Source organism: Uliginosibacterium silvisoli, assembly GCF_036017035.1.
GTDB classification, from domain to species: Bacteria; Pseudomonadota; Gammaproteobacteria; order Burkholderiales; family Rhodocyclaceae; genus Viridibacterium; species Viridibacterium silvisoli.
Genome location: NZ_JAYXHS010000004.1, coordinates 343,761 through 401,431 on the forward strand (window position 1 = coordinate 343,761; position 57,671 = coordinate 401,431).

Below are 57,671 nucleotides of genomic sequence, written 5' to 3' on the forward strand. Positions count from 1 at the left end.
GAGGCGGGCGCCCTGATCGAACAGCACGGCGGCAAGGTCAGTGGTTCGGTTTCGAAGAAGACGAGCTATGTTGTTGCGGGTACCGAGGCGGGTTCGAAGCTCGACAAGGCACGCGACCTGGGGGTGACAGTGCTCGATGAAGAAGGCTTGCTCAAGCTGATTGCGGATGGCGGCGAGGCTTCCGCATAAGAGACCTCTTTTCACAAGAGCGGGAATGACGATACGGGGGATTCATGAAAGTTCTGGTGCTCGGCGGTACCGGCGTGATCAGTCGCGCCATCACCGCCCAACTATTGGCCGATGGTCATGAGGTCACGCTGTTCAATCGCGGTCGGCGCACGACACCAGCGTCTTCCGACGTGCGTCAGATCATTGGTGATCGGAATGATCGCGAAGCCTTCCTCCAGCGCATGCAAGCGGAGCAGTTCGACGTCGTCATCGACATGATCTGCTTCACACCGGAGGATGCGCGCTCGAGCATCGAGACCTTCATCGGGCGCGTGCAGCAACTCATCGTCTGCTCCAGTTCGCTGGCGTACCAGCGACCGTATCGCGCCGTGCCGATCCGCGAAGATGTCGAGCGCCTCTGCGAAGATCCGTCCAGCACTTTTCCGCGCGCCTTCGACAAAGCCGAGATGGAGCGCTATCTGCAGCAGCTGATGCGTGACGGGCAACCCATTACGATCATCCGACCGTCATTTACGCTGGGAACCGGCACCAGTGCCTTCGGTGTGCTGCGTCAGAACTATGGCGTCGTGGATCGCATCCACAAGGGGAAGCCACTGGTCATGTTTGGCGACGGCAATAACCCCTGGAGTTTCACATTTACGCCCGATATAGCGCTGGCTTTTGCAGGAGCAGTTGGCAATCGGGCAACTTACGGCCAGCACTATCACGCGACCAGCGAGGAATGCACGGTGTGGAAAGATGCCTACCTGACCCTGGGGCGCATCCTGGGCAAGGAAGTCGAGCTGTTCCACATGTCTTCGCAGGCGCTGATGCATGCCGCACCGAAAATGAATCTGCATCTCTTCCATGAGAAGTCGCATGCAGGTCTCTTCGACAACAGCAAGATCCGTCGCGACATCCCGGGGTTCCGGCCGCGCATCTCGCTCGAGCAGGGTTTACGGGATCTGGTGGCGTGGTACGAAGCGGAAGCCAATACCGTCGATCCGGTGAAGGATGCATTGGAGGACAGGCTTTACGCGGCACACATGAGCCTTCTGAAACAGATCGAAAATATCTATCCGGACTGAAATTCCGTCCGGATCGAACCACCCCACTTGAACGACCGACTCTCCCGATGCGCGACCTGCATGAACTGATCGATACGACCGATTCCGCCATCACTGTGGTGCGTGAATGTCTTGAAAGCTCCGAGAACCAGTACGAAGTCTTGCCACCTTCAGGGCGTCGTGACGACGTGCTGCTTGATCTGCAGGTAAGTACCCGATCGACGCTGGGGGCTGTTGCCTATGAAACGGGCGGCATCCTGATCGACCATGGGTGGTTGCGCATCCTCGGCAGCGGGAGCACGCGGCTTACGCGCGATCTTGCAGCCTGGAACAAGGCGCGTGCAGACGGTTTCGTTCTCATCGCAGACGATGCTGTGGGTGGCTTCTTCGCAATCAACAGCAATGGGCTCGGAGACGATGCTGGCGCCATCTACTATTGGGCTCCCGACACGCTCGAGTGGGAGCCACTTGGGGCTGGTTACACGGACTTCCTGTGCTGGGCACTGACGGCGCAGCTCGGCGCGTTCTACGAAAACCTGCGCTGGCCTGGCTGGCAAGCCGCCATGCAGGATGTATCTCCTGATGAGTGTTTTTCCTTCTACCCGTTCTTGTGGACCTCGGAAGGTTCAGTGACGAGCAGCCTGCGCAAGGCCATCAGTGCGGCAGAGCAGTACGCGTTCAACGGCGATATGCTTCGCCAGCTGCGGCAGCGCGAAATGAATGACGACCAACAGGATTGACCGAGAATCGTGCGCATAGAAACCCGTTTTGGCTGGATTATCGCTTTCTGTTTTGTGCTCGGCGTTTCCATCGCCGGTTATGTTTCCTACACGCTCGAATCGCGCCAGGCGCGCGACGAGGTCATGCAGAAGGCGCAGATGCTGCTCGACACCGCGCTGGCTGTGCGCAGCTACACGGTCGACGAGGTGGCGCCGGTAGTCAAGGAAGCAGAGGCTGCTCATGCATCGGGCACCGATGCAGGAAAATTCCGCGCGCAGCAGGTGCCGTCGTTTGCTGCGCAAAGTGCGATGCGCCGCCTGACGAAAAACTACCCTGAATATACATACCGCGAGACCTCGCTGAACCCGACCAATATCGTCGACCGCGCCAGCGACTGGGAAGTCGGGCTGATCCGCGCTTACCAGGACGATGGCAAGCTTAAGGAACTCTCGGGACAGCTAGGTGAGGGCGCCAACGAACGCTTTTATGTCACGCGGCCGATCCGTCTCTCCAATCCCGCTTGCCTTGAGTGCCATAGCACGGCCGATGTGGCGCCCAAAGCCATGATTGCCAAGTACGGCGCGTCCAACGGTTTCGGATGGAAGCTCAATGATGTAGTCGGCTTGCAGGTTGTCGAGGTGCCCGTGGCCCCCACCCGTCACAAGGCCATCAGCAGCTTTCTGGTGACAATAGGCTCACTGACCTGCGTGTTCATCCTGACGTCGACCATCTTCCTGTTGCTGTTGCGCAGGCATGTGACGCGACCGCTTGAAGCCATCACACGCTCTGCGCATGACATCAGCCTCAATCGGCGAACGAATGCGTCGCCCTCGTCAGAGTTGCAAGCAGAAGGCGGACAGTTCAGGGATCTGCACGAGGCGATTTCACGTCTGAAGGCCAGTGTCGATGGCGCTGTCGAAGCAATACGGCGTCACGTGCCGGGAGCTTCCGGCGCAGATACCAAGCCACCGCACGAAGGTTGAGTGGCGCAATGTTGACCTTGTTGCTCGTCTCGCTCTCCGCGATCCTCTGGTTGCTGCAATTCACGGTCGGTCAGGAAACCGGCATTCTCAGCGCCGGGATTGCGAGGGCGCTGTTCATCGCCGCTTGGGGTTTCACCGCGATTTCGGCGGTCCAGGTCTTGCAGTACGTCTTCAGTAGCTGGTTGATCGGCCAGCGTCGTACACACGTTGCTTCCGATCTGTTGCGCGCGGTCGTGCGCATCCTCCTGTATCTGCTCGCCGGCGGCTTTTTCCTGCATTTCATCCTCGGCCAGGAAATCACGGGTTTGCTGGCAACATCGGCGATGCTGTCGGTGATCATCGGTCTGGCGTTGCAGCCAACCTTGGGCCACCTTTTTTCCGGCGTGTCGATCGAGATCGAACGGCCATTGCATGTAGGTGACTACATCCGACGCGGTGATCTGGAGGGGCAGGTGATCTCGCTCAACTGGCGCTCGGTTTTCATTCGCACCGAGCGTGGTTCGCGCGTCATCCTGCCGAACAGCGACTTCACAAGCCACACAGTGGAAGTGATCAGCGGCGATCAGCCTTATCGGCACAGCGCATTTTTTGATCTGGCGACCTCGGAGCCGCCCGGAAAAATCATGCGTATCGCAATGCGAGTCCTGCGCAGTGAGCTCCCGCATGTTTGCCGTACGCCCGAGCCGAGCGTCGTCATGCTCGGAACGGAGCCACGCAGCGGTAGCGTGCACTACGCCGCGCATTTCTACACAATGAATTTCCTGGAGCGCAATCACGTCGCGTCAGCGGTGCTCGAGCGTCTTTGGTACGCCTTGTCCCGTGAAGGACTTCAGCTGATGCCGCCACAGCGCTTTGGCAACAACAGCAACAACGTCAAGACACAGCCCCGCAGCGAGACGGTCGCAAGCCCTGTCCAGGCTCAGGCGGGCAACGTTGCTTCATCCACACCGGCGCCTGCTGTGCATCCCAACCCCGCGTGGCGAACGCTGCTTGGCGATCTGTTGCCGGATTTGAGTCCTGGGCTGGTCGATCGCCTCGGCGCGACTGCGAAGCGCTATCGCTACGGACAGTACGAAACAATCTCGACCAAGGTGGCCGCAGTGGTACTCAGCGGTCGCGTGCGTGAGCAGTACCCGGCCGGCGATGCTGCAGCAACCGCTGCTTTGCAACGTGTGCTGCAGTTCGGTCCGGAATCCGTACATCTTGAGTCTTGCTTGCCGCGCCACAAGCTGGAGCAATTGATCAGCGACGCAGCCCAGATCATCGGACCTCTGGGGCAGTCGCTGGCTACGGGTTATGCCGCTGTCACGGATGATCTGTGGCTGGCCTATCATGCTATCGCAGCAGGAATCAGTAATCCGGAGCAGCGTGAAGCTTTCCTCGCGCGCGGCCCTGCGCAAGCTTCGCGCGGCCTGACGGCCGGCGGCGTTCTTGGCTGGGCCAACGTGTTCGAGTTGCTGCCGAGTGCCATTCCAGGTCATGCCACGCAAGACTGTGAGCTGCTGGTCTGGAATGCTTCGACACTACGCAAATTGCTGCAAGCAGCCAGCGAAGCGGATCGCCAGTCCTTGCTGGTCTGTCTGCAACGACTGCATTCAGCGTGCGACAAGCTCGACATGCAGACGATTGACAGCTGGATCACGAGACCTCAATCCTGATGTCAGAGCTTCGCGCCGCGCACTGATTTTGAGCGGCCTGCGGGATATGCTTGTTGCCTGTCGCTTGCGACATGCCGCGTCCCGGGGGTGAGGACATTCCGCGATATGTTGTCGCTCGCAGTGACCCGGTTTGCGCTGTACTATTCATCCGGCAATAGCGCTGTCACGATCATTCATTGCGGTCTTTACAGATGCCGCGCTGCTGGAGTGTCGTCGTCGCGGCGTAGTATTGCCGCCAAGCGTGAGAAGTAGTTTGTGTGACTACCGCAGAGACAGATTTTTCGGTCGTTGCGGAATCAAAGGAGCAATGCAATGACTCATGACTTTCCGGCGCAACTGCCGTCGTACTGGATCTCGGATCCGGTTCGTCGCCTGATGCAGATCGTGGCGGCCGCGCTGATATTCCTGACGTTGGGGGTATCGAATGACACGCGCGCAGCTGATGCCACTTTTACCGACGCGGAGCTTGACCAGATGCTGGCGCCGATTGCGCTGTATCCGGACTCGCTTCTTTCGCAGGTGCTCATGGCTAGCACTTATCCGGCCGACGTGAAGGAAGCGGTCGCCTGGTCCAAGCAGCATCCGGACGACAAGGGAGATAGCGCGGTGGAGAAGATCAAGGACAAAGCCTGGGATCCCTCTGTGCAGTCCCTGGTGGCTTTTCCTCAGCTGCTCGTCATGATGGGTGAGAAACCCGACCAGATTCAGAAAATAGGCGATGCCTTCCTTGCAGATTCGGGGCGCGTCATGGACCGTGTCCAGTTCCTGCGCAAGAAGGCACAGGATGCAGGCAACCTGAAAACGACCGAGCAGCAAAAGGTCTCGACCACAGTAGAAGAAGGCAAGCAGGTCATCATCGTCGAGCCGGCACAACCCGAACAGGTTTACGTGCCGGTCTATCAACCGTCCGTTGTGTACGGGCCTTGGTGGTACCCGAGTTATCCGCCGTATTACTGGGCGCCTCCACCGTACTACTACCCGGGGGGCGCTTTTGTACGTGGTGTCGTCTGGGGTGCGGCTGTCGTTGGCATCGCTAACGGTCTGTGGGGTGGTTGTAACTGGGGACGTGGCGACGTGAACATCAACGTCAACAAGTACAACAATATCAACGTCAATAACAAGATCAGCAACGGCAACTTCACCCATAACTCCGAGCGTCGCGGCGACGTGCCGTACCGCGACTCCAAGAGCCGTGATCAATACGGCAAGAAGCCACTCGACGGCGCTAAGGATCGCGAGAATTTCCGTGGCAAGGATGGCGCGCTCGATCAGGAACGGGCCAAAGCCGCAGACACGCTGAAGTCACGTGGGGCAGATCCTGCTGCTGGCCGCGAACGCCTTCAGGGCGCCGACCGCGACGCAGCAAGCCGTGCGGTGAATGACCGATCGGCAGGTGGTGGTTCGCGCGATTTTGGCGGCGGGGGCAACCGTGACTTTGGCGGAGGAGGGCACGACAGCGCATTTTCCGGTGCGCGCGACAATTCGCGAGCGGGGGCTGCAGACCGCGGACGTGCCAGCACCAACTCCATGCGCGAGCGTTCAGGTGGCGGCGGAGGTGCGCATTTTGGTGGCGGCGGCGGAGGCGGCGGCCGTATGGGTGGTGGCGGTGGAGGCCGGCGTCGTTAAGCCAGGAGAAACTGATGAAACATATATCTTCGATTTTCAAGCTTCGCACACTGGTCCTGACCAGCGCTCTTTGCGTGCCAGGTTTCGTGTTGGCCCAAGCGGCATATCCGACACCTGAGGCAGCTGCAGATGCTTTGATACAAGCTGTCCTGGCAAGTGACGATGCGGCATTCGCTCAAGTGCTCGGCAAGCAGTGGCGCACGCTGATACCGAAGGACACTAATCCGGATGATCGCAAAGCCTTTCTCGAGAAGGCTCGTGATTTACATACGGTCGCAGTAGATGGCAATCATGCCGATCTGGTGGTGGGCAAGGATCAGTGGCACTTCCCGATTCCGATGCATCGCACGTCCAACGGAAAGTGGAGCTTTGATATTTCAGGTGGCCAGGCAGCCCTGCAAGAAAGAAGGATCGGCGCTAACGAACTGTCAGCAATGCAGGCAATTCTTGCTTACGTTGATGCCCAGTACGAATACGGACAGGTCGATCGTAACGGCGATGGCATTCCCGAGTACGCGCGGCGCTTTGTAAGCCGCAAAGGCAAGCGCGATGGCTTGATCTGGAGCCCAAGTCTTGGGGACGAAAGTCCACTCGGAGAGCGATTCATTCCGACCAAATCCGGAAGTGGCTACCACGGATACAACTTCAAGATTCTTGAAGCACAGGGGCCTAAAGCGCGTGCAGGCGCTCGGGACTACGTAATCGGTAACCGACTGCTCAGTGGTTACGCGGCAATAGCTTGGCCGGTCAAATACGGCCAAACCGGTGTGATGACCTTTATCGTCAACCAGGATGGCGTGGTTTACGAGCGCAATCTGGGTGCAGACACACAGAAGCTCGCAAGTGCGATCAAGGCTTTCAATCCTGACGAAAACTGGAAGCAGCCAAAGCCCAAACCATAATCTAAGCGTCGATCGGAGCGCACCTGAGAAGTGCGCTCCGATTGATTTCTCCAGACCTGATTCTGATTATTAACTTTACATAATAAAGATTATCGTTAATGGCCGCTGGCTCCAGCTGCACGGTACCCTGCAAGACGAGCTGGAATGCTTGCTGCCAGAAACCACGGGGCGCCAGGTGGAACTGGTTCGAGGTTGCGACGACAGCGAGCTGGTAATTGATGCGCTCCTGCTCAATGCTTGCGTCGGGAATTTTCGCTGGCGTATCGAGTGGTGCGGCAAGACCAGAGCTGAGTTTGCCCACCTCCTCCCTGTAGGCTCGCAGATGCACTGCTCGTGCAACAGCCGTCTGCAGCAGGGTTCTGTCGTCTTGCCAAGCCTGGCTCATGCCCGAATCAGGCGGCGAGGCGAAGTACGCATCGACCGCTGCGTTGAGCGCGCTTCCCATTTGCGCCGAAGTCGCCTCTGGCGCCAGCTGGCGCTCAGCCGCCCTCAGGCTCGCATACGCGGCCTTGCCCGTATCAGTATTGAACAGGTTGAGCGTTCCGGCTCCGAGATCGGCGTCGTTGCTACGCCTCGCGGTGAACCAGGTCAGCATGTCCTTCACCTTCTGCTGACCGGCGGCCCCCTTCAGGCTGGCCAAACCATCGATCGAACCAACACCCGCGCCGTTGAAGGTGACCACCTTACCGATCTTGCCAGCCACAACCTCATCCTGATGCAAGAGGTTGAACTCAGCCGCGACGTAGCCACCAAGGCTGTAGCCGGTGATGTCGATTTTCTGGTTCCCAAGCCCCAGATCTCTACGCAGATGCTGGTACCAAGCTTCCATGTCGGAGAGCTGTCCGAGTGCCCAGCTCGTGGCCTTGAGTTCCATCGCATTCGTCGCTTCGTTGTCGCGAACGACATCATCGATGAACTCCGTCGAGCGGATGGACATTACTAAATCCCCAGTCACTCTGTTCCTAAAGAGCGTGCCGGAGAATCCTGTGGTCGTATTGGATTTGTGCTCGACGACTTCCCACAAATCAGAGAATTCTTTCGCACCAACTTCGGTGAATTTTGACGTGTGTTCGTTGCCCGTCATGAGCACTTTAGGGTCTATTGAGCCTGCAAAGGGCTTGCCTGGCATCAGTACCACCCCGGGCACGGTCGCATCGGAGTCATACAAAGCCTCCGCAGCCATTTGCAGATTGGCGTACTTAAGGGTCTCCGCAATAGAAAGCGTATTCACAGTTAGCGGTCCTGAAGAGGTTTGAGAATCTGATCCACAAACAAGCGTGTTTTTGTGCTTGCGGCCGATGTAAATTGGTCTCCACAGTTATATGCGGACAACCAAGGTGTAGGATTCAAGGGATTCGGGCTTGCTGGGGTCCACGCATACCGTGTGAATTCCCCCAGCACCTCCTGTGTTTTGAGATCAATCACCTTGACAGTGCTGCTGGCTAGTCCCAGCCCTCTCTCCGCGTAGTCAACGTGGTCTTCGAAGGTCACGCCATAGCGCGGCGATTCAGAAGGCGCTGGCGCTTTGTCCAATACGTAACGCTTGACCATATAAGTCTGGCCGTCTCCTCCCATGGAGATGTGATTAACCGTCGGAGTCATCCGTTCCAAACCCGAATACCGCCACCGCTTGCCTACGTCACGCTCATCCGCCACATCTACGTATCGATAACCAGCGATATTGGACGGATTGCCCGGCTGAAAATCGGTTGTGATGTAACCCCGGTCGTTTGGCGCAACAGGCTTCCTGTCCGGCGAACTCGAATGCTCGTAGGACAAAAACGAAGTGATGTAGCCCTCTCCATCTCGCTCTTTGGCAAACGCAGCCCCCGGCCACATCGGATCAGCAAGATTGCTCTCCGTCGCGCGAGGCCGCAGCTTCAGCAACACAATCCCCTCGACATCCTCGACCGTGCGATAGATCTTCTGCCCCGCCACGGTCCTGCATTTCTCGTCAAACAGCGCCTTGCCCGCCTGTATTCGGTCTTGGGCTGGGTTGGCAATTGCGGCACACGCGCTCAAGGCAACGGATAGCAGGAGCGGCCGCGCCCAGCCCCCCACTGACTTCATCATTACGTTGGTCATTTCTCTCTCAATCAATCAGGCAGCACTCTGGCTACGGTTCGATTCGCTTCTGTGCAAGCGTAATGGCGAGACCTCTTTTTACAAATGGAACTTTCGTACCATGGTCGTCGCCGATGACTGTTGCGATACTTCGCTCGTGGTGACACGCTTCATAGAACCTTCGTGCCATGCGCCGGACGCATCATGTTTTCCACCGTTACGGCGATGCCCGCACGGCTAGCGCAGCCAGCCTTGTCGAGCACCTTGCTGACGTGCTTCTTGACTGTGCTTTCACTGAGATTGAGCAGCTGTGCAATATCGCTATTGGATTTTCCACGCGCCACAAGCCGCGCAATGTCGCTCTCGCGGGCAGTGAGCTGTATGCCATTGAGGATGAGTGGCATGTCGTCTTGGCCGATGTTGTGCTCGTAGTGCGCCATGACACGCAGAAAGACGACGTGCAGGATGGGAACGATCTGCACCAGCAATCGGGACTCATGCTCCCCCGCGGGGCTTGGCAGGCGGTGGAAGCCGAAATAGCTTCCAAGGCATTCAACCTCGTCGACGAGGGCATGGGTGATGGTGTAGCCGAGCTGACTATTTCTGAAGTGTGTGAGCCATTCCGGAGAGACGCCAGGCCACGGATCATCCGGGTTGAATATCTGTGGAGTTCGCAGCTGCAGCCAGCGACGCGCGATGGGTGTATCGATGCCACCAGCACTACTTCAGTCTGGCGAGGACTCTCACGACGCCCCCGCTTGTAGCTCGCTCACTGCGGGGTTCATGGTGACTGCACGAATCAGCAGGAGCCTCGCACCGGCGAATTTTCTGACTCCTTATCCGAACCGCGGGACGCCCTGACAAGGGGCCACGACAAACCCAACAACCATGGCGCCACTTCCTGCCTTAGAACCGGAAAGTTCCGCTCAAGGCAGGTCCACTAAAACGGAAATTCTGCAGGAGCTTGTCTTCGCCCTGATCGTAGGACAGATGTCGATATGTGAGCCCCAACTCACCCCATTTGAAGCCATAGGCCACGCCCAGCATAGCTTGCCAGGTCAGGTTCGACGAACCGGTGCCTGCATCGACGTAGTACGGAATGCTCCAACGCTCGGCGAGCTTCAGGCGACCTTTCACCCCGACGATGGCGTCCCACAGGGTAACGCTTTCGGAAACATTGCCCGATGCGGCAAAGGATTCGCCCGTTCTCGGCCCATTGATGGCAGCTGACAATTGCCAGTCGCTCGATGCCTTGATTCCGCCATAGCGGAAGCCGCCAAAAGCGTCGAGCGTTCCGAGCTCTTTCTTCACTACGGTACGTCCGCCAACCAGAGACCATACAGTCCCGCGCAACTTGGTCTGCGTTTGAACGTTCGAAGACGTGTCGATCGAAATTCGCCGGCCACCGAACTCGGCCGCACTCACGTGACTTTTCTCGGAGGAGAAATCCAGATTCACCAAATCTGAGGCAAGTAGCCAATCTTCATAGCGGATCTCACCAGCGAGCATGACCAGCATGGTGAGGTTTGACAGATAGGAGTTGGGGCCGACGTCCACGTCCGAGGAAGACGAGCCGCCCGGGTTGGATGGCAGGTCGTATTTAAGCTTGCCGTTTACATTCGGCAGCCACAGGTACGGGGTGATGGAATACGTAGGACCGCCGCTTGTGGCAGCTTGCGCTGCGGCGGGCAGCGATGTCATGCATAGCGAACCAGCAAGCGTTGCAGCAAGTACGAACTTCGTCATTAAAAACTCCCTGAGTGAATATGCGCTCGTGCGGGAGCGTTACATTTTTTCTGCTGCTGCGCAATTCGGCAGACCGAAATCCTTACATCATTCCCGATGAGAATTTCAATTTCATTGCGGCAGCAGCAGCGAAGCCCTTCACGACACTCTACTTGAGTGAGTAGCCCCGCCCTTGCATGCATGCTCCATAAGCGCGGTAGTACGTCGTCATTGCTTGCTGTTGTTGCGCTTGTGATTGCTGTGCTTGTGCTGCGCCTGCGCGACGCTCCTGGCGTTTTCTCGCGCCTCCGGCTACTACACCTGCGGCGGCCCCCACCGCGGCACCATGGCCCGCATCATCATTCGCGATTTCACCCACAACTGCTCCTGCAGCAGCCCCACGCACTGCACCGCGTGCACGTTGCCCGCCGTGCTCTGGCGCTGGCTGGGCTGGCGCCGCAGTGGCCACAACGGCAGGATCAATCCCCGTGTCTTTCTTCGCCCATGCGTAGCATTCGCCGTCATCGGTACTTTGTTGGGCTGCGCTCTGCCCCTTGGCAGGATAGATAACCGGTTTTTGCACGGTAGCGGTCTGGGCCTGAGCCGCGCCCAACACACCCATCATCACTACGGCAGCACTTAGTGATACGGCAAAAGAAACTTTGGTCATATTGCATACTCCTTGGTGGACGACAGCGAAGCTTTCGTGGATCGGCAGCTGATCGCAGAATATCGCAAACTTGAACGTACCCATGCCGGTACATATGGGCGTTGGCGGGCTGGCTAGCAAACAGGGTCGTCTATCGTGATAGCACCAGCCCACAGCTTTGGTATAGCTGACTGCCACCTGAACGAGAACAAAAGCAGATCAAACCTGGCTGCAGAATTGGCGCGTGGCTTCCCGTCCAGCGCATCTACGCCGCCCAACAAGGCAGTACATTTGACAATCCCTGCGTGACATCTGATTATCCAGAAGCACCATCCGAAACCAGAATATTCAGGCGCACCCGGGGGATACATGTCGTCGCAGTTTCAGATCGTCTTCAAAGGGCAATTGCTCGAAGGTTTTGAGCTAGCCGCGGTCAAGGCAAGTGCTGCACGTCGTCTCAAGGCAACACCAGAACAAGTTGATCGCCTCTTCTCGGGAAAACGCGCGATCCTGAAGAAAAGTCTGGCTGACGATGCCGCCCAACGCTACGCCGCCGAGCTGCAACGTATCGGCATGCAGGTCGCGATCGAGCCTGAAGTGGCCAAGCCCCCTGCTCCGTCGATTGAACCTGTCGCGCACGACCCGATTGGCGAGATTTCGATCGCCGCCACACCGCCCGTTTCCAGATCGGAGCCTCAACGCGTGACCTCACGTGATGAGCCGGTGTTCGATCCGATGAAAACCCAGATTGCCGATGTGGCAGGAGATCCTCCACCGCCACCTGAAAGGTGGTCGCAGCCGACGATAGCGGTTTCGCAAAAGCACATGAGTTCGATGCAACCGACGATCGCTGCACCTGCTCTCCGGGCGACGAACAGTTCATCAGAACCCACTATCGTTGTCACACGCGGTTCGGCTAGCAGGCAGCCTGTGGCAAGTGATGATGCGTCTGCCCCCACGCTGGTCGTGCCCCCCAGACGTTCGCAACCGGATGACGATTCTTCCGCGCCAACACTGATCGTACCGCCTCGCCGCAGCGCGGCGTCGGAGCCGACGATGATCGTATCGCCGCGGCAGTCAGCAGCCTCGGCGCCAACCATCATCGTGCGCTCGAACGACAGGCCACCACTTGCTGGCAACAAGCAGGATGAGGCGGGTAGTTTTGATGCAGAAAGAACTCTGCTCGCAAACAATGAGATGGTCGAAGAGTACTCGTCGCCCGATACAGGAATCGACTCTCGTGCTCCTCAACCTACTCCGGCTCCGCGCACCCCGATTCCTGCTGCGCCGCCTGCCAGCGAGGAGATGGTGCAGTGCCCGACCTGCGGCGATAACCAGCCCAAGCGCGTCTACTGTCGTCGCTGCGGCCACGCCCTGTCACTGCCGCCCAAACAGCCATCCATGGGCGAATCGACCATCACGAAGAAGACTTTTACCCTGCCCCCAAAGCCGAAGCCCGCTGTAGCACCAAGCGCGAGTGAAGAAACGGTCCTCGTCTCCGAGCATGAAGACCTGCCTGTTGAAACAAAAAGCGCTGCGAGGAAAACTGAATTCCTCGCAGCGCCTACATGGTTCATGATCGGACTGATGTTCGTGCTCTTGCTCGCAGTGGCCGGGTGGCTGCTGTTCAGCTAACCCCCGGCACGTCACATCAGCAAGCCCTCACAACCTCAAGGGCGCGTCTGCGGGTAAATGGCCTTCAGATCGGTGATGTTCTTCTTGCCGATCTCCGGCATCAGCGCGTCGCCATGAATGTAACCACCCTGGCTGCGGAACGCGGGGATCTGGTCCGCCTTTCCGTCAATGGTTGCAATCAATGATGCGAGCGCCAAGGGTTCCGGATCATCGAAACGCGCGTAGATATGCTTTTCGCTCGGCAAGAACAGGCCGCGATGTGCGCGTTGATGGAAGATGCTCTGGCCCATTGCCTTCGCCAAATCAAGGTAGGCTTCCACACCAGTCGCATTTGCGATCTCGAGTACGCCGAACAACAGCTCCGCATCGTTGGCCCGCGTCTCGAGGTTGATCGAAGGCGTCTTCGGATCGTTCGGATTCCAGTTGCCCAGTCCGAAATTGCGTGCCATGGCGGCTACGGTTGGCCACAAGGATTCGCGCTTTGTCGCAGCCCACGCCGTCGCGTAGGACAGGAAGACGATCGGCGAAATTTGCTTACGCGTGAAAACCATGCCTTTCTTGCCGTAGAAGCCGAGGCGCTGGAATGCGTGTCCTGTGAGGTCCTTGCCATCCGCAAACATTGGCTTGATTTCGTTGGTTTCCGGCACGTAGGCATATTTCGCCCATGCCTCCAGCCCTGAGACAGTCCAGTCCAGCATCTTCTTGCCACGCTCACCCAACTGGCGCGCCATGCTGACTTGCGCGAGGGAACTGTCACCGTAGATGCCTTCAGGGCCGTTCAGGGCCTCTTCGTCCATCTTGAACAGCACCCAGGCTTCCATCGCGACGGGGCCGTATTCGGGGCCGAATTGACGCTGGGCGCGATCGCCATAGAACGAGAAAGTGAACTGGGGGTGGTTTTCATCGGTCGGCGCCTCTTCCCGCTTTACCGGTCGATTGAACTGGTAGCAACCGAGGCCTGTGTCCGGGTGGCGAGTGCGTACGTACTGATTGGCAAGGAACTCTGCCCAGTCCAGCGCGCCCTCATCACCCTCTTTCAGATAGGAAATGCTTGCAGCATAGATCAGGTCATTGCCGACATTCACGAAAGATAGTCCCTTTGCTTCACGCAAGATCTCCAGATTTTCATTACGCGGCTTGCTCCAGAAACCATCTTCATTCCATTGCTTGCCGTACTCGCCATGGCGGGACAACTCCAGAGTGTCCCAATCGGCAATGTGGCTGTTCCAGATAGCCTTGATGAGCCGTGACGTGGCTTTTGCGTCCGTCTCGTACATCAGTTCGTAAAACGGATAGTGGTGCTTGAGTTCATGCACCTGGTTCTTGTTCTCCGGCCCGACGGACTTCAGGGTTTTCAAATCGAGGAAGGAGTGACCGCCCCAGCACAGCAATCCGCTGGAATCGGCATGATCGAAATGCCATTTGAACGCATTTTTTGCGGCCTGCTTGTAGTCGGCCTTGCCTGTCAATGCAGTCAGCCCAGCCAAGGTACGAAACAGATTCTGCTGGGAGGCGATGTTTGAAGGCTCCCAGTCGGTACCGTCTACATTGCGCCACGTGACCGGACGACCGGTGAAGCTGTCACAGCCGTCAAAGAACAGGGGAGTGCCATGGTACGGATCACGATATTTGCTCAGTACGGTATCCGCGTAGCCGCAAAGATAGTCGAGTACTTGTCTCATATAAACCCTTGATTTTATGGTGACTAAAATTGTCAGACAAAGTGCGATTCTAACACCGCGGCATGCTTCGTGCTCTGCCCTGCTGCGCTGACTCCACTACGGATTTAACGTCCTGTCCTGCTCTTTCATTAGTGAGCAACGCAATCAGCAGTGATGTCGAAACACTTATTTACAGCGCATGAAGCTTTCGCGCGCCGTTCTGAAAAACGCAACGGTCTCGCGCTCATGCCTGCTCATCATGTAAAATCAACTGACTACAAGTACGAGGTATCAGAACCATGTTTGTGTATAGCGAAGAACGCAAGATTGAAGACTTGGGTGCCGGTGTAAGCCGCAAGATCCTGGCGCACGATGGCAGCCTGATGCAGGTGGAAGTGCATTTCGAAGAAGGTGCTATCGGCCCTCTGCACAATCACCCGCACGAACAACTCACCTACGTCCTGTCCGGTGAGTTCCGCTTCACCATCGGAGATGAAACAAAGATGGTCAAAGCTGGCGACACGCTCTACAAGAAGTCGGGAATCATGCACGGTTGCGTATGCACCAAGAAAGGTGTGTTGCTCGACACCTTCACGCCGCAACGTCAGGATTTCCTGGGGCAGTAAGCGCCCACGGATGGAAAAAAGCCGGTTCTCGCAACCGGCTTTTTTCTTGTCTGTTTTCCGCAGTTACGCTGCATTCCATCGCACGGTGTCGGCTGGCTCTTACTCATGATTACCCGGAAGCACATACATCTCGCACTAGACCTTGGCTGCAATATTGCCCTGCCCTGGCTCGCTTACAAGCTGGCAGAACCGGTCTGGGGGGAGTTCGGTGGGCTACTCGCATCCGCCCTTCCACCGTTGTTGTGGAGCATCGTTGAACTGGTCCGCCACAAACGTCTCGATGCATTGAGCATGATGATTCTCGCTGGCATCGCGCTATCCATTTTTGCCCTGCTGCTTGGCGGTAGCCCCAAGCTCCTTCTGGTACGTGAATCGCTGATTTCGGGCTTGATCGGCATCGCGTTCATCGTCTCAGCCCCTTTCTCCAAACCCCTGGTTTATCACCTTGCGCATGCCATGGCACAGCGGCAGGAAGCGGCCGGAGAAGACTCAGGCAGTGCTGCGTTTGACGAATGGTGGCAAGAGCCAGAATCGCAGCGCATGTTGCGTGGCATTACCTGGGGCTGGGGCCTCGGGCTGACCGCAGAGGCTTTGCTACGGGGTTGGCTCGCCTGGCACTGGACGTCGGAACGCTTCCTCGCGCTTTCGCCCTTTGTCAGTTATGGCCTTATCGGCATGCTGCTGTTGTGGACGCTCTGGTATCGCAAGCGCTTCGAAGAGCCAGAGAACGAATCCGCCCCTGAGGCTTGAAAAAAAGCGCCGTGAGAGGCGCTTTTTTTTGATCGGCTGGTTGTTACTTCATGCTGACAATCTGCAACACGGTATCGAGATCCTTCGGATCCTGCACATAGCGCGAATAGAGCTTGGTTGCAAATGACTCGATGCCGGTCATGGCAAGCTGTGATTTGCCGATCACCGTGACGCCGTTCTTGCGCGCAAAGGCCAGAGCTTCCCGCTCCTTTTCCTGCCACAACTTGGCCATGAACTCCTCGCTTTCGAGGCTGGCCGCCTTGAGCAGATCCTGCTGCTGTGGTTTCAGGCGCGCCCAGGCTTTCTTCGACATGAGCAACACGTCAGGCACCATCGAGTGCTCGTCGAGACTGAGGAACTTGGCGTACTTGTAATGCTCGGCACTGACGAACGAGACGATGTTGTTCTCGGCGCCGTCCACCTCTCCCTTGTTGAGCGCTTCGCCAACTTTGTCGTAGGCCAGCACGACAGGTGTGCCGCCCAGTTCGGAGATCAGGTCTTTATAAACCGCCGAAGGCTGCACGCGGAATTTCAGCCCCTTGAAATCATCGCGGTTACGAATAGCTTTTCTGGCGTAAAAGTTACGTGTGCCACTGTCCAGATACATGATCAGGACAAGCCCGCTCTTTTGCACCTCCGCATCGAGTCGCTCGCCAAAGTCACCGTGCAGCACAGACCACAAATGCTCGCGTGAGCGAAACAGATAAGGCAGGCTCATCAGCTTTGCGGAGGGCACGGAATCGCCCAGCACGCCCAGGCTCACACGCGCCATGTCCAGCGTACCCTTGCGCAACTTGTCGAGCACCTCAGGCTCGGTACCCAGTTCGCCATTTGCTTTCACCTGGACGGAAAGCTCGCCATTCGAGCGACTGGAAAGCAATTGGGACATGTGTTCGACAGCCTTGACCACCGGGTGGTCAGGTTTTTGCACGTCCGCAGAGACAAATGTCGTCGCAGCGAAGGCGCTGCTGTAAAACACGAGCCCCACAGCCATCGCGGCAATGCGTCGCATGCCTTGTGCCACAGACGGAACCATACGAGCCTCAAACCCAGTCCAAGCCATAGTTACTCCCGATTGAACATGCATACGAAGAATGCATCGCGCGCATTTATGACAATGTCCACGACCATAGCACAGACAGAAACGACAGCCGGGACCTGGAGACGGCAGAAGGCGGTCCGGGCAAGCTGCCTCGCGTTGTTGTGACTTTGTTGCAGATACGGCGGCACGGCGTGCAGGTCCTTTGCGCGCTGTTCGACGTCGCGCATTGATTACGCGCTATCCGGGATAAAATCCCGATCCGACGGTGGCCCACACGCAGTTTCGCGGCGTGGCCAATGACTTCCTCCCCGGTTTTCCTCAGTTACCTTGCCAAACGCCTCATCCAATTTGCTGGACAACCTGCGCGACGCTCTTGCTGATGTTGATGCAGGTTCGCTGCGTCGCCGTCGCAAGCTTGCGGAATCGCCTTGCGCACCCGTCGTGAGCCTGAACGGCAGATCCGTGCTGGCCTTCGCGAGCAACGATTACCTCGGTCTCGCCAATCACCCCGGCTTGATTGAAGCTGCAGCGGAAGGCGCACGGCGCTGGGGCGTGGGGGCTGGTGCCTCGCACCTTGTCAGTGGCCACTCCGCAGTGCATGAGGCGCTGGAAACTGAACTGGCGCGTTTTGTTGGCTGCGAGGCATCGCTGGTTTTCTCCACGGGTTACATGGCCAACATCGCGGTCATGCCTGCATTGCTTGGGCGGGGCGACGAGATTTTTGCCGATCGCCTCAATCATGCTTCGCTCGTCGATGGCGCTCTGCTCTCGCGCGCAACAATGCATCGCTATGCGCACTCTGATATGCAGGCACTCGCGAGATTGCTTGCCGCGTCGCAGGCGCGTCGCAAACTCATCGTCAGCGACGCCGTATTCAGCATGGACGGTGATATTGCCCCGCTCGCGGAATTACTCGCACTCGCCGAACACTACGACGCCTGGTTGCTGATCGACGATGCGCATGGTTTCGGCGTATTGGGCCCGCAAGGCCGTGGCAGCCTGGCAGAGGCCAATTTGCGCTCCGAACGCATCATCCTGATGGGCACGCTCGGCAAGGCGGCAGGCGTCTCAGGTGCTTTCGTCGCCGGCAGCCAGGTGCTGATCGACTGGCTGGTGCAGAAATCACGCGCCTACATTTTCACTACCGCCATGTCGCCGATGCTGGCGCATGTGTTGCTCAGCTCGCTGGAGTTGATCGAGAACGCAGATGATCGCAGGCAGCACCTCCGCGGGCTCGTCACACGTTTCCGCGAAGGCATGGCGATGCATGCACAGTGCCTGTTGCCATCGCGAACAGCCATCCAGCCCGTGGTCATTGGCGATAACACCAATACCGTGAACATCGCCGCGGCCTTGCTTGAACGCGATATCTGGGTGCCTGCAATCCGTCCGCCCACCGTGCCCGTTGGCAGCGCGCGCTTGCGGATCTCCCTTTCGGCTGCACACACGCAGGCCCAGGTCGATCAGCTCGTGAGCTCACTTGCCAGCGAACTGGACGCAGCACCTGCGAGGCCTGGCTGATGGCTCCGATTGTCCTGCTACATGGCTGGGGCCTGTCGCCCGCGGTCTGGGCGCCGCTGTTGGCCGAGCTTGGCCCGGATGTGCTGGCCCCTCAGTTGGTCGCCGATGGAGGCTCTGTTGACGATTGGGCTGCACGTCAGCTCGACGAGATTCCTGCCGGCGCAGTCGTGATTGGCTGGTCACTCGGAGCAATGCTGGCCATGGCAATAGCAGCGCGTGCTCCACAACACATTTCGCGCCTGGTCTTGCTTGCTGCGACGCCCAGCTTCGTCAAACGTGCCGATTGGCCACACGCGCTCGATGTCGAAACGACGACTGCATTTCGCAACAACTTTCGCGACAATCCGGCGCGCACGCTTGACCGTTTCATCGCTCTGCAGGCGCTGGGAGACAAGGAGCGCGCCAACGTGGTCGCACAGCTACGGGCCAGCATCGCCGATGTCAGACAGCACAATGGTGCGTTGGCCCATGGCTTGCGTTTGCTCGAGCAAAGCGATTTACGCGGTGCCCTGCCGCCAGCGTCCATGCGATGTCTGTTGATTCATGGCGAGCAGGACGCTTTGATGCCCGTGGCGGCCACACACTGGCTCGCACAGCGCTGGTCCGGTAGCGAGACGATGATCATGCCCGATGTTGGCCATGCCGCTTTCCTTTCGCAGCCCGTCGCGGTAGCTGCACGCATTCGTCAATTCATCCATGCAAGCTGATCTTCACAAGCGCGCCGTACGTACCGCCTTCAGCGACGCGGCGGCACGCTACAACAGCGTCGCACACGTACAGCGCCGCATTGCTGACGACTTGCTGGCACGCTGCGCCAAGACGAGCGGTCTTGCGCTCGATGCAGGCAGCGGTACGGGCTACGCCAAGGATGCACTCAGCGAACTTGGCACATCCTGCCTCGCGCTCGATCACGCTGTGCCTATGCTCTTGCAAAGCTCCGGTGATGGCGTGTGTGGCGACATTGAAGCCCTGCCGCTTCAGCGGGCCAGTGTGGCGCTCTACTTCTCGAGTCTTGCCTGGCAATGGACGGACGCGAGTCAAAGCATCAGTGAAGCGGCTCGCGTGTTGCAGCCGGGCGGCCAGCTGATGGTCGCAACGCTAGGGCCAGGTACTCTGGCGGAACTGCGTGAAGCGTTCGCTCAGGCCGATGATGTCGAACATGTTCGGCGTTTCGCGACGGCGAGCGGGTACGCAGCGCAGCTCCTTGCTGCAGGCTTCGATCATGTCGACGTCAGCACGAAGGCCTTTGTTGCTCATGCCAGGGATTTCCGCGGCATGCTCCACGAGATAAAGACACTTGGCGCGCATGTGGTGGACATCCATCGCCCACGCGGTTTGTTCGGCATCCAGCGCTTTCGTCGTGCCGAAAACCACTACGAGCATCTGAGAAAGGCGGCCGGGCTGCCAATCACTTACGAAGCCGTATTCCTGAGCGCACGCCGGGCTTGATTACGATGACCGAGACCATGGGCCAGCAATCTTTCTTCCTCACCGGTACCGATACCGATGTAGGCAAGACCTTCGTCGCGTGTGCCCTGCTTCACGCCTGGCGAGCGGCCGGACTACGGGCTGTCGGCTACAAGCCGGTAGCCGCTGGTGCAGAGCCAGTCGATGGTCGATTGTGCAATGAAGATGCCTTGCGCCTGCAGGCAGCGAGCACCCCCGGTTTTGCGCTTGAGCGCATCAATCCGGTATGCCTGCCGGAGGCCATTGCGCCCCACCTTGCCGCGGCTCACCTGGGCGTCAGCATCGACGTCGCGCAGATGCGTACTCATTTCGAAAGCCTTCGAGCTGATGCAGACCGCGTGCTTGTCGAAGGCGCTGGCGGCTTTATCGTGCCGCTCGATGATGAGCAAGACATGGCGCAATTCGCGCGAAGTCTTGGGTTACCCGTCCTTCTTGTTGTCGGTCTGCGCCTTGGCTGTCTCAATCACGCGCTCCTGACGGCAGAGGCCATTGCTGCGCGCGGCCTGCACTTTGCGGGCTGGATCGGGAATGTTGTCGACGCAGACATGCCCTTTCTGGACGAAAACGTGGCGACTCTGCGGCAACGGCTCAAGGCCCCTTGCCTGGGCGTCATACCGCGTTTGCCATCCGCGCAAACTGCCTCTGCCTACCTGACACCCCCTGAGCTGAAGCCGCGCTGACCACTTTACGTGTTGATGCCGGATGGGAGGCCCCCGGAGCACGAGGTGTAGAATCCGCCGACCTGAATATGAATGAGCGCCAGATGAAACGATCCCGACTGGGCCGCCGCAGCGGCCTGCCCCGTGAAGCTGAAAACCTGTTGTGGCTGGCCACTGGCCTGGCAGAGTCAGGCAGTCGCGCGGAAGATGCATTCTGGGATGCCAACCTCACCGAGAGCGTTGACGGTATGTTGCAGGCAGGCGATGAAGATGCGCTGACTGCCGCACTGGATCATCTCTACGCCTCGAATCCGGCAGCGCACGATGCTTTGGCGGATGCCGTCGAATCCCGTGCGGAAAGCGGCGGCAAGGAGCATGCGCTGCTGATCACCGCACCTGTTCTGGCGTGGTCCCGCTTCAGCATTCCGGCAAGCATCCTGCCCGCGAGTACGCTCGCCAACCTGCGCGTACATTTGTCTGCCCATGTACTGGCCGGCAAGGCGAAGCTTGCCTTCGCCAACATGTTGTTCAGCCCCGACCAGCTTCCGCAGGGATACTGCGAGACCGCGCGCCTGGCGACGGAGTTGGTGGCACATGCGGAGAAGAATCGGGATCTACTCATCGATGTGGAGTCCTTGCCCGAGACGGCCCGCTTTCTCTCTGATGTGCGCTATGTCGTGGCTGCAGTTGTCGTTGAACCGGGCGCTCCGATTTTCCGATGGCAAGAGCGCGATGCAGCTCGCGACGGCGGGCGTGAACAGGCGGCGCAGCAGTGGCGAACCCAGGGTGGCGCATGCCTGACGCCCTTGCTGCCAGGGTGCGCAACAGAGCCTGTATTGCCAGATGCATATTTCGCAGCCTGCCGTCAGGCCGATCGGCTGTCACGCGGCTATTCGATTCGCGCTTCCGTGGCATTCCTGTCCACGACGCTGGATGTGGCGCCAGACGGGTTGCGCGCTGTGATCGCGCCGTTCTTTGATCGTCAGCTTGAGGAGTACCGGATTGGCTTCACCGTGAAAGACAGCGACACGGTTGTGCATGGCGTGGTCTGGCCGCTGTTAGGCGTTGAAGACGACAATCCCGACGTTCCCCAGCAGATCGAACAGGCGCTGCGCGAATGCGGCGTGACGGCGATCCTGCAACTCGAGCAGCGCTTCCCCATGGAGTACTGCGACGATTGTGGCTCGCCGATGTATCCGGCTCCCGACGGCGAAGCTGTCCATGCGGAGCTGCCGGAAGAGTCGGCCGAGCAAGTACCGAAACACCTGCATTGAGCAGCACGAGTCTGACGCGGCCAATTGCCCGCGTCAGACCACAGACTGATCAACGACTGGCGTTAAGCACGTCAGCCAGGTTCTTGCCGCCGACCCTCACCAGCGCGCGCATTGTTCCGTTCTCATCAACAGTTTCCGGCTCGACATTGATGGTGCCGCTGTCCAGCGCCATCTGCAGACGCTGCTTCGCCAGGTCGCTGCCGGCAGGCACGACGTTTTCGTCAATGCCAAGCACGCGATACTTACGCCCCTGGTGGAAGAAGGTGTAACCATCCACCGCATACGCGCGATCCGGAATCGTGCGTGCCTTGAGCTCTGCTGTTTTGCCCGTGCCTTGCTGGGCATTCAGATCCCCCGCGCCGGCGGGGTTGCGTAGCGCACTTTCACCCGCCACGCATTTGCGCTGAGTGCGGTAGCCCTTCGCAGTTTTGACGCGGACCTCACGACATGACTTGACGATCTCGATGTCGTTGGCCTTCGTCGCCGATTTCTTGCTCTTGCTCGTCGTCGATCTGGCGGGAGCCTTGCTCTTGGACTTGGCGGGGGCCTTGCTGGACTGTGCCGCAGTTGTCTTCTTGGCGGTTTTCTTTTCCACCGCATGTGCGGCCATCGTGGCGCTTGCCAGGCTGGCAGCGCAGACGAAAGACAACAGGCACCTGAGTGCTTTCTTCATCAATCAGGAATCCTTGAATTGAATACGGGTATGAACTTGCGAACTATGCGCAAGCACATGAATCGGGTTCGTTGTCAGGCAATGGCGCAAAGGCCGCTCACCATGACAGGTCAAACAGGCATCACCCTGACGCGCCGGCCTTCCCGGCCAACCACGGCGACGACCTTGACGAGTGTGTCCTGTGGCAATGCAATTTCTGACTCGCACTCCCACACATCGTTCCCGAGGATGGGGCGCGCAAAACGGACGCTGCTATTCTCGTGAGGCCCCACTGCGCGCATCAGATGCCCGGTATAGCCAAGCGTCGCTTCCGCACGGCCCGCACGTGTGCTGTCGTTGTCACGGAAGACCTTGTACCACAGTGCGAGTAGCGTGCCTGAGACACCGGCCCAAATGAACAACTTGGTCAGCAAGGTCAGCTTGAAGAAGGTGGAAATAATCGCGACCACGCAGGCGCCGATACCCAGCCATACCATCAACATACCGGGTAGAAAAACCTCGGCAAGGATCAGCACCACGCCCAGCGAGAGCCAATACCATGTAGATATCTGGATTGCATTCATGGGGTGGCGTTGCAGTCCGCGATCAGGCGCTGGCTACGTTGCTGTTGCCCGGAAGCTCGACGACGTTCGACACTTCGCCCCCCTCCACGATCTTGTTGAGTTTGCCGTCCACTGATGCGCCACAGTCCATGCGCAACTGACGGTAGGTGATGTTGCCCGTAATGCGGGCATTGGCTTGCAGCTCGAGGAAATGCTCGACCTCCAGGTCACCGGTGATCACACCATTGATGATCGCATCGTGGCTACGCACGTTTCCGGTAATGCAGCCCTGGTCGCTCAGCACCAGCAAGCTCTTCGCACCGAGCCGACTTTGCACGTTGCCGCGCACATGCCCGTCGATGCGTAGTCCATCAACAAAACCCAGATCACCACTTACCTCGACGTTGCTGGCAACCAGGCTGGAAAGCTTTGTCAGCTCGATGAATGAGTCTTTCTTTTTGCCGAACATGGGCAGGTCCTCAATAGTTCGAAACAAGAAAACGCCGGCCGCCGCATGCAACGACCGAAAGGCCGAAGTTACTGCGTCTGTGCCGCCTTGTCGCGTGCCGGTTTGTCCTTCTGGCCGCGGAAAAACTGAAGATCCTGCTCGGCCTGACGCAGCTTCTGCGATTGCGCATCCATCTGACGTGCCATTTCTTCGCGCGTCACGATCTCCTGCTGCAAGCGTAGTTCACCGAGTTTGATTTGTTGGTGCAGACGCTCGACTTCCTGCTGCAGACGCTCAAGCTCTGCATGTGCCTGCAACGCCACCGGAGGAGCTTGACGCAACACGAACGCAGCGAGACCCGCTATGAGAAGCAAGGCAAGTCCGCCCACAATCCACGGCAGCTTCTGCGCCCTTCGCGGAATGGTGAGGGAATAAGTCGAGCCACTCAGGCGTTGCGTGACACGCTCACGACTTAGGCGAAGCATTGCCGTCACGCGAGAGTCCTGTCAGATATTGCATCGGATCGACGTAACGACCTTCATGCAGGATTTCGAAATGCAGATGTGGCCCGGTGGAGCGCCCGGTAGAGCCCACGGCGGAAATGCGCTGGCCTGGAGCAACGATATCGCCTTCCTTCACGTACAGGCGTGAGGCATGGGCATAGCGGCTGACCAGACCGTTTCCGTGATCAATTTCGACGAGATTACCCAGCTCGCTCTGGAAACCAGCAAAGCGAACCTTGCCGCCACCTGCCGCGAGGATCTCGGTGCCCATGGGTGCTGCAAAATCGAGACCGGGATGAAAAGCGATATGGCCCGTAATCGGATCCACGCGGTTGCCGAACGGCGAGCCCAGCTCGACGCTGCCGACCGGCTTGTGCGCTGGCAAGGCCATCAGCGCAACGCTGCGTGAAGCGGTCGACTGCTCGATACGATCGATGAGCGATTGCAGGCAGCTCAGCGCGCCTTCGGCTTGCTTCACGTTCTCCAGGGTGGGGGCGGGGCTGACTGTATGAGCGGCACGCACGTCGCAGACGGGGGCCAGCTCGGGACCGCCCGCGGCATCCTTGGGGGCCTCATTGATTTTGGGCAGTGACTCCAGGCGTGGTGCGATGCCTGCCTTGTTGAGCTTGTTGAGTCCGGTCTGAATCTGTTCGATACCGGTGAGCTTCTTGAGCAGGCTGGTGGCATTGCCTTCCAGAGTCACCATACGCGCCGAGATTTCCCCCAGGCGCTGCATGGCGAATCCATCACGCACCGGGTCACTTGCCATATCGGCAGCCAGGCGCGGCTCGTTATCAGCAGAGAGTTTGCCGATTGCCAATCCGGCAGCGAAGGCCAGGCACCCCACTACGGCACAGGCGATGACGGACACGGACACTACGTCGCGCATCGATACGGCGCGCACGCCGGCACGCGATATGGATCGGTTTGATAGCAGAAGCAGTGCCACTAAGCTTCCCTCCTCAAGCCGACATGCAATGCCAGCGAACCTTTCAAGGTTTTCGCCTGCCCTGCAATGCCGAACGATATTTCGGGGCGCCGTCCAGCTTGAAGGCTTGTCGACGCTCGTTGAGTACTAATTCCGTCATGGCGCCAAGGGGTTAGGAAACGACGCGGGCACAACGGAGCGAAGGCGGATGTTACCACGACTGCCCGAAGGGGCATCGGCGCGGGCAGCCACTTGGCGCCTGTCTATGTAACCGAATGTGACAGCCCGCCGAACGACGGATTGACGTGCGTAAGCTGACCGCGCCCGTGCGGCCGGTCTGTAGGGAGAAACGCCGTTTATCCCCGCCGGGCGTGATCGGCGAGCTTGACCCAGGTATTGACTACCGTGTCCGGGTTCAGGGAGATGGTCTGGATGCCTTCATCCATGAGCCATTCCGCAAAATCCAGATGGTCGGACGGACCTTGCCCGCAAATACCGACGTACTTGCCCAGCTTGTTGGCGGCCTTGATGGCCAGTGACAACAGCTGCTTCACGGCGGGATCGCGTTCGTCGAAGGCATGTGCAACCAAGCCGGAATCCCGGTCCAGGCCCAGCGTGAGCTGGGTCAGGTCGTTGGAGCCGATCGAGAAGCCGTCGAAGTATTCAAGGAACTGTTCGGCCAGCAGTGCGTTGGATGGAATCTCGCACATCATGATGAGCTTGAGTTCGTTCTCGCCGCGGCGGAGACCATGGTCTTCGAGCAGTTCGACGACACCCTTCGCCTCCTCCAGATTGCGTACGAACGGCACCATGATCTGCACATTGGTCAGGCCCATCTCGTTACGCACCTGCTTCATCGCCAGGCATTCGAGCTCGAAACAGTCGCGGAAGCTGTGCGCGATGTAGCGCGACGCCCCACGGAAACCGAGCATCGGATTCTCTTCTTCCGGCTCATAGATTTCGCCACCCAGCAATTTGCGGTATTCGTTCGACTTGAAGTCCGACATGCGCACGATCACCGGCTTCGGCCAGAACGCCGCGGCGATCGTCGCCACGCCTTCGGCCAGACGCTCGATGAAGAACTGACGTGGTGTCGCGTAGCCGCGTGAGCGGCGCAGGATTTCCTCATGCAGGCTGGCCGTCTGCTGGTTGACCTCGAGAATCGCCTTGGGGTGGATGCCGATCATGTTGTTGATGACGAACTCCAGCCGCGCCAGACCGACACCACCATTCGGCGTCTGCGAAAACTCGAAGGCCAGCTCCGGGTTGCCGACGTTCATCATGATCTTGAGCGGAATCTCGGGCATCGCGCCCATGTCTGTCGTCACGATCTCGTACTCGAGGCGGCCGCGATAAACGTAACCCGTGTCGCCTTCAGCGCAGGACACGGTCACGCTTTCGCCCTCTTCCAGCACCTCGGTCGCATCCCCGCAGCCAACGATGGCCGGAATGCCCAGTTCGCGCGCAATGATGGCTGCGTGACAGGTGCGCCCGCCGCGATTGGTGACGATGGCCGAAGCTCGCTTCATCACCGGTTCCCAGTTCGGATCGGTCATGTCAGTGACGAGCACGTCGCCTTCCTGCACGCGGCTCATCTCGGACGCATCGTTGACCAGGCGAACCGGGCCAGCGCCGATCTTCTGACCGATCGCCCGACCCGACACCATTACGCGACTGTGGTGCTTGAGGCGGTACTTCTCCATGACCGTCGAAGAGGTCTGCGACTGAACCGTCTCAGGCCGGGCCTGGAGGATGTAGAGCTTGCCATCGAGGCCGTCCTTGCCCCATTCGATGTCCATCGGCCGCTCATAGTGCTTCTCGATGATCTGCGCGTAACGCGCCAGCTCCAGCACTTCCTTGTCGTTGAGCGAGAAACGATGACGATCAACTTCAGGGACATCTTCGATCAGCGTAGATTTGCCCGCCGCGCGCTTGTCCGTGAACACCATCTTGATCATCTTCGAGCCGAGGCTGCGACGGATCACCGCTGGATTGCCCTTCTCCAGCATCGGCTTGTGTACGTAGAACTCGTCCGGATTCACAGCACCCTGCACGACGGTCTCACCCAGACCGAACGACGAGGTGATGAACACCACGTCCTTGAAGCCCGATTCCGTATCCAGCGTGAACATCACCCCGGAAGAGCCCTTGTCCGAGCGAACCATGCGTTGCACGCCAGCAGACAGGGCGACATCTGCATGGCGAAAGCCCTTGTGTTCGCGATAAGAGATGGCGCGATCGTTGTAGAGCGACGCGAACACCTCGCGCATCGCATGAAGGACGTTCTCGAAACCGGAGATATTCAGGAAAGTCTCCTGCTGCCCGGCGAAGGAAGCATCGGGCAGATCCTCTGCCGTGGCCGAAGAGCGCACCGCAAAGGTGCCCTCCCCCTCCGCTACGAGTCGCTCGTAGTGCGTACGCAGGTCGGCTTCGAGCTGGGCGGGCAACGAGGTTTCCATGATCCATTGACGGATCTGCGCCCCGGTTCTGGCGAGGGCTTCGACATCGTCGATGTTGAGCACCTCCAGCGCCTCGCGAATACGCCCGGCAAGGTTGTCCTTGGCCAGAAACTCCCGGTAGGCAAAGGCTGTTGTGGCAAAGCCGCCCGGCACGCGCACGCCTGCCGCGGCCAATTGACTGATCATTTCACCCAGGGAAGCGTTCTTGCCACCGACTTGCTCCACGTCGGTCATGCGCAACTCTTCGAAAGGCAGAACGTAGGAATTTGCGTTTGACGTCATGAACCACCCCGTTTGATTGGTCAGCATTGCAATGCGCAGGATTCAGCCGCATTCTATCTAGCAATTTTTGTGCACTGCATAAGAGCTTACCCAGATGTGGAAGCCCGATATTGCAGACAGCTGATCACGGGGCAGCCATCAGTCAGAAAGGTAGGGGCGCGACATGGAGAGCAAGTCGAGGAGAACTGTTTTTTTCGTGTCGGATGGTACCGGCATCACCGCCGAAACCTTGGGACACAGCCTCCTGGCGCAATTTCCTGACTGTGAGTTCCGGCAGGTACGCGCGCCTTTCGTGGATTCTCTGGACAAAGCCCTGGATTGCGCCCGGAATATCCGCGAGGCATCCCGACGTGACGGCCAGCGCCCGTTGGTGTTCAGCACACTGGTTCAGGCGGACACAATTGCTGCGCTGCATGAGACCGAAGCGCACTTCGTCGACCTGTTCGGTACCTTCATCGGTCCGCTCGAGCTCGAGCTTGGCGTGAAGTCCACGCACACCGTTGGCCGCTTTCACGGCATCGCAGAAAGCGAGGACTACAAGCAGCGCATCGAGGCCATCAACTTCACGCTCGCGCATGATGACGGCATCAGCGATAAAAACCTGGAGGACTCCAATGTCATCCTTGTTGGCGTATCGCGTTCGGGCAAGACGCCGACCAGCCTCTACCTCGCCATGCAGTACGGCGTGAAGGCGGCCAACTACCCGCTGATCCCCGAAGACTTCGAGCGCAACAAGCTGCCCGGCGAATTGCAGCGCTATCGCAGCAAGCTCTTTGGCCTGACGATTACGCCGGACCGGCTATCACAGATCCGCCAGGAGCGCCGCCCCAACAGCAAGTACGCTTCGCTCGAAAACTGCGCGGCCGAACTCGAAGCGGCAAAGAAGATGATGCAACGCGAAGGCATCCCCTTCCTCGATTCGACGGCACGCTCCATCGAAGAAATTTCGGCCAAAATCCTGCAGGAAATCCGCTTCGGAAAGCCCGTGTATTGAAGTACCGAGACAGGCGATGACGTAATCAATCCTTCACGGAACATGTTCTGCGCTACATCGCCTCTGAGCGGCGTGTTGGCTGTCGACTGAAGCAAGACGCGCTCTGTCGTACAGAGACAGGTCACGCTGGGCGCCGCCCCCGGTTGAATCAGAGTCCGGTGGCTATCTGCTCGCACTACCGCCTATGGGCAAGATCGCGCACAATGCCAACCCGATAATCCGTCATATCAAAAAGAGGTTAAAAATGACTGAAAAACACTCCGGGTGGGCGTGTCTTCTTGTACTTGCAATCACGGCGAGCCTATCGGCTTGCTCCTCGACAGAGCGCACTTCCGATCTGGAAAATCATCGCTTGGTCGTAGGCTCCAGCACCAAGAGCGACGTGGTCAATGCAATTGGACTACCGCGAAAAATAGACAGGGATGATGCTCAGGGCGGCGAGGCTTGGCTTTACACCGGCAAGCCCATCAATACCAGTTTTCTGTTTCCTGTTGCTGCTGTAATGACAGCGCCAAGCACCATGTCGGTTTATCTCGCTAACGTCGGCACACAAAGTACGATCGATAATGAGCCCGTAACGCTCATCTGTTTCTTCGACAAGACGGGCAGAGTGATCGATATCAGAAGACCAAACCAGGGAGCCCGATAAAATGAAAACTCTTTCGCTATACCTTCTCGCCCTGTTGTTCTTGTCCGGCTGTGCTATAGGACCGACTGAGGCAGAACGCGAAGCAATCAAGCCCGTACGCTCGGCGAAGATTGCAGTGAATTACAGCCTTGCCGCAAAGCGCATCAACTACACGGAGACGCTTTATCGCGTGCTGTGGCTGGAAACAAAGACGTCCTCCCAGGATTTCTCAGGCATCTGGTCGCCCGATCAAGAAATCACAACGCATGTAACCACCACGCTACGCAAACAGAATTTCGGAGCGGATAGTGTGTATGAGGTCGTGAGTCCGTCAGTAATAGAGGCGGCCAACAGACGCACAACTCGTGATGTCACCAATAACGCCTCTGGCGCTCATCCCCAGATTGCCGGCACGAAGCTCATCCCGTACGAAGCATTCTTCAAAAAGGCACCGACGTCCGCCGAGTTCCTGGCCCTCGCCGAAGATTTGAAGAAAAAGAATTATCGCTACTTCCTGGAGTTGACGGCGATGGATCTATACGGAACGGCAATCGGCTATGGCATGGTCACTGTCGCCGCGAATCCGCACGCGCGCGTAATTGATCTGCAGACCAATGAAGTCATCTGGTCGCAGCAACTTTCCCATCAAGAGCTCTATCAGCTTGGCGGTGATCTGAAAAAACTCGAAGAAAACAGCATGAGCAAGACCAAGGAGGGCGTCGGCGCTGGAATTGGTAGATGGGATTTCATGAGCTTGTGGAACTTCAAGTAGACAATTGGCACTCTGCTCTGGGTCGTTTTTTCCAAGCGGAAAATAAAAAGGGACGCCATGGCGTCCCTTTTTATCGCCTCGAAACTCTTGCTTACAGCGCAGCCACCACTGCGTCGCCCATTTCGGAGCAGGACACGCGCTTGGTGCCTTCTTCGAAGATGTCGCCAGTGCGCAGGCCGGAGGCCAGCACCTTCTTGACGGCGGTTTCGATGCGCGTCGCAGTCTTCTCGTCGGCGAACGTGTAACGCATCATCATGGCGACAGACAGGATCATGGCCAGCGGGTTTGCCAGGTTCTTGCCGGCGATGTCCGGCGCGGAGCCATGGCAAGGCTCGTACATGCCCTTGTTGTTTTCATCCAGGGATGCGGACGGCAGCATGCCGATCGAGCCGGTGAGCATCGAGGCTTCGTCGGACAGGATGTCGCCGAACATATTGCCGGTAACGACCACGTCGAACTGCTTCGGCGCACGCACCAGTTGCATCGCACAGTTGTCGACCAGCATGTGGCTGAGTTCGACATCAGGATATTCAGCCGAGATTTCGATGATGACGTCGCGCCACAGTTGCGTGGTTTCGAGCACGTTCATCTTGTCGACCGAACACAGCTTCTTACTGCGCTTCTGCGCGGCCTTGAAAGCGACGTGGCCGATGCGGCGGATTTCGTCTTCGTTGTAGATCATCGTGTTGCGGCCAACGCGCTTGCCACCTTCTTCAGCGATGCCACGTGGCTCGCCGAAGTAGATGTCGCCGGTGAGTTCACGCACGATCATGATGTCGAGGCCGGAGACGATCTCAGGCTTCAGCGACGATGCATTGGCGAGTTCCGGATAGAGGATTGCCGGACGCAAGTTGGCGAACAGGTTCAGGTCCTTGCGGATACCCAGCAGGCCGCGCTCGGGGCGTTGCGGACGCGGCAGCACGTCCCACTTCGGGCCGCCGACAGCGGCGAGCAGCACGGCGTCAGCGGCACGTGCGGCCTTCTGCGTGGCTTCCGGGTAAGGCACGCCGGTCGCATCGACTGCGGCGCCACCGAGCAGGGCTTCTTCCAGCTCGATGTTCATGCCTTCCTTCTTGAACACGTCCAGCACGCGCAATGCCTGCGCCATGATTTCCGGACCGATGCCATCGCCTGGCAGATAACAGATCTTCATTTCTCTTCCTTTTGATACGTCATTCCCGCGAAAGCGGGAATCCACCAAGTAGGCCGTAGCTTACGCAAGAGTGGATTCCCTCCTTCGCGGGAATGACGGTGATTGGGTGTTTGTTATGCGAACAACCAGGGTTGCGCGGCCTTATGTTTTTCTTCGAACGCCTTGATGGCATCGGCATGCTGCAGCGTCAGGCCAATTTCATCGAGGCCATTTAGCAAGCAATGCTTGCGATGCGGCGTGATGTCGAAGCCGAAGCTGAAACCCGACGGCGTGGTCACGGTCTGCTTTTCCAGATCGACGTCGAGCTTGTAGCCCTCGGTCGCTTCCGCTTCCTTGAACAGGCGGTCGACGATCTCGGCAGAAGCGACGATGGGCAGGATGCCGTTCTTGTAGCTGTTGCTGAAGAAGATGTCGGCAAAAGACGGGGCGATCATGACGCTGAAGCCGAAGTCCTCGATGGCCCATGGCGCGTGTTCGCGCGAGGAGCCGCAGCCGAAGTTCTCACGGGCGAGCAGCACTTGCGCGCCCTGGTAGCGTGGCTTGTTCAGTACGAAGTCCGCATTCTTTGGACGATTCGTGCAGTCCATGCCTGGTTCGCCGTGGTCGAGGTAGCGCCATTCGTCGAACAGGTAAGGGCCGAAGCCGCTGCGCTTGATCGACTTGAGGAATTGCTTCGGAATGATCGCGTCGGTGTCGACGTTGGCGCGGTCGAGTGGAGCGACGAGGCCGTTGATGTGTTTGAAGGCTTTCATGTGTTTCTCCTTAAGCCGAGCGCACGTCGACGAAGTGACCGGCGATGGCAGCGGCGGCCGCCATGGCTGGGCTCACGAGGTGGGTGCGACCACCGGGGCCTTGGCGGCCTTCGAAGTTGCGGTTGGACGTGGATGCACAACGCTCGCCCGGCGAGAGACGGTCGGCGTTCATCGCGAGGCACATCGAGCAACCTGGCTCACGCCATTCGAAACCGGCTTCGATGAAGATCTTGTCCAGACCTTCTTCTTCGGCCTGACGCTTGACGATGCCAGAGCCCGGCACAACCATCGCCAGCTTCACGTTGCCAGCGACCTTCTTGCCCTTGGCGACGACAGATGCAGCGCGCAAGTCTTCGATACGCGAGTTGGTGCACGAACCGATGAAGACCTTGTCGATCTTGATGTCGGTGATCGGCATGTCGGCTTGCAGACCCATGTACTTCAACGCGTTTTCGATACCTGTGCGCTTGGTCGGATCTTGCTCGTTGGCAGGATTCGGCACCTTGCCACCGACGGCCAGCACCTGCTCGGGCGACGTGCCCCAGGTGACCTGCGGTTCGATGTCAGCGGCATTGAGTTCAACGACGGAGTCGAACTTCGCATCAGCGTCTGAGTGCAGCGTGTTCCAGTAGGCAACGGCTTTGTCCCATGCTTCACCGGTCGGCACGTTCGGGCGACCCTTGAGGTAGGCAACGGTCTTGTCATCGACGGCGATGATGCCGGCGCGTGCGCCCGCTTCGATGGCGAGGTTACAGACCGTCATGCGGCCTTCCATGGTCAGGTCACGGAACACGGAACCTGCGAACTCGATGCAGTAGCCCGTGCCGCCGGCGGTGCCGATCTTGCCGATGATGGCGAGCGCCACGTCCTTGGCGGTCACGCCGAGGCCCAGCTTGCCTTCGACCTTGACCTGCATGGCCTTGGACTTCTTCTGGATCAGCGTCTGCGTCGCGAGCACGTGCTCGACTTCAGACGTGCCGATGCCGTGCGCCAGCGCGCCGAACGCACCATGCGTAGCCGTGTGGCTGTCACCGCATACCACCGTCATGCCCGGCAGGATTGCGCCGTTCTCGGGAGCGATGACGTGGATGATCCCCTGGTTCTTGTGCTTGAACGGGAAGTAGATCAACGAGCCGAATTCCTTGATGTTGGCATCCAGCGTGTCGACCTGGGTCTTGGAGATCGGGTCTTCGATGTCGCGATCCCAGTTGTTGGTCGGCGTGTTGTGGTCAGGCACGGCCACCACCGACTTGTTGCGCCATGCCTTGCGGCCGGCCAGACGCAGACCTTCGAAGGCTTGCGGGCTGGTCACTTCGTGCACGAGGTGACGGTCGATGTAGAGAAGACAGGTACCGTCTTCTTCCTGGCGTGCGACGTGTGTGTCCCACAACTTGTCGTAAAGCGTCTTGCCAGCCATGGTTGGCTCCTTCGTTGGACTCGGGGATGAGAAACTGCGGGCGTTGGCGTGTGTTTCACCGGTAGCGTTCTACCTTGGTGTTCCACCATAGACCCGACAGCGCAGGTGCGCATGTTAGGCATGCGCCAGTACCAGAACAAGACTATTGTTTATACTGGTATCACCAGTAATAGCCTTGCTCATGAAATGGATACAAAAACAGATAGCCGCCGCAAGGAGCTCGGCGAGTTCTTGCAGGTGTTGCGTCAGCGCAGCGCGCCCGAGGCCTTCGGCTTCCCCGCGGGCAGCCGACGCCGCACGCAAGGACTACGGCGTGAGGAAATCGCTCAACTCGCCGGGATCAGCCCGACCTGGTACACCTGGCTCGAACAGGGGCGCGAAGTAAACGTCTCTGCTGATGCCTTGTCGCGGCTCGCGAAGGCTCTGCAGCTGACGCGACCCGAGCGAGCCTATCTCTTCGAAATGGCTGGACGGCGCGATGACGAGGAAAGCGCCCCGGTCGATGACGCCGCGCCGCCCGCGCTGATCGCCCTGCTGGAGGCGATTGGTGCGCCCGCCTACCTCATGGGGCGTTACTGGGATGTGCTGGCCTGGAACAAACCGGCCGCCGAGCTTTTCGCCGGCTGGCTCGACACGGCCGACAAACTACGCAAGAAAGCGCCGGAGACCACCCCCAACCTGCTGCGCTTCGTTTTTCTCGACCCTGCTGCCCGCAGCCTCATTGTGGACTGGGACATCCGCGCGCGTCGCCTCGCCGCAGAGTTCCGCGCCGACAGCCGCACACGGCTTGAAGAACCCGCATTGCAGAAACTCGTCGACGAACTCTCCCAGGCCAGCCCGGAGTTCACACAATTCTGGAAGCAGCACGATGTGCTGGAGCGTCAGGGCGGGCAACGCGACTTCAATCACCCGAAGCGCGGGTTGATCAGCTACCAGCAGGTCACGCTGCACCCGGTCGAGCAGGAGCAACTGAAACTGGTGATGCTCAAGCCCGCCTAGATCTTCGCCGCGTTCTTGCCGATCGCGTCAATCTCGGCCAGCACTTCAGCGATTTGATGCGTGCCGCGGGCGGCTTCGTTGAGCACGTCGGAGATTTCGTTAGTGGAATGCTCTTGCTCGTAGATCGCCGATGAAATCTCGCCTGACAAGCTGGAGACCGTCTTCATGATCTCGTTGATGCTGGTCATCGAGGAGAACACTAGGCGTGTGTTTTCCTGAACGTTGCCGATCATGGACTTGATGCTCGACGACGATGTCACGGTGTTCAGCGCCAGCGACTTCACCTCCTGCGCCACCACGGCAAAGCCCCTGCCCGCTTCGCCTGCGCGAGCCGCCTCGATAGCCGCATTGAGCGATAGCAGATTGGTACGTTCGGCAATCTCGGTGATGAAGCTCAGGATCTTGCCGATTTCCAGCGCCTGGTTGTTCAGCACCGTAATGTCGTTGCTGACCGTCGTTGTCAGGTTTACGGCCTTGCTGATCACCTGCATGACCTCTTTGATGTTCTGCGAGATGTCGTGAATGCTGTTCGCAACACCTTCCATCGCAGACGATCCGCCCTGCACGCTGCGATTGATGTTCTCGGAGTTGCCCGAGACCTCGGTGACTTTCGCCTCCATGACCGACAGGGTTTCACGCAGCGTCTGGCGCAGCAAGGTGCCGTATAGCGCGCTCGACAGCTGCACCTTGACGGCGTCGTAAATCGTGCCGTCTTTCGGCCCCATGCCAAACACGGCCAGCCCGATCAGCGTGTCGTTGAAGTGCAAGGGCTGCACGACCAGTTTCTGCCGCTCGCCCGCATTCGCGACAATCGAAGGAATGAAGTCGGCCACCGCTTGGCGTGCATGACTTCCTTCGAACTTGATGGCGCCGGACTTGTTGAACGCAGTAAGCACATTCAGATGACTCGGAATCGTCTTGCGATCTGAACCTTCCGGGTTGTCGTACACGGCAAGGTAGAACGAAGGAATGCCGAGCTTTGGCAGGTCTGCCTGGATGATCTTGAGGATGGAGGCCGTGTCGTGGGTCGTTGCCAGCTTCGCGCCAAGCTGACTGATGGAGCGCTCATGCGTCACCGTCTTCAGGTTGGCGGCATCGCGCAAACGACTCGCTGATTCACTCAACATGACGCGACTCTGCGCCCAGATGTCTTCAGCCTTGATGATCCTGCCGCGACGCCAGAGCGTCGGCAGCGCGTGCTTGCGGATGATCGAGATGTAGTTCTGCAGCAGATCCACAGGAATCTTCTGCGCTGCAAAGACCTTGACTGCATCGGTCAGGGCCGCCATGAAGACGCCATGTCGCTTCCAGCCGCGCAATTCCTGGCAGAAAGCGGCAACCAGCTTTTCGGCCGTATCAAGCAGTGAGGCCTCATCCAGTTTGGCGGAGCCCATGCTTTCGACAAGCGAATTCTTCATGGACATGGCCGTTGCACGGCGATTGAAGAAGCCCGCCATTTTCAGCATCTGCCCAGCACGGTCGGCAAGGCCGAATTTCTGGCCCATCGCGACCGAACCCGAGATGGCCATTTCCACCTTGTGCGAGAGACAACCGCAAGACTGGCCGACGACCAGCTTCGCAGGCAACTTCTCGTCACCCGGCGATTGCCCGGCGGCAGCGAGGTTGACCACTTCGAGCGCTTTGGCGCCCTGTGCGTCGCAAGGAAAGCTGACTGTCGTGACAGGCGGTGTGAGCGCACGTGCTTCGACCGTGTCGTTGCAACCCGCCACGGCCATGTCCTCAGGTACCCGAATGCTGCGCTTCTGGCAGTCCTCGATCAGACCGATGGCGATATTGTCGTTGACGCAAACAACGGCGTCGAAATCACGACCCGGAACGAAGCCCTTGTCGTCGATGAACAGCTTGAGCATCTCGGCTCCGCGCACCTTGTCCCAACCGCCGAAGGGCGAGATGCGTTGATCGTCGACCGCGATATTGTTTTCGTTGAGCACATCAACGTAGGCCTGAAAACGCTCTTTCGCATAAGCGTGGGTTTCAGGTCCGCGAATGAAGATGATCTTGCGCTTGCCGTGCTTGTGGATCAGGTGTTCGACCACCAGGCGCATGCCGGCATAGCTGTCGGTCGACACCACGGGGAACGGGGGAATCTTCAGGGTCAGCGTGACGACCGGCACCGGCGCATAGCGCTTGTAGTAGGTGTTGGTGAAATTGTCGGCGTCGGATGAAGCCCAGGTGATAACGCCGTGATAGCTCGCGTTGATGAGATCGTAGATGGCTGCGCCCGGGTCCTTGCCAAGCTGACCGCCACGGAAGATCACCAGATGCTGATCCTGCTTCTCCGTCGCGTCGAGAATCCCCTCGAGCAGCAACTCCTGGGTACTTCCACCCACCAACTCGCGGGTCATGTACGCGACAGGCTTTTTCGACAATGCCATTTACTTGAGTCTCCTGCAGGTAGCTACCGTCACTACCTGGAACCTGCTGTTGAATCTGCTGTATTGCCAAGAGGCCAGGCCAGTTAAAGGCCGAGGCTCCAAGGACTAGCGGCCTTGCAGGCAGAAACTTGATGGACGGTTCCGGGAGGGAGAACGGGATTTACGAGGGACGTAAGCGATTGATGTAAAAAGGAAAAAACAAAGACCCTGTGTGCCGGGAAACGCCACACAAGGCCCTCGATACAAAACGTCACACCCCACCTTGAGCGGGGTCAGAAATCTACGCAGCGCGTGCTTGTTCCAGCACCAGTTTGTACTCGATCGCGTCCACCAGCGCTTTCCAGCTGGCGTCGATGACGTCCGTCGACACGCCGATGGTCGTCCACTTTTCGGAATGATCGGCCGTCTCGATGAGCACACGTACCTTGGCAGCAGAAGCCTTGTCCGAATCGAGCACGCGCACCTTGTAGTCCGTGAGTTTCATCTCGGCGATGACCGGGTAGAAACGCTCCAGCGCCTTGCGCGCCGCCTTGTCCAACGCATTCACGGGACCATCGCCTTCGGCTGCGGTGATCTCCTCTTCGCCGCCCACTGCGATCTTCACCAGCGCATTTGAATTGATGCCGTTCAGTGAAGGCTCGTTGACGATGACCTTGAACTCCTTCAGCTCGAAGAAGGGTTGATGCTTGCCGAGCAGCTTGCGCACGACGAGTTCGAACGAGCTCTCGGCCGTCTCGAACTGATAGCCCTCGTGCTCGAGCTCCTTGAGCTTGTCGACGATCTTCTGCGTCTCGGGCGAGTCCTTGGTCAGCGTGGCGTCGAGTTTGTTGATACGCGCCAGCAGCGTGCTGCGACCTGCCACTTCGCTCATCAGGATGCGGCGGCTATTGCCCACCACTTCCGGGTTGATGTGCTCGTAGGAGATCGGGTTCTTGTTCACTGCATCGATGTGCATGCCGCCCTTGTGCGCGAACGCATCGTTGCCCACGTACGGGGCCTTCTCGTTGTGCGGCATGTTGGCGATTTCGCTCACGCTGCGCGCCAGCGAAGTCAGGTGCACGAGGCTGCCGGCAGGCAGACAGCGCTTGTCCAGCTTGAGTTCGATATTCGGGATGATGGCGCACAGGTTGGCGTTGCCACAGCGCTCGCCGATGCCGTTGATGGTGCCCTGCACCTGCGTTGCTCCCGCCTGCACGGCAGCGATGGAATTGGCGACCGCCATCTCGCAATCGTTATGGCAATGAATGCCGATTTCCACTTTCGGGAAGTGTTCCGCCACCAAGGCGGTCACCTTGCCGATCACGTCCGGGAAGGTGCCGCCATTTGTGTCGCACAGACACAGACAGTCAGCGCCGGCATCGGCAGCCGCTTTCAGTGCCTGCAATGCGTATTCAGGATTGGCCTTGTAGCCATCGAAGAAATGCTCGGCGTCGAACACCACTTCCTTGCCCTGAGATTTCAGGTACACGATGGTGTCGCCGATCATGGCGAGGTTTTCTTCGAGCGTGGTGCGCAGGATGGCTGTGACCTGGTAGTCCCAGCTCTTGCCGAAAATGGCGACGGCCTCTGTGTTCGCGCTAAGCAGCGAGCGCAGGTTGTTGTCGTCTTCGGCGCGGATGCCGATCTTGCGCGTTGCGCCGAACGCGATGATCTTGCTGTGTTGCAGCTTCAGTTCGCCAATGCGACGGAAGAACTCCAGATCCTTCGGGTTGGAGCCTGGATTGCCTGCTTCGATGTAGCTCACGCCCAAGGCATCGAGGCGTTCGACAATCTTGATCTTGTCTTCCACGGAATAGGAAATCCCTTGCGCCTGGGCTCCATCGCGCAAAGTGGAATCGTAAACGTGGACAAGCTGACTCATTACAGGCTCCTGCAAATACGGGCAATCTTTCGAACCCGCGATTTTGACAGAAAGTAGGCATCCCGTCTTTCACCGGGCGTAAGGCCCGCGCACGGCACATCGCCACGACTGTGCCAGAATCCTCAATACGGGCCCACGGCCGGCCAGCGCCATACAGAAACCCATGGACGAAAAACATTACCTTTCGCCACTGTTCGAACCGCAAAGCGTTGCCATCATCGGTGCCACCGTGCGGGAAGGTGCGCTGGGTTACGTCCTGATCGGCAATATGCTGGCCTCTGGCTACAAGGGAACCTTGTACGCGGTCAATCCAAAGTACAAGGCGGTCCAGGGCGTGCAGTGTTACCGCCGCATTGGTAATGTGCCGCCCCGCGTCGACCTGGCCATCATTGCAACGCCCGCCGATACGGTGCCCGGCATCATCGATGAATGCGGCAAGGCAGGCGTGCGGTTCGCCGTCGTGCTATCGGCCGGTTTCGGCGAAAACGGCGCAGCCGGGGCCAGGCTTGAAATGCAGGCGGTGCGAAGCGCGCGCCGATATGGCTTGCGCCTGCTCGGGCCGAACAGCCTCGGTGTGGCCCGCCCGGAAATCGGGCTCAACGCCACTTTCGCGCACGGCAAACCCATTCCGGGGTCGATCGGCTTCATCTCCCAGTCCGGCTCGCTGTGCGCCGCCATCCTCGATTACGCGCGGCCCAACCAGGTGGGGTTTTCCAACGTCGTCTCGCTGGGTCTGTCCAGCGATCTGGATTTCGGCGAGATCCTCGATTACATGGTGTGGGACTTCCGCACCGAAAGCATCCTGCTCTATATCGAAGGCATTCGCGACGCGCGCCGCTTCCTGTCCGCCCTGCGTGCGGCAGCGCGTGCCAAACCGGTGTTGATTCTCAAGGTCGGCCGTCACCCGGTGGGTTTGCGCGCCGCTCAACAGCATACGGGCGCAGTGGCGGGCGATGATGCGGTGTTCGACGCGGCATTGCGACGCGCGGGAGTGATCCGCCTCTACAACCTGAGCCAGCTCTACGCTGCGTCGAAAGCGCTGTTCGCGCACTTCCGCCCACGCGGCAATCGCCTCGCAATCATCACGAATGGCGGCGGCCCTGGTGTCATGGCGGCAGACCGCGCAGGCGATCTGGGCATCCCGCTGGCTCAGCTGTCGACAAAGACGCTGACGCGCCTCGACAAGATCCTGCCGCCGCACTGGTCGCTGGACAATCCGATCGATCTGATCGGCGACTCCGATCCCGAACGGTATGCCAATGCGTTGGCGGCGCTGCTCGATGACGAGGGCGTCGACGGTGTGCTGTGCCTGCTCACGCCGCAAGCCATGACCCGACCCAACGACGTCGCCCAGCACGTCATCACACAGCGCAAGCGTACGGAGAAGCCGATCCTGACGTGCTGGCTCGGCGAGGACCAGACCCGCGATGCGCGTGAGGCCTTTCGCGTCGCGGGTATCCCGTCCTTGCGCACGCCCGAGATCGCGGTCGAGTTGTTTGCCAACCTGAGCGCCTATTACCGCAATCAGGGTTTGCTTACACAGGTCGCGGCGCCTCTGGGAAACAAGCGAGCCCCTCTGCTCGATGCGGCGCGCCTGCTGATCGACAATGCGCTGGTCGGTCATCGCATGCAGCTGCTACGCCAGGAGTGCATGGCGATCCTGAGCGCGTTTCATATCCCGACGCGCGCCATGCAGCTCGCTCGCTCGCCACAACAGGTTGCCGAGATGGCCGGGATGATGGGTTTTCCCATCGTGATGCGGCCCAATGCCTGTGTCGCAAAGATACGCAGCGCCGTACTCATCCGTCGCAACATCAATGATGCAGCGGCCGCTCAGCAGGCGTATGAGGATATCGCCGGCGAACTGCGTCGGCATTCGCCAGAAAGCATGCATTACGGCATCTGTATCGAGCATGTCACGCGCTCGCCGTTCGAGCGCGAATTGATGGTGCGCGTCTGGCGTGACCCCGTGCTTGGCCCGGTGATCGGTTTCGGCGAGCGCAGTCTCGATCCGGATTACTGGCCAGATCGCGCAGTCGCCCTGCCCCCGCTCAACGCTTATCTGGTACGGGATCTGGTCCAGGGCACGCGCGCAGCCAAGGTCATGAGCCAGCGCGATGACATGCCCGCGGCACGCGTCGATCTGATCGAGGACATCCTCCTGCGCGTTTCGGAAATGATCTGCGAGCTACCGTGGATTCAGTCGCTTGAACTCAACCCGCTGCGCGTCGACGATCGTCAGGCGGTGGTCACCGACGCGCGCATCACTATAGGCAGCATTCCGCCAGGCGCTGGCCGCTATGACCACATGGCGATCCACCCCTATCCGAGCGATCTCATTTCGCATTGGCAGCTCAGGGATGGCACGCCAGTCCTGGTGCGCCCGCTGAAACCCGAGGATGCCGAACTCGAACAGCGTTTCGTTCAGGGGCTATCGCCGGAGACGCGCTATTTCCGCTTCATGAGCGCCGTGCGTGAGCTGCCACCTGCGCTATTGGCCAAACTCACGCAGATCGACTATGACCGCGAGATCGCCTTGATTGCCACCATCGAGGAAGGTGACGAAACGATCGAGATCGGCGTCTGTCGCTACGCAACCAACCCGGATGGGCGTAGTTGCGAGTTTGCCATTGTCATTGGCGACAAATGGCAGAAGAGCGGATTGGGTCGTTACATGATGAACCAGCTCATTGACACCGCCCGTACGCGCGGCCTGCAAGTCATGAAGGGCGTATTCCTTGCCAGCAACGAGCGCATGCTGCGTTTTGCACAAAGCCTCGGATTCGTACTGAGCGTCGACGCCGAAGATCCCACCATGAAAAATGGCGAGCTGGATCTGCTCGGCCCGGTAAGCCGCAAATAATGAAACTTGCCAAGCAAGCATGGCTTTCACGACAATTGGCCCGCTTCACTCCCTTCTCTCCAGCCGCTGAAAGCGACTCGCTATGACTCATCGCTGCACCTGGGCGGGCAACGACCCGCTGTACGTCAAATATCATGATGAAGAATGGGGCGTGCCCGTCCATGACGATCGCAAGCTCTTTGAATTCCTCATCCTCGAAGGTGCGCAGGCAGGCCTTTCCTGGATCACCATCCTCCGCAAGCGCGAGCACTACCGCGCCGCGTTCCACGGCTTCAATCCGAAGCGCGTGGCCGAGTTTGGGGAGAAAGACATCATTCGTTTGATGTCCAACGATGGCATCGTCCGCAACCGCCAGAAGATCCAGGCAGCGATCGGCAACGCGCGAGCTTTCCTGGAAGTACAAGCCGAGCATGGCACTTTCGCCGAGTACATGTGGGGCTTCGTTGACGGCAAGCCCATCCACAATCACTGGAAAGCCGGCGAGGTCCCGGCAAAGACAGAAGTGTCTGACGCCCTGTCAGCAGACTTGCAGAAGCGTGGCTTCAAATTTGTCGGCAGCACTATCTGTTACGCACACATGCAGGCCGTGGGCATGGTCAACGACCACACGACAGATTGCTTCAGGCACGCAGAACTGCTGGGTTGAGCTCGGCCAGTCGGCCGGTTTCCCCGCCCCACTTCAGCACAAAGACGGACCTTTGCATGACGACTATTTCCGGACTGTCCGGTAACGAGATCTACTGCTTGCGGCGTCTGGGCTATACGCCGGGCGAGTTGGTCATAGGCAACAGCGTGATCTCGCTCGGATTGCTCGGTGGCATTGCAGCCGGCCTCAAGACCCTGGCTGGCGGAGAGGTCAGCGGCGTCACCTCCATCATTCACGATGGTCGCAAACGGGCGATCGAGCGCCTGCACATGGAAGCCGGACATAACGGCGGCTATGGCGTGACGGGCGTATCGAGTGAGTTGATCCTTCACGGCGGCAATATCGAGTTTCTCGCCATCGGCTCATGTGTGCGCCAGGGTACAGAGCGCTCGCGTACTCCGGCTTTTTCAAGCGCATGTGATGGGCAAGCTCTCTATTGCCTGCAAGACGCGGGCTTCACGCCGAAGCATTTTGTCTTCGGCAATGTCGCGTATTCGGTTGGCCTGGGTGGTGGGTTCCTGGGCTTATTGCGCAGCCTTGGCCGCGGCGAAGTGACCGAATTCTCCGAAGTTTTCAACCGCACACGGCATCTCGCGCTGGAGCGCATTCGCCAGGAGGCCCGTGAGCTGGGTGCCAATGCTGTGACGGGAATCCGTACCTCCATCCTGCCACTGGCGGGCATGCAGGAGATGGTCATGACGGGTACTGCGTGCACGCATCCCGCGCTTCCCGCTTCTGCCTGGCCTGTCACCAGCGACCTGACGCATGAAGAGATGTGGAATCTCGCCAACCAGGGCTACATGCCGGTGCAACTCGTACTCGGCGTCTCGGTCTATTCGCTCGGCCTGGTCGGGGGGATTTCTTCCTTCTTCAAATCCTTCGTCCGCGGTGAGATCAGCGAACTGACGAGCCTGATATACGAAGCCCGTGAACGTGCGCTGATCAAGATTGGCGAAGATGCGCGTGAGGCCGGGGCCGATGAGGTGTTGGGCGTGAAGACCTACGTCTACAACCTGGGAGGCGGCATCATTGAATTTCTGGCGATTGGCACTGCCGTGCGCAAGCTGGATGGCGCGCTTACGCGCAGCGAGAATCTGCTCCCACAGGCCATCATTCGCGATCAGGATACGTTTGTTAACACAGTCGATCGCTCGACTTCGTACTCGCTTGAGCGCCCCACCAATGCTCGCGGATCGATCGGGCTCTTTACGGGCATGGGTTTTGCGCTGATCGCTCTGGTGGTGTTCGTCTTCAAACTGTTTGCAGTGTTTCACTGAAAGCGCGGCCTGGCTCATAGGCCCGGCACCTCGGCGCAGGTATACTCTCTGCAACTGGTGCAACGCTGCAAATATGACTACGACATCGCAACGAATCGACTATAACGGACTGCCTGCCGTTCACCTGTGCTCGCCAGACGGCGCCGAAGCCATCGTGCTGGAACATGGCGGCCACCTCGTGTCCTGGAAGCCTGCCAACGGCGCGGAACGCATCTACATGTCTCCGAACGCTGTATTCAAGGAAGGCACGCCTGTGCGCGGTGGCGTGCCGGTGATCTTCCCGCAATTCGGCCTGCGCGGCCCCTTGCAGGGACACGGTTTTGCCCGCCGCATGAACTGGCAGTTGGTGGATGCGCGTGTCGGCGAAGATTACGCGCTTGCGCATCTGCGCCTGAGTGACACGCCGGAAACACGTGAGCATTGGCCACACGAATTTGCGCTGGAAATTGCAGTGAACATTTCGGGCGCACGCCTCGACATCGAACTGGAAGTCAGCAATACGGGCAGCAGCACGTTTGACTTCATGGCAGCCCTGCACACCTACCTTGCCGTCAAGGAGGTTGAAGAATGCGGTGTGGAAGGCTTGAGTGGCCTGGCCTGCGAAGACATGCTGACTGGCAAGCAATTCCGGGAAACGAAGAGCTCCTTCACGATTGACCAGGAAGTTGACCGCGTTTACCACGACACCACGAAGCCGCTGATGCTCAACGAACCACATCGGGGTGTTGTCATCCAATCCGAGAACATGCCGGATACGGTTATCTGGAATCCGTGGGAAGTACGTTGTGCCGAGCTGGCCGACATGCCCAAGGATGGTTTCCGTCGCATGCTGTGCGTGGAAGCGGCGGTCATCCGTGATCCGGTCAAGCTGGAGCCAGGCGGCGAATGGTGGGGGCGCCAGACCTTCGTAGCAATGGAGTAAGCCCTCTCCTCAAACAAAACGCCATTGCCGCTCGCGCGACAATGGCGTTTTTCTTTGTGGCACCAGGAGTCAGATCAGGCGTCTTGTCAGGCGTTTTATCCGAGACCGTTTGCGAGATCAGCCTTGATGTCCTCCGCCGACTCGAGACCGACAGCCAATCGCAGCAAGCTGTCCTTGATACCGGCAGCAGCACGCGCATCTGCGGAGATGCGGCCGTGAGTGGTCGTACCAGGGTGGGTGATCGTCGTACGTGTGTCACCCAGATTGGCGGTAATCGACAGCATGCGCGTGCCATCCACCACGCGCCACGCACCATCCTTGCCACCCTTCACCTCGAAGGCGACGATCGCACCGCCGCTCTTCTGTTGGCGCAACGCGAGTTCGTGCTGTGGGTGTGAGGGCAAGCCCGGGTAATAGACGCGCTCGATGCCTGGTTGAGCCTCCAGCCATTGAGCAATCGCCAGCGCACTGGCCGATTGCGCTTCCATGCGGATGCGCAAAGTTTCCAGGCCCTTCAATATGACCCATGCATTGAATGGCGAGATACTCGGCCCGGCCGTCCGCAGGAACTTGAACACTTCGTCGAGCAGGACCTTGTTGCCGACGACGGCACCGCCGAGCACACGCCCTTGCCCATCGAGGTATTTCGTTGCCGAATGAATCACGAGATCGGCGCCAAGCTCCAACGGCTTTTGCAGCGCAGGCGTACAGAAGCAATTGTCGACGGCAAGCCAGGCACCCGCTTTCTTCGCGATTGCTGAAACCGCTGCAATGTCGACAAGCTGCGTCAGCGGGTTGGAAGGCGTTTCGACAAAAACCAGCTTGGTGGTCGGGCGCACCGCGGCTTCGTATTCGGGCAAATCGGTTGCCGATACGAAAGTTGTCTCGACACCGAACTTCGCCATGTAGGCATTGAAGAAAGTCTGCGTCGAGCCGAACAAGCCGCGCGAAGCGATGATGTGATCGCCCGACTTCAACAAGGCCATGCAGGTCGCCAGAATTGCCGCCATGCCCGTAGAGGTCGCGACACAGGCTTCGCCACCCTCGAGCGCCGCAAGACGCACCTGCAGCATGTCTACCGTAGGATTGGTGAAGCGTGAATAGATCATGCCGTCTTCTTCGCCGCAGAAGCGACGTGCCGCCTCTGCGGCATTGTTGAAGACGAAACTTGACGTCAGGTACAGCGATTCGCTGTGCTCGCCGTACTGACTGCGCAGCGTGCCTGCGCGCACGGCGAGTGTATCGAAATCGAGGGGTGTCACTTCCTCAACTCGACCAAGTGGTGCACTCTCTTCTTTGCTCATGGCATATCTCCGGAAACAAAAAACCCGTTCAGCTCTGACGAGTCGGAACGGGTTGAGAATTCATCCCATTCTCTTTAGCTGTATTTGTAATGCGCCCGCAAGCTGTATATCAAATCGGCGCGACTGCTGCTTCCAGTACGTTAAAGCCCTTGGCAGAGGGCTGTCAAGGTTGTTGTGTCAGCCCGAGACCAGATTCAGATCCAGCTGACCGCCCTCGCCATCTTCGGACTCACTCTTGTTACTTTCGGCGCGACCACCTTCGATCTCGTCGAGGTATTCGCTCGTGATGTCACCTGTGACATACACGCCGTCAAAGCACGAAGTCTCGAACTCCTTGATGACCGGATTGAGTGAACCCACGGCCGCCTTGAGGTCATCCAGAGTCTGGTAGATCAACGCATCCGCGCCAATTTCCTGACCGATCTCCTCTTCATTGCGGAAGGAAGCAATCAACTCATTCTTGCTCGGCATGTCGATGCCATACACATTGGCATGACGCACTGGCGGCGCTGCGGAGGCCATATACACCTTGGTGGCTCCTGCTTCGCGCGCCATGGTGATGATCTCGCGGCTGGTCGTGCCGCGCACGATGGAGTCATCCACCAGCAGCACGTTCTTGCCGACGAATTCCTGATGGATCGCGTTCAGTTTCTGGCGAACCGATTTCTTGCGGATCGCCTGGCCCGGCATGATGAAGGTGCGACCGATGTAGCGATTCTTGACGAAGCCTTCGCGATAGGCGATGCCCAGATTGCTGGCCAACTCCATGGCTGCAGAACGGCTCGAATCCGGAATCGGGATCACCACGTCGATATTCAGATGAGAAAAGTCGCGGCGGATGCGCTCGGCGAGATAGGTTCCCATCTTGACGCGGCTCTCGTACACCGAGATGCCATCGATGAGCGAGTCGGGACGAGCGAGGTACACGAACTCGAACATGCACGGTGCATACGGCCGTGGCTCTGCACATTGACTGCTCGAGAACTTGCCGCGTGTATCAACCAGGATGGCCTCACCCGGCATCACGTCACGCAGCACCTTGAAGCCCAGCACATCCATCGCAACGCTTTCGGATGCAACCATGTACTCCTTGCCGCCCGCAGCATCGTTCTCTCCGATGATGAGCGGGCGAATGCCGTAGGGATCACGGAAAGCCAACAGACCATAGCCAGCAATCATCACCACTGCGGCGTAAGCGCCACGTGCGCGGCGATGCACGCCTGCCACTGCACGGAAAATGGTTTCCTCATCGAGACGGAACGAACCACCGGAAGCCTCCTGCAGCTCATGTGCCAGCACGTTGAGCAGCACCTCGGAGTCCGAGTTGGTGTTCATGTGGCGCAGGTCAGCGAGGTACATCTCGCGCTTGAGCGCATCTGCATTCGTCAGGTTGCCGTTGTGGGCAAGCATCAGGCCGAACGGGGAGTTCACATAGAAGGGCTGTGCTTCGGCGGGGTTGTAGGCCGAGCCCGCCGTCGGGTAACGACAGTGGCCGATGCCCCAGTTGCCGTCGAGGCTGCGCATATTGCGCGTGCGGAACACGTCACGAACCAGCCCGGGGCCCTTGTGCATGTGAAAGCGCCCACCATCGGCTGTCGCGATGCCGGCGGCATCCTGGCCGCGATGTTGAAGGACTTGCAAACCGTCATAGAGCAGCTGATTGACGGGCGTAGTCGCCATCACGCCGATAATTCCGCACATAGATCACCTATCACCGATACTTGATTCGTGCCGCCAAATCCTTGGGCAACCAAGGCTTGAGGGCGATAACAATCGTTTCCAGTGGCGGCGCGAAGATTGATTCTCGCCACCATTGCTCGCGTGGCAACGAGCTGAAACCTGCACAAGCCACTACCACTACTGCAATCAGTACGCCGCGCGCGATGCCGAACACTGCGCCGGCCAATCTGTCCGTTGCCCCCAAGCCTACTGCCGACAGCATCTCGCGCAGGAGGGTCCGCAACAGCGCCAGCACCAGCAAGACCAGCACAACGATGACGACAAAGGCCATGGCCCATTGCAGCCAGGGGGCCGACACAATGCCCGACAGCTTCGGCGCCAGCATGTCCGCAAACTGGTTCGCGACAATAAAGGCCGCAATCCAGCTGACCAGCGCAAACAACTCGCCTATCAGACCACGCCAAGCTCCGAGCAGCAGACTCAAAGCCAGCACAATCAGGAAAACCAGATCAAATGCAGTCATTACCTGACTTGCACATATGCCACGACGACGTGAAAACTCACTTTGTCGTCACGACGCCATTCAAACCACCCTGTTTCAGCCGCGTGGCTGCAGCGTCTGCAGCTTGTCGCGTCTTGAACGGCCCAACACGCACCCGCGTCTTGTCTCCAACCTTATCGGTAGTTGCGGTCATTCCTGCCCGCTTCAACTGGGCCTGCACAGATTTGACGTTCTCGGGGTCGCGATAGGCCCCCAGTTGAACGAAAAAGCGTGTCTCCGTGGCCGGCACAGGCAGGGCCTCGCCTTCCAGGGCGGCTTTTGCACGCGCCTCCGCACTGATGGATGACTTGGCTGACGATTCGGCAGGTTTGCTCGAAGCCGCGTGGCTTGAAGTTGCGCTGGGCGCTGCTGCCGCGGCGGGGACGGCCATGCTGGCCGCGGACGAGGATGCCACAGTGGTCGTTGGCATCTCGGGATCGGTAGGCGGAACGAGCGGAGCAGCCGGTTGCGGGCTAGCCGCCGGAACAGATGCGCCCGGCGCGGTAGTGATGAGGCGCGACGTGTAGTTGCTGCCTTCCTGACTCGGGATGCGGATCTGCAGATCGTTGCCACCGGAATGCGGCTCGCTGTCCATCACCATCGGCAGGAATACGGCGGCGGCTAGAACCAGTGCGATGGCACCAATCAGGCGGCGGCGGGCGCGCTTTTTCAGCTCAAGCTGGGCGTCGGTATCTGCCATTAAAGGGCCATGTACTTTAGGAAGAACGCTTGGTTTCAACGGCCTGCATCACACCAGCGACCGTCAGGAACGAACCAAAGGCGACGATTCTATCACCCTCCTTCGCGCCAGCCTGTGCTGCATTGAATGCACTCGCCGGATCAGCAAAAGTGGCAATGCCAGGCTTCAAGCCGAGTTCGGCGGCAATGCCAGCGACGACTTCAGCCAGATCCGCTGAGTTCGCCGCTCGCGGCCCCGGCAGATCGCAGAGCAACCAATGATCAACGCGCGACGCAATATTTTTCAGGCTACCCGCAATGTCTTTGTCCGCCAGCATGCCGCACACCGCCCAGGTGTCCGAAAAGAAGCCCATGTTGGAGAGGTTGTCCGACAACACTGCCGCGGCCTGGGGGTTGTGGGCAACATCAAGGACGACGGCTGGCCGACCAGGCAAGACCTGGAAGCGTCCGGGGATTTCGACCAGCATCAGCCCCTGACGCACCGCCTGCATGGGTACCGGCAAGCGCTCATTCAGTGCTTCCAGTGCAGCCAGTGCGCTCGAAGCGTTCAGCAACTGATTGGCTCCACGCAAGGCCGGGTAAGCCAGGCTGCTTCGACGTTGAGCCTTGCCACGAAACTGCCATTGGGTCTTGTCGCCGGAGAAACCGAAATCGCGGCCCGAAATGCGCAGATCCGCACCGATCGCTTTGGCATGATCAATGAGGGACTGCGGCGGCATCGGATCGCCACACACCGCTGGCTTACCCGGGCGGAAAATCCCGGCCTTCTCGAATCCGATCGCTTCCCGCGTATCGCCGAGATAGTCCATGTGATCCATTGCGACGCCCGTCACAATGGAGCAATCCGGCTCAAACGCATTGACCGCATCGAGACGGCCGCCCAGGCCAACTTCGAGAATCACGACATCCAGCGCAGCTCGCGCGAACACCGCCCATGCGGCCAGCGTGCCGTACTCAAAATAAGTCAGAGCGACATCGCCACGCACGTGCTCGACCAGAGCGAACGCATCCACCAGCTGCGCGTCATCGACCTCTTTGGCGTCGATACGCACGCGCTCGTTGTAGCGCAGCAGATGCGGCGAGGTGTAGAGCCCGACGCGGTAACCGGCAGCCCGCAACATGGCTTCGAGCATGGCGCAGGTTGAGCCCTTGCCATTGGTGCCACCCACGGTGATGACGACCGCACTGGTTGTCAGCATCAGCGCATCGCGGACACGCGCCACGCGCTCGAGACCAAGCTCTATCGGTCGGCTATGCTGGGTTTCGATATACGCGAGCCAATCGTCCAGCGACTGGTCTTGCGACGGTGCTGCGGCCATCAGTTATTGATCGCTGGCTGGCCGGAAAGGAGCGTCAGCACCTGCGCGAGGCGTTCGCGCAATTCGCGACGGTCGACGATCATGTCGATCGCCCCCTTCTCGATCAGGAATTCGGAGCGCTGGAAACCTTCAGGCAATTTTTCACGTACGGTTTGCTCAATCACGCGTGGGCCTGCAAAACCGATCAAAGCGCCCGGCTCTGCAATCACCACGTCACCCATGAAGGCAAAGCTGGCCGAAACACCGCCCATGGTCGGGTCGGTCAGGATGGTTACGAACGGCAGACGCTTTGCCGACAGGCGCGTAATCGCAGCAGTGGTCTTGGCCATCTGCATCAGCGAGAACAAACCCTCCTGCATGCGTGCGCCACCGGTTGCCGTAAAGCACACGAACGGCAGGCCCTGCTCGTAAGCGGCCTTCACACCACGCACGAAGCGTTCGCCAACAACCGAGCCCATCGAACCGCCGAGGAAATCGAACTCGAACGAAGCAACCACCAGCGGCACGTTGCACACTGCGCCCTGCATGACGATCAGCGCGTCCGATTCACCTGTATCTTCGAATGCTGCCGCCAGTCGGTCTGGATACTTCTTGCTGTCCTTGAACTTCAGGGGGTCAACCGGGACGACTTCGGAGCCGAGTTCGAAACGGCCTTCCGGGTCGAGCAGCAAATCGAGACGCTGACGTGCGCGAATGCGCTTGTGATGGCCGCACTTCGGGCACACGTACTGGCTGGCTTCGATATCCGAGCGATAGAGCACCGCTTCGCAAGCCTCGCACTTGATCCACAGCCCCTCGGGCATGGATTTCTTGACCGGTTGATCACGCTTGATCTTCGGGGGCAGAAGTTTGGTCAGCCAGCTCATGCCTTCGCTCCTTCAGTTTTTACCGATACTTCGTCCATCGCCGCGCGTATGCCTCGCAGGAACGCGCCCACACGCGCAGCCTCCTCGCCACGTGGCGACGACTCGATTTCTTCAACAACGCGACTGCCAATCACGACGGCGTCAGCGAAGCCTGCAATGCTCCTGGCGGTCGCCGCATCGCGAATGCCGAATCCCACGCCTACAGGCATACCGACGCGCTCACGGATCAGCGGGATACGCGAGGCAACCTCTTCCACATTCAGGTGGCCTGCGCCTGTCACGCCCTTCAGCGAAACGTAATAAATATAGCCGCTGCCAGCTACCGCCACATCCGAGTAGCGCTGCTCCACCGACGTCGGTGCGAGCAGAAAGATCGGATCGAGACCGCGGCTCTTCAGCAAACCGGAATACTCCTGACACTCCTCCGGTGGGTAGTCCACCAGCAGCACACCATCAAGACCGACTTCACGCGCGAGATCGGCAAAATGCTCTGCCCCCATGGCTTCGACGGGATTGGCGTAGCCCATCAGCACGATCGGCGTTACCTGGTCGGCCTTGCGGAACTCGCGGACGCATTCCAGCACCTGCTTCATGCTGACCTTGTTGGCCAAAGCACGCTCCATGGCACGTTGGATCGTCGGACCTTCTGCCATGGGATCCGAGAAAGGAACACCCAGCTCGATGACGTCCGCCCCCGCGGCAACCATCTCGCGCATGATCGGCAATACCGATGCGAGATCAGGATCGCCCGCCGTGAAATAAGGAATCAGCGCCTTGCGGCCTTCGCTTTCGAGACGCTTGAACGCGCTTGCTATACGTGACATTTATGCTTTTCCACTCAAGCAACAGGCCCTCGCAGCATTTGCTGCGAGGGCCTGTGCGGATAAATATCGTTTAGAACTGAATGCCGGATTTCTCCGCCACAGTGTGCATGTCCTTGTCACCACGGCCTGACAGGTTCACCAGCAGCACCTTGTCTGCAGGCAGAGTCGGCGCGAGTTTCGCGGCATATGCCAAGGCATGCGAGGACTCGAGTGCGGGAATGATGCCCTCGAAGTGACACAAATCATGGAAGGCCTTGAGTGCCTCATCATCGGTCACGCTGACGTACTGCGCCCGTGTCGTGTCCTTGAGCCATGCGTGTTCCGGGCCCACACCCGGATAGTCCAGACCGGCAGAAATCGAATGGGTCTCGATGATCTGTCCGTCGTCGTCCTGTAGCAGGTAAGTACGGTTGCCGTGCAGAACACCGGGCTTGCCCGCCGTCAGTGATGCGGCATGCATCCCCGAGTCCAGACCATGACCTGCGGCTTCAACGCCAACCAGCTTGACTTCCGCGTGCGGAATGTATGGATGGAAGATGCCCATGGCATTCGAGCCACCGCCGATACAGGCGATCACGTAGTCAGGTTGGCGTTCAACCAGCGCCGGCATTTGCTCTATGCATTCCGAGCCAATGATGGACTGGAAGTCGCGCACCATCATCGGATACGGGTGCGGCCCAGCCACGGTCCCGATGATGTAGAAAGTATTGGCAACATTCGTTACCCAGTCGCGCATCGCTTCGTTGAGCGCGTCCTTGAGCGTCTTCGAACCCGAGTGCACCGGTACGACCTTCGCACCGAGCAGCTTCATGCGATAGACATTCGCAGCTTGACGTTTCACGTCTTCCGCGCCCATGTAAACCACGCACTCCATGCCGTAACGCGCCGCCACGGTAGCAGTTGCGACGCCGTGCTGCCCTGCTCCGGTCTCGGCAATCACGCGTGGCTTGCCCATGCGACGCGCCAGCAGTGCCTGGCCGATACAGTTGTTAACCTTGTGTGCACCCGTGTGGTTCAGGTCTTCGCGCTTGAGATAGATCTGCGCGCCGCCTAGAAGGCCCGACCAGCGCTTGGCGTGATAGATCGGGCTGGGACGCCCGACAAAATGCTTGAGCTCGTAAGCAAACTCCGCCTGGAATTCCGGATCGTTCTGGCTGACTGCATAGGCAGCACGCAACTCTTCCAATGCCGGGATCAGCGTTTCTGCGACGAAAATGCCGCCATAGGGACCAAAATGCCCACGATCGTCAGGCAAGTCGTAAGGAATGTCACCGATCTGCATTATCTGCTCCAGCCACTGCTTTCATGAACGCCGCAATACGCGCAGCGTCTTTAATTCCCTTGGGACCCGGCGTGACTTCGACGCCACTGCTCACATCGACAGCCCACGGCTGCACATGACGGATTGCTTCGGCCACGTTCTCTGCCTCAAGCCCGCCTGACAGAATCAGCGGTACAGGAAGGCTTTGCGGGATCAGATCCCAGTCAAATGTCTTGCCACCACCGCCGTATCCCTCGACCCATGCATCCAGCAGGATACCGAGAGCGTCCGGAAAGGAAGCCGCGTAGTTTAACAGATCGACCCCTGCCCTGACCCTTGCGGCCTTGATATAGGGTAGCCCATAGCCTCCGCACTGGCTTGCCACCTCATCCCCATGAAACTGCAGACAGCCGAGTGGCAAAGCAGCCAGATGCTCGCGGATGTACGCTTCCTCAGCATTGACGAACAAACCGGTAATTGTGACGAAGGGAGGGACGCGCTTGCAGAGAGCGGCTGCTCGCTCGATGCTGATTGAGCGCGGGCTTGGCGGGTAGAAGTTGAGGCCGATTGCATCGGCGCCCGCATTGACGGCCGCATCCAGATCCTCTTCGCGCGTGATGCCGCAGATTTTGACTCGGGTACGCGTATTCATGGCGCTTACAACACGATTGCGGGGGTGCCGATGATACGTCCCTCGCCAGGCAGATGCCAGCGGTCCGGGTAGCTCACGCCACAGAGATAAAGGCCTGCAGGCGAAAATGTCGGAGGCGCAAGACGTCTATCCTTCATCTGCAACAACTCGCCCATCCAGTCACTTTCAGCTTCACCCTTGCCGATGAAGATCAGAGCACCGACGAGATTGCGGATCATGTGATGCAGGAAGCCATTGGCCTCGAAGTCGAACATGATCAGATCCCCCGTTCTGCGAACCGCAGCCATCGTCAGAATGCGAACCGGACTCTTCGCCTGGCACTGTGCGGCACGAAAAGCGGAAAAATCGTGTTCGCCCACCAGAAGATGTGCAGCATCCTGCATGCGCGGCAAACTCAATGGCGCGTGGTGCCAGCCGACCTTGCCAGCAAGGATGGCAGGACGCACAGGCCGGTTCAGCAGCACGTAGCGATAACGCCTGGCGTATGCAGAAAAGCGGGCATGGAAAGTTTCATCAACCTCCTGTGCCCAACGCACACTGACCGTGCCGGGCAAGTGCGCGTTCACACCCCTCACCCAGGCGCTCAGCGGACGGACAGTGTCCGTATCGAAATGAGCGATCTGTACGGTTGCATGCACACCGGTGTCGGTGCGCCCCGCGCAGGATAAGGCCACTTCATGTCCCGCTATCGCGGCCACGGCAGCCTGTAAAGCGTCTTGCACGGTACGGCCGTGCGGCTGTGATTGCCAGCCTTCGAAAGCACTTCCGTCGTACTCAATGGAAAGAACCAGGCGCGGCACGCAGTTGCTCCAGCAAGAACCTGCAAGGCAGGCCAAAAACAAACCGGCCGTCACTAGGACGGCCGGATACGGTACCAGCAAACGCAAGCCTCACGCCGGGCAGAAAACCCGGCTTGAATCGACTCAGGCGATCCGTGACAAGATGGTTTGCGCCATTTGCTTCTGTTGGTCTGCGCCATCCGCCATGACCTCTTCCAGCAGCTCGCGCGCACCTTCAATGTCGCCCATTTCTTCGTAAGCCCGTGCCAATTCAAGCTTGGTGCTCACTTCATCATGAACGTCGATGGTACCCACCGCAGGCTGTGACGCCGCGGCGGTATCCACGAACTCGGCTTGCTGACGCGATGGCGCCGGCACAGGGGCGGGAGCTTGAGGCTGACCCAGCCCGGCATCGGTACGCAGGCTGATATCAGACAGATCCATATTGCTGCGCGATACGTTCGTATCTTCACCGAGCTCGAAGTCGAAATCGAGCAAGCTGCTTTCGAAGTTGGTCTTTTCCAGATCAACCACTGACAGCGAGGTGCGCTCCATCGCACGCTCGATACCCATGTCTGCGTCTGTCTCGCTCAACGCCTGCATGGCTTCATCCACGGCAGCTTCAGCTGCAAGCTGCTGCGAGGCCGCTGGTGCGCTCACAGGCTGCTCGGCGAACGGATCCATGTCGAGATCGAACTCAAGCGGTGCAGATACATCAACGGGCGCTGCTGCGACGGAATCCAGTGCCAGCGGAGGCAAATCGTCCTCTTCCTCGCGAGCTTCCACTTGTGTTTCTGGCTCGTCGCCTTCAGGCAGTTCGAGATCCAGGTTGAAGTCCAGGTTCAACGGCTCCGGCGCGCTCGCAACCACCTCTGCTTCTGCGGGAAGCATTGGCGCATCGGTATCACCAGAGCCCGTGAACTGACCGATCTCGCCAGGCACCGTCCACGTTGCACGCATCTGCGAAACATTATTGGTGCCGAAGCTGACGCCCGTTGGCTCGATAGCCGCCACGGGTTCAGGGGCAAGCGCAGGAGCCGCAGCGACTACCGCCTCGGCAATAGCGGCCGCAGCTACTGGAGCAGGACTTGGAGCACCTTCTGGCGGAATGATGACCGTCGTGTTGCCGCTGCCATAGAGCGGGTTGCCCGGATCGAGCCGTGCGCCCAACGCAGCAGCCTTGGCCCAGTCATCACCGGCACCACCGGTCTGCGTGAAGAGATCGGTTGCAATGTTTTCAAACTGCTTGACGCTACGGCGCTGCGCATAGATCTCGAGCAGTTTGAGATAAATCGCGATGCGGCTTGGGTCGTTCTTCAAGGCATCCAGCAGGATTTCCTCTGCTTGTGCATCACGGCCGTATGCCATATAGACATCGGCTTCCGCGACGGGATCAACCCCTTCATCCGTGTCGATCGCCGACAAACCGGACTGGCTGAAATCCGTGTGCAACACACTCGTTCCGGTATCCACTGTCTGACCGCCGGCGTTGCCGAATACCGAGTTCGGGCTGGTCGACACCTCGCTCATTGATGTCATGCCGCTGTTCGCGTTACTGCGACGGCGATTGCGCACCACAACGTACCCAGCACCCAACACAGCCAAGCCCAGTGCGCCCAGCGTCAGCGGATTGGTGAAGAGACCGCTCTCCTCTTCTGCAACAGGTGGTACCGGGGGAGTTGCCACAACAGCCGGCGCAGAGGCCTGCACTGGTGCAGACGCTTCCACGACGGGCGCTGGCGCGGAAGCAAGCTCTACAACGGGCGCAGATGGCGCCGTAGCCGCTGCTAGCGCAGCAGCGTCGGCTGCAGCCTTGTCCTTCGCTGCCTGCTCCGCTGCAGCTTTTTCAGCGGCTTCAGCCGCAAGCTTGTCTTGCGCAGCCTTCTCAGCAGCCGCTTTCTCCGCTGCTGCCTTTTCTGCAGTTGCAGCCTTCTCGGCGGCAAGCTTCTCAGCCGCTGCTAACTTGTCAGCCTTGGCCTTCTCTGCCGCCGCAGCCTTCTCTGCCTTGGCTTGTTCGGCAGCCGCAAGCTTTTCAGCCTTGGCTTTCTCAGCAGCGGCGGCTTTTTCTGCTTTCTCAGCAGCAGCCTTTTCCGCCTTCGTCATTTTCGCGTCGGCCTGTGCATTGGCCTTGGCCTGCGCTTCAGCTTGCTTTTGCAGATCGGCCAGATTCTGGCTTTTCAGCTGCACCAGCTTCTCAAGCTCCTTGACATTACGTTCAAGCTCGGCTGTGCGCGACTTGGCTTCCTTCAAAGCCTTATCGCGTGCGGCTACATCTTCTTCGAGAGCCTGAACACGGGCAGCACTCTTGCCACCATCTGCCGCACCAGAACCCTTGTCGCCGGGCGCTTTGCTGATTTTCAACTCATCTTTGGCTTGCGCGGCCGACGCTTTTTCCTCGACCTTCGGAGCCACTTTCCCGCTACCGGCTTGTGTACTACTTGCATCCTTTGCCGGCGCCTTGGCTACAGCCGCACCAACCTCTTGTTTCAAGCCTTCAAAGCTCGAAGCCTTGACGATGATCTGGCGTGCTTCTGCCTTGTCGATGGCTGCTGCATCGGCGGCGCTTGGCACCTTGAGAACCTGGCCAACGCGCAGACGATTGATATTGCCACCACCGAATTCCGACTGATTGGCCTGATACAAGGCTGCCATCATCTGGTCGCGCGTAACTTCGACAGGCTTCACGCGAGCTGCAATGGAGGACGCTGAATCGCCTTGACGAACGGTGTACTCGCCCGATTTTTCGCTGGCGGCAGGCGCTTCCGCAGCGCGCTCGGCGGGAGCCACCTTCGCAGCAGGCCTCGTGCTACGTGGCGATGGCGCTGCATCGGCTTTACGGGGTGCTCTTGAAGCGGCGGAAGTCTGCGCAGCCGGAGCTCTATCGCTACGCACGGAAGGCTCGGAGATTTGTGGCAACGGCTTCACTGCTGCCGTTTCGGCCGGGTCCAGCAAGAAGGTGTACTCGCGCAGAATGCGCCCACCACCCCAGTTCAGTTCGACGAGCATATCTACGAAGGGCTCGTTGAAAGCACGG

The 57,671-nt window shown here is 59.1% G+C and carries 52 protein-coding genes (2 of these 52 cut by a window edge); 23 read left to right on the plus strand and 29 right to left on the minus strand.

The features are described 5' to 3' along the window. The 7 genes from ligA to VVD49_RS19425 form a co-directional block, all read left to right on the plus strand. Positions 1-189: the final stretch of an NAD-dependent DNA ligase LigA gene (gene ligA / locus VVD49_RS19395; RefSeq protein WP_327600881.1), read on the plus strand. The gene continues 1,884 nt to the left of window position 1, outside the view; the window shows 189 of its 2,073 coding nt (coding positions 1,885-2,073); the start codon falls outside the window, past its left edge; its stop codon occupies positions 187-189. Between the two features lie 44 nt (positions 190-233). Next, positions 234-1,256, plus strand: coding sequence for an NAD-dependent epimerase/dehydratase family protein (locus VVD49_RS19400; protein ID WP_327600882.1), 1,023 nt, complete (start codon positions 234-236; stop codon positions 1,254-1,256). 47 nt (positions 1,257-1,303) lie between these two features. Then, positions 1,304-1,975 (plus strand): DUF2625 family protein, encoded by a 672-nt coding sequence (locus VVD49_RS19405; protein ID WP_327600883.1) that lies wholly within the window; start codon positions 1,304-1,306, stop codon positions 1,973-1,975. Positions 1,976-1,984: 9 nt separating this feature from the next. Beyond that, entirely contained in the window at positions 1,985-2,938 is a 954-nt protein-coding gene (locus VVD49_RS19410) for a Tll0287-like domain-containing protein (RefSeq protein ID WP_327600884.1), read from the plus strand. An 8-nt stretch (positions 2,939-2,946) separates the two neighbouring features. Continuing rightward, positions 2,947-4,596 carry a mechanosensitive ion channel family protein gene (locus VVD49_RS19415; RefSeq protein ID WP_327600885.1) on the plus strand — a complete coding sequence of 550 codons (1,650 nt, stop codon included), beginning with the start codon at positions 2,947-2,949 and terminating at the stop codon, positions 4,594-4,596. A gap of 312 nt (positions 4,597-4,908) precedes the next feature. Further along, positions 4,909-6,222, plus strand: a complete 1,314-nt coding sequence (locus VVD49_RS19420; protein ID WP_327600886.1) for a DUF3300 domain-containing protein — start codon at positions 4,909-4,911, stop codon at positions 6,220-6,222. Positions 6,223-6,236: 14 nt separating this feature from the next. Beyond that, a complete protein-coding gene (locus tag VVD49_RS19425; protein WP_327600887.1) occupies positions 6,237-7,124 on the plus strand; it encodes a DUF2950 domain-containing protein in 888 nt (295 codons plus the stop codon). Between the two features lies 1 nt (position 7,125). Here the strand turns inward: VVD49_RS19425 and VVD49_RS19430 are convergent, their stop codons facing one another. The 5 genes from VVD49_RS19430 to VVD49_RS19450 form a co-directional block, all read right to left on the minus strand. Beyond that, positions 7,126-8,355 (minus strand): alpha/beta hydrolase family protein, encoded by a 1,230-nt coding sequence (locus VVD49_RS19430; protein ID WP_327600888.1) that lies wholly within the window; start codon positions 8,353-8,355, stop codon positions 7,126-7,128. A gap of 2 nt (positions 8,356-8,357) precedes the next feature. Beyond that, on the minus strand, positions 8,358-9,209 hold the full coding sequence (locus tag VVD49_RS19435; RefSeq protein WP_327600889.1) for a hypothetical protein: 852 nt from the start codon (positions 9,207-9,209) through the stop codon (positions 8,358-8,360). A 149-nt stretch (positions 9,210-9,358) separates the two neighbouring features. Then, positions 9,359-9,670, minus strand: coding sequence for a response regulator transcription factor (locus VVD49_RS19440; RefSeq protein ID WP_327601100.1), 312 nt, complete (start codon positions 9,668-9,670; stop codon positions 9,359-9,361). 424 nt (positions 9,671-10,094) lie between these two features. Beyond that, complete coding sequence (locus VVD49_RS19445) at positions 10,095-10,934, minus strand: hypothetical protein (RefSeq protein ID WP_327600890.1); 840 nt, start codon at positions 10,932-10,934, stop codon at positions 10,095-10,097. A gap of 148 nt (positions 10,935-11,082) precedes the next feature. Beyond that, complete coding sequence (locus VVD49_RS19450) at positions 11,083-11,583, minus strand: YMGG-like glycine zipper-containing protein (protein WP_327600891.1); 501 nt, start codon at positions 11,581-11,583, stop codon at positions 11,083-11,085. 348 nt (positions 11,584-11,931) lie between these two features. On the opposite strand from VVD49_RS19450, the gene VVD49_RS19455 reads away from it, so the two are divergent. Beyond that, on the plus strand, positions 11,932-13,197 hold the full coding sequence (locus tag VVD49_RS19455; protein WP_327600892.1) for a hypothetical protein: 1,266 nt from the start codon (positions 11,932-11,934) through the stop codon (positions 13,195-13,197). A 35-nt stretch (positions 13,198-13,232) separates the two neighbouring features. Here the strand turns inward: VVD49_RS19455 and VVD49_RS19460 are convergent, their stop codons facing one another. Next, positions 13,233-14,879: a hypothetical protein gene (locus tag VVD49_RS19460; RefSeq protein ID WP_327600893.1), complete on the minus strand. Its 1,647-nt coding sequence runs from the start codon at positions 14,877-14,879 to the stop codon at positions 13,233-13,235. 278 nt (positions 14,880-15,157) lie between these two features. Here VVD49_RS19460 and VVD49_RS19465 point away from each other — a divergent pair, with 278 nt between their 5' ends. Together VVD49_RS19465 and VVD49_RS19470 are read left to right on the plus strand one after the other, a co-directional pair. Beyond that, complete coding sequence (locus VVD49_RS19465; RefSeq protein ID WP_327600894.1) at positions 15,158-15,484, plus strand: cupin domain-containing protein; 327 nt, start codon at positions 15,158-15,160, stop codon at positions 15,482-15,484. Positions 15,485-15,589: 105 nt separating this feature from the next. After that, positions 15,590-16,234, plus strand: a complete 645-nt coding sequence (locus tag VVD49_RS19470; RefSeq protein WP_327600895.1) for a VC0807 family protein — start codon at positions 15,590-15,592, stop codon at positions 16,232-16,234. A 43-nt stretch (positions 16,235-16,277) separates the two neighbouring features. On the opposite strand, the gene dctP is transcribed toward VVD49_RS19470, so the two are convergent. Then, positions 16,278-17,297 carry a TRAP transporter substrate-binding protein DctP gene (gene dctP / locus VVD49_RS19475; protein ID WP_416384915.1) on the minus strand — a complete coding sequence of 340 codons (1,020 nt, stop codon included), beginning with the start codon at positions 17,295-17,297 and terminating at the stop codon, positions 16,278-16,280. Between the two features lie 306 nt (positions 17,298-17,603). Between dctP and bioF the strand changes: the two genes are divergently transcribed. From bioF to VVD49_RS19500, 5 genes are all read left to right on the plus strand, one after another. After that, positions 17,604-18,797 carry an 8-amino-7-oxononanoate synthase gene (gene bioF, locus VVD49_RS19480; protein WP_327600897.1) on the plus strand — a complete coding sequence of 398 codons (1,194 nt, stop codon included), beginning with the start codon at positions 17,604-17,606 and terminating at the stop codon, positions 18,795-18,797. Then, positions 18,797-19,504 (plus strand): alpha/beta fold hydrolase, encoded by a 708-nt coding sequence (locus VVD49_RS19485; RefSeq protein WP_327600898.1) that lies wholly within the window; start codon positions 18,797-18,799, stop codon positions 19,502-19,504. Before bioF ends, VVD49_RS19485 begins: the two co-directional genes overlap by 1 nt. Then, positions 19,494-20,246, plus strand: a complete 753-nt coding sequence (locus tag VVD49_RS19490; RefSeq protein ID WP_327600899.1) for a methyltransferase domain-containing protein — start codon at positions 19,494-19,496, stop codon at positions 20,244-20,246. Before VVD49_RS19485 ends, VVD49_RS19490 begins: the two co-directional genes overlap by 11 nt. A gap of 17 nt (positions 20,247-20,263) precedes the next feature. Further along, positions 20,264-20,944 (plus strand): dethiobiotin synthase, encoded by a 681-nt coding sequence (bioD, locus tag VVD49_RS19495; RefSeq protein WP_327600900.1) that lies wholly within the window; start codon positions 20,264-20,266, stop codon positions 20,942-20,944. A gap of 83 nt (positions 20,945-21,027) precedes the next feature. Beyond that, positions 21,028-22,197: a DUF2863 family protein gene (locus VVD49_RS19500; RefSeq protein WP_327600901.1), complete on the plus strand. Its 1,170-nt coding sequence runs from the start codon at positions 21,028-21,030 to the stop codon at positions 22,195-22,197. Between the two features lie 49 nt (positions 22,198-22,246). On the opposite strand, the gene VVD49_RS19505 is transcribed toward VVD49_RS19500, so the two are convergent. The 6 genes from VVD49_RS19505 to ppsA all read right to left on the minus strand — a co-directional run bounded on the left by VVD49_RS19505 (position 22,247) and on the right by ppsA (position 28,032). Continuing rightward, positions 22,247-22,870: a hypothetical protein gene (locus tag VVD49_RS19505; RefSeq protein ID WP_327600902.1), complete on the minus strand. Its 624-nt coding sequence runs from the start codon at positions 22,868-22,870 to the stop codon at positions 22,247-22,249. A gap of 110 nt (positions 22,871-22,980) precedes the next feature. Next, positions 22,981-23,433 (minus strand): NfeD family protein, encoded by a 453-nt coding sequence (locus VVD49_RS19510; protein ID WP_327600903.1) that lies wholly within the window; start codon positions 23,431-23,433, stop codon positions 22,981-22,983. A gap of 22 nt (positions 23,434-23,455) precedes the next feature. Then, a complete protein-coding gene (locus VVD49_RS19515) occupies positions 23,456-23,881 on the minus strand; it encodes a bactofilin family protein (protein WP_327600904.1) in 426 nt (141 codons plus the stop codon). Between the two features lie 68 nt (positions 23,882-23,949). Then, positions 23,950-24,354 carry a hypothetical protein gene (locus VVD49_RS19520; RefSeq protein ID WP_327600905.1) on the minus strand — a complete coding sequence of 135 codons (405 nt, stop codon included), beginning with the start codon at positions 24,352-24,354 and terminating at the stop codon, positions 23,950-23,952. Further along, positions 24,326-25,312, minus strand: a complete 987-nt coding sequence (locus tag VVD49_RS19525) for a M23 family metallopeptidase (RefSeq protein ID WP_327600906.1) — start codon at positions 25,310-25,312, stop codon at positions 24,326-24,328. Before VVD49_RS19525 ends, VVD49_RS19520 begins: the two co-directional genes overlap by 29 nt. 335 nt (positions 25,313-25,647) lie before the next feature. Further along, positions 25,648-28,032, minus strand: coding sequence for a phosphoenolpyruvate synthase (gene ppsA / locus VVD49_RS19530; protein ID WP_327600907.1), 2,385 nt, complete (start codon positions 28,030-28,032; stop codon positions 25,648-25,650). 163 nt (positions 28,033-28,195) lie between these two features. On the opposite strand from ppsA, the gene ppsR reads away from it, so the two are divergent. From ppsR to VVD49_RS19545, 3 genes are all read left to right on the plus strand, one after another. Continuing rightward, positions 28,196-29,026: a posphoenolpyruvate synthetase regulatory kinase/phosphorylase PpsR gene (ppsR, locus tag VVD49_RS19535; RefSeq protein WP_327600908.1), complete on the plus strand. Its 831-nt coding sequence runs from the start codon at positions 28,196-28,198 to the stop codon at positions 29,024-29,026. Between the two features lie 244 nt (positions 29,027-29,270). Then, a complete protein-coding gene (locus VVD49_RS19540; RefSeq protein WP_327600909.1) occupies positions 29,271-29,675 on the plus strand; it encodes a hypothetical protein in 405 nt (134 codons plus the stop codon). A 1-nt stretch (position 29,676) separates the two neighbouring features. Beyond that, positions 29,677-30,426 carry a hypothetical protein gene (locus VVD49_RS19545; RefSeq protein WP_327600910.1) on the plus strand — a complete coding sequence of 250 codons (750 nt, stop codon included), beginning with the start codon at positions 29,677-29,679 and terminating at the stop codon, positions 30,424-30,426. A 91-nt stretch (positions 30,427-30,517) separates the two neighbouring features. Here the strand turns inward: VVD49_RS19545 and leuB are convergent, their stop codons facing one another. The 3 genes from leuB to leuC form a co-directional block, all read right to left on the minus strand. Then, positions 30,518-31,579 carry a 3-isopropylmalate dehydrogenase gene (leuB, locus tag VVD49_RS19550; protein ID WP_327600911.1) on the minus strand — a complete coding sequence of 354 codons (1,062 nt, stop codon included), beginning with the start codon at positions 31,577-31,579 and terminating at the stop codon, positions 30,518-30,520. A 113-nt stretch (positions 31,580-31,692) separates the two neighbouring features. After that, positions 31,693-32,331: a 3-isopropylmalate dehydratase small subunit gene (gene leuD / locus VVD49_RS19555; RefSeq protein ID WP_327600912.1), complete on the minus strand. Its 639-nt coding sequence runs from the start codon at positions 32,329-32,331 to the stop codon at positions 31,693-31,695. Positions 32,332-32,341: 10 nt separating this feature from the next. Then, complete coding sequence (gene leuC, locus VVD49_RS19560; protein ID WP_327600913.1) at positions 32,342-33,748, minus strand: 3-isopropylmalate dehydratase large subunit; 1,407 nt, start codon at positions 33,746-33,748, stop codon at positions 32,342-32,344. Positions 33,749-33,934: 186 nt separating this feature from the next. On the opposite strand from leuC, the gene VVD49_RS19565 reads away from it, so the two are divergent. Beyond that, positions 33,935-34,747, plus strand: a complete 813-nt coding sequence (locus tag VVD49_RS19565; RefSeq protein ID WP_327600914.1) for a helix-turn-helix transcriptional regulator — start codon at positions 33,935-33,937, stop codon at positions 34,745-34,747. On the opposite strand, the gene VVD49_RS19570 is transcribed toward VVD49_RS19565, so the two are convergent. Next, positions 34,744-37,143 carry a methyl-accepting chemotaxis protein gene (locus VVD49_RS19570; protein ID WP_327600915.1) on the minus strand — a complete coding sequence of 800 codons (2,400 nt, stop codon included), beginning with the start codon at positions 37,141-37,143 and terminating at the stop codon, positions 34,744-34,746. The two genes, VVD49_RS19565 and VVD49_RS19570, sit on opposite strands and share 4 nt — an antisense overlap. 280 nt (positions 37,144-37,423) lie before the next feature. Further along, positions 37,424-39,004, minus strand: coding sequence for a citramalate synthase (cimA, locus tag VVD49_RS19575; protein ID WP_327600916.1), 1,581 nt, complete (start codon positions 39,002-39,004; stop codon positions 37,424-37,426). Positions 39,005-39,167: 163 nt separating this feature from the next. On the opposite strand from cimA, the gene VVD49_RS19580 reads away from it, so the two are divergent. The 4 genes from VVD49_RS19580 (at position 39,168) to VVD49_RS19595 (ending at position 44,712) form a co-directional block, all read left to right on the plus strand. Next, positions 39,168-41,867: a bifunctional acetate--CoA ligase family protein/GNAT family N-acetyltransferase gene (locus tag VVD49_RS19580; RefSeq protein ID WP_327600917.1), complete on the plus strand. Its 2,700-nt coding sequence runs from the start codon at positions 39,168-39,170 to the stop codon at positions 41,865-41,867. A gap of 82 nt (positions 41,868-41,949) precedes the next feature. Further along, complete coding sequence (locus tag VVD49_RS19585) at positions 41,950-42,513, plus strand: DNA-3-methyladenine glycosylase I (RefSeq protein WP_327600918.1); 564 nt, start codon at positions 41,950-41,952, stop codon at positions 42,511-42,513. A 56-nt stretch (positions 42,514-42,569) separates the two neighbouring features. Next, the gene (locus VVD49_RS19590; protein ID WP_327600919.1) at positions 42,570-43,790 is read left to right on the plus strand and encodes a heavy metal-binding domain-containing protein; all 1,221 of its coding nucleotides are present in this window, start codon (positions 42,570-42,572) and stop codon (positions 43,788-43,790) included. Between the two features lie 73 nt (positions 43,791-43,863). Beyond that, the gene (locus VVD49_RS19595; RefSeq protein ID WP_327600920.1) at positions 43,864-44,712 is read left to right on the plus strand and encodes a D-hexose-6-phosphate mutarotase; all 849 of its coding nucleotides are present in this window, start codon (positions 43,864-43,866) and stop codon (positions 44,710-44,712) included. Positions 44,713-44,807: 95 nt separating this feature from the next. Here the strand turns inward: VVD49_RS19595 and VVD49_RS19600 are convergent, their stop codons facing one another. From VVD49_RS19600 to VVD49_RS19650, 11 genes are all read right to left on the minus strand, one after another. Next, on the minus strand, positions 44,808-46,016 hold the full coding sequence (locus VVD49_RS19600; RefSeq protein ID WP_327600921.1) for an O-succinylhomoserine sulfhydrylase: 1,209 nt from the start codon (positions 46,014-46,016) through the stop codon (positions 44,808-44,810). 177 nt (positions 46,017-46,193) lie between these two features. Next, positions 46,194-47,717: an amidophosphoribosyltransferase gene (purF, locus tag VVD49_RS19605; protein ID WP_327600922.1), complete on the minus strand. Its 1,524-nt coding sequence runs from the start codon at positions 47,715-47,717 to the stop codon at positions 46,194-46,196. A 10-nt stretch (positions 47,718-47,727) separates the two neighbouring features. Next, entirely contained in the window at positions 47,728-48,219 is a 492-nt protein-coding gene (locus VVD49_RS19610) for a CvpA family protein (RefSeq protein ID WP_327600923.1), read from the minus strand. A 37-nt stretch (positions 48,220-48,256) separates the two neighbouring features. Beyond that, the gene (locus VVD49_RS19615; protein WP_327600924.1) at positions 48,257-48,937 is read right to left on the minus strand and encodes an SPOR domain-containing protein; all 681 of its coding nucleotides are present in this window, start codon (positions 48,935-48,937) and stop codon (positions 48,257-48,259) included. Positions 48,938-48,953: 16 nt separating this feature from the next. Next, positions 48,954-50,255: a bifunctional tetrahydrofolate synthase/dihydrofolate synthase gene (gene folC, locus VVD49_RS19620; RefSeq protein WP_327600925.1), complete on the minus strand. Its 1,302-nt coding sequence runs from the start codon at positions 50,253-50,255 to the stop codon at positions 48,954-48,956. Beyond that, entirely contained in the window at positions 50,255-51,121 is an 867-nt protein-coding gene (gene accD, locus VVD49_RS19625; RefSeq protein ID WP_327600926.1) for an acetyl-CoA carboxylase, carboxyltransferase subunit beta, read from the minus strand. Before accD ends, folC begins: the two co-directional genes overlap by 1 nt. Then, the gene (gene trpA, locus VVD49_RS19630; RefSeq protein WP_327600927.1) at positions 51,118-51,945 is read right to left on the minus strand and encodes a tryptophan synthase subunit alpha; all 828 of its coding nucleotides are present in this window, start codon (positions 51,943-51,945) and stop codon (positions 51,118-51,120) included. The genes accD and trpA overlap by 4 nt, the downstream gene beginning before the upstream one ends. Before the next feature lie 70 nt (positions 51,946-52,015). Continuing rightward, positions 52,016-53,227 carry a tryptophan synthase subunit beta gene (gene trpB / locus VVD49_RS19635; protein WP_327600928.1) on the minus strand — a complete coding sequence of 404 codons (1,212 nt, stop codon included), beginning with the start codon at positions 53,225-53,227 and terminating at the stop codon, positions 52,016-52,018. Continuing rightward, on the minus strand, positions 53,214-53,858 hold the full coding sequence (locus tag VVD49_RS19640) for a phosphoribosylanthranilate isomerase (RefSeq protein WP_327600929.1): 645 nt from the start codon (positions 53,856-53,858) through the stop codon (positions 53,214-53,216). Before VVD49_RS19640 ends, trpB begins: the two co-directional genes overlap by 14 nt. A gap of 5 nt (positions 53,859-53,863) precedes the next feature. After that, complete coding sequence (truA, locus tag VVD49_RS19645; protein WP_327601101.1) at positions 53,864-54,658, minus strand: tRNA pseudouridine(38-40) synthase TruA; 795 nt, start codon at positions 54,656-54,658, stop codon at positions 53,864-53,866. A 123-nt stretch (positions 54,659-54,781) separates the two neighbouring features. Beyond that, a protein-coding gene (locus tag VVD49_RS19650) for a FimV/HubP family polar landmark protein (RefSeq protein ID WP_327600930.1) crosses the window boundary here: on the minus strand, positions 54,782-57,671 show its 3' portion. 254 nt of this gene lie beyond the right edge of the window; the window shows 2,890 of its 3,144 coding nt (coding positions 255-3,144); its start codon lies beyond the right edge, outside the window — the gene reads right to left on this strand; its stop codon occupies positions 54,782-54,784.

Coding starts and splice junctions, on each gene's coding strand:
- VVD49_RS19400 (WP_327600882.1), top strand. CDS start 234: ATGAAAGTTCTGGTGCTCGGCGGTACCGGCGTGATCAGTCGCGCCATC.
- VVD49_RS19405 (WP_327600883.1), top strand. CDS start 1,304: ATGCGCGACCTGCATGAACTGATCGATACGACCGATTCCGCCATCACT.
- VVD49_RS19415 (WP_327600885.1), top strand. CDS start 2,947: ATGTTGACCTTGTTGCTCGTCTCGCTCTCCGCGATCCTCTGGTTGCTG.
- VVD49_RS19420 (WP_327600886.1), top strand. CDS start 4,909: ATGACTCATGACTTTCCGGCGCAACTGCCGTCGTACTGGATCTCGGAT.
- VVD49_RS19425 (WP_327600887.1), top strand. CDS start 6,237: ATGAAACATATATCTTCGATTTTCAAGCTTCGCACACTGGTCCTGACC.
- VVD49_RS19435 (WP_327600889.1), bottom strand. CDS start 9,209: ATGACCAACGTAATGATGAAGTCAGTGGGGGGCTGGGCGCGGCCGCTC.
- VVD49_RS19445 (WP_327600890.1), bottom strand. CDS start 10,934: ATGACGAAGTTCGTACTTGCTGCAACGCTTGCTGGTTCGCTATGCATG.
- VVD49_RS19450 (WP_327600891.1), bottom strand. CDS start 11,583: ATGACCAAAGTTTCTTTTGCCGTATCACTAAGTGCTGCCGTAGTGATG.
- VVD49_RS19455 (WP_327600892.1), top strand. CDS start 11,932: ATGTCGTCGCAGTTTCAGATCGTCTTCAAAGGGCAATTGCTCGAAGGT.
- VVD49_RS19460 (WP_327600893.1), bottom strand. CDS start 14,879: ATGAGACAAGTACTCGACTATCTTTGCGGCTACGCGGATACCGTACTG.
- VVD49_RS19465 (WP_327600894.1), top strand. CDS start 15,158: ATGTTTGTGTATAGCGAAGAACGCAAGATTGAAGACTTGGGTGCCGGT.
- VVD49_RS19470 (WP_327600895.1), top strand. CDS start 15,590: ATGATTACCCGGAAGCACATACATCTCGCACTAGACCTTGGCTGCAAT.
- dctP (WP_416384915.1), bottom strand. CDS start 17,297: ATGGCTTGGACTGGGTTTGAGGCTCGTATGGTTCCGTCTGTGGCACAA.
- VVD49_RS19485 (WP_327600898.1), top strand. CDS start 18,797: ATGGCTCCGATTGTCCTGCTACATGGCTGGGGCCTGTCGCCCGCGGTC.
- VVD49_RS19490 (WP_327600899.1), top strand. CDS start 19,494: ATGCAAGCTGATCTTCACAAGCGCGCCGTACGTACCGCCTTCAGCGAC.
- bioD (WP_327600900.1), top strand. CDS start 20,264: ATGGGCCAGCAATCTTTCTTCCTCACCGGTACCGATACCGATGTAGGC.
- VVD49_RS19500 (WP_327600901.1), top strand. CDS start 21,028: ATGAAACGATCCCGACTGGGCCGCCGCAGCGGCCTGCCCCGTGAAGCT.
- VVD49_RS19505 (WP_327600902.1), bottom strand. CDS start 22,870: ATGAAGAAAGCACTCAGGTGCCTGTTGTCTTTCGTCTGCGCTGCCAGC.
- VVD49_RS19510 (WP_327600903.1), bottom strand. CDS start 23,433: ATGAATGCAATCCAGATATCTACATGGTATTGGCTCTCGCTGGGCGTG.
- VVD49_RS19515 (WP_327600904.1), bottom strand. CDS start 23,881: ATGTTCGGCAAAAAGAAAGACTCATTCATCGAGCTGACAAAGCTTTCC.
- ppsA (WP_327600907.1), bottom strand. CDS start 28,032: ATGACGTCAAACGCAAATTCCTACGTTCTGCCTTTCGAAGAGTTGCGC.
- ppsR (WP_327600908.1), top strand. CDS start 28,196: ATGGAGAGCAAGTCGAGGAGAACTGTTTTTTTCGTGTCGGATGGTACC.
- VVD49_RS19540 (WP_327600909.1), top strand. CDS start 29,271: ATGACTGAAAAACACTCCGGGTGGGCGTGTCTTCTTGTACTTGCAATC.
- VVD49_RS19545 (WP_327600910.1), top strand. CDS start 29,677: ATGAAAACTCTTTCGCTATACCTTCTCGCCCTGTTGTTCTTGTCCGGC.
- leuB (WP_327600911.1), bottom strand. CDS start 31,579: ATGAAGATCTGTTATCTGCCAGGCGATGGCATCGGTCCGGAAATCATG.
- leuD (WP_327600912.1), bottom strand. CDS start 32,331: ATGAAAGCCTTCAAACACATCAACGGCCTCGTCGCTCCACTCGACCGC.
- leuC (WP_327600913.1), bottom strand. CDS start 33,748: ATGGCTGGCAAGACGCTTTACGACAAGTTGTGGGACACACACGTCGCA.
- VVD49_RS19565 (WP_327600914.1), top strand. CDS start 33,935: ATGGATACAAAAACAGATAGCCGCCGCAAGGAGCTCGGCGAGTTCTTG.
- VVD49_RS19570 (WP_327600915.1), bottom strand. CDS start 37,143: ATGGCATTGTCGAAAAAGCCTGTCGCGTACATGACCCGCGAGTTGGTG.
- cimA (WP_327600916.1), bottom strand. CDS start 39,004: ATGAGTCAGCTTGTCCACGTTTACGATTCCACTTTGCGCGATGGAGCC.
- VVD49_RS19580 (WP_327600917.1), top strand. CDS start 39,168: ATGGACGAAAAACATTACCTTTCGCCACTGTTCGAACCGCAAAGCGTT.
- VVD49_RS19585 (WP_327600918.1), top strand. CDS start 41,950: ATGACTCATCGCTGCACCTGGGCGGGCAACGACCCGCTGTACGTCAAA.
- VVD49_RS19590 (WP_327600919.1), top strand. CDS start 42,570: ATGACGACTATTTCCGGACTGTCCGGTAACGAGATCTACTGCTTGCGG.
- VVD49_RS19595 (WP_327600920.1), top strand. CDS start 43,864: ATGACTACGACATCGCAACGAATCGACTATAACGGACTGCCTGCCGTT.
- VVD49_RS19600 (WP_327600921.1), bottom strand. CDS start 46,016: ATGAGCAAAGAAGAGAGTGCACCACTTGGTCGAGTTGAGGAAGTGACA.
- purF (WP_327600922.1), bottom strand. CDS start 47,717: ATGTGCGGAATTATCGGCGTGATGGCGACTACGCCCGTCAATCAGCTG.
- VVD49_RS19610 (WP_327600923.1), bottom strand. CDS start 48,219: ATGACTGCATTTGATCTGGTTTTCCTGATTGTGCTGGCTTTGAGTCTG.
- VVD49_RS19615 (WP_327600924.1), bottom strand. CDS start 48,937: ATGGCAGATACCGACGCCCAGCTTGAGCTGAAAAAGCGCGCCCGCCGC.
- folC (WP_327600925.1), bottom strand. CDS start 50,255: ATGGCCGCAGCACCGTCGCAAGACCAGTCGCTGGACGATTGGCTCGCG.
- accD (WP_327600926.1), bottom strand. CDS start 51,121: ATGAGCTGGCTGACCAAACTTCTGCCCCCGAAGATCAAGCGTGATCAA.
- trpA (WP_327600927.1), bottom strand. CDS start 51,945: ATGTCACGTATAGCAAGCGCGTTCAAGCGTCTCGAAAGCGAAGGCCGC.
- trpB (WP_327600928.1), bottom strand. CDS start 53,227: ATGCAGATCGGTGACATTCCTTACGACTTGCCTGACGATCGTGGGCAT.
- VVD49_RS19640 (WP_327600929.1), bottom strand. CDS start 53,858: ATGAATACGCGTACCCGAGTCAAAATCTGCGGCATCACGCGCGAAGAG.